The following is a 55,963-nucleotide window of genomic DNA, read 5'->3' as shown; positions in this document are numbered from 1 at the left end:
CCAGCTGGCACTGCTGTCGATGCTGCTGGCCGTCACGCTGGGACTGATCGGCGCGTCAGCCAAGCTGTCCAGGCAACCGGCCGTGCGCTACCTGGCAGCGGGCTACACCACGCTGATCCGTAGCGTGCCGGATCTGGTCATCATGCTGCTGCTGTTCTTCAGCCTGCAAATCTGGCTGAACAACCTCACCGAATGGCTGCAGGTCGAGCAAATCGATATCAACCCGTTCGCCGCCGGGGTACTGACCCTGGGCTTCATTTACGGGGCGTATTTCACCGAAACCTTTCGCGGCGCCTTTCAGTCCGTGCCGGCAGGCCAGCTTGAGGCAGCCGTGGCGTACGGCATGAATCGGCGCCAGGTCTTCATCCGCGTGCTGTTCCCGCAAATGATGCGCTTCGCGCTGCCGGGCATCGGCAATAACTGGCAGGTACTGATCAAGGCGACCGCGCTGGTGTCGATCATCGGTTTGATCGATATCGTCAAAGTCACCCAGGATGCCGGCAAGAACTCGATGGACCTGTTCTTTTTCAGCGTGATCGGCGGGCTGATTTATCTGGCCCTGACCACGGTGTCCAACGGTGTATTGATGTGGCTTGAGCGCCGCTATTCGGTCGGCGTCAGAGGTGCCCAGCTATGAACGAAATCATCCAGGAGTACTGGAAATCCTACCTGTGGTTCGATGGGTATCAACTCTCGGGCGTAGCCATGACCTTGTGGCTGCTGGTTGCCTCTATCGCCATCGGCGGCACCCTGGCCGTGCCACTGGCGGTAGCCCGGGTATCGCGCAATCCGCTGCTGCGCCTTCCGGTGTGGTTCTACACCTACGTGTTTCGCGGCACCCCCTTGTACATCCAGCTGCTGATTCTCTACACCGGGATTTACAGCCTGCAGGTGGTGCGCGACCAACCGACGCTGGATGCATTCTTTCGCGAGGGCATCAACTGCACGCTGCTGGCCTTTGCCCTCAACACGTGCGCCTACACCACGGAGATTTTCGCGGGCGCCATCCGCGCCACGCCCTACGGCGAAATTGAAGCCGGCCGCGCCTATGGCATGTCCGAGTTCACCCTGTACCGGCGCATCATCTTGCCTTCGGCGCTGCGCCGCTCGCTGCCGTTCTACAGCAACGAAGTGATCCTGATGCTGCACTCCACGACGCTGGCCTTCACCGCCACGGTGCCGGATCTGTTGAAGGTCGCCCGCGATGTGAACTCGGCCACTTACTCCTCGTTTGAAGCCTTTGGCCTGGCCGCCGTGTTGTACGCGGTGATGGTCTTTACCCTGGTCTGGCTGTTTCGCCGCTGCGAAAACCGCTGGCTAGCCTTCTTGCAACCGCAGGCCCATTGAACCGGCGTCACCTGGAGAACATCGAGCATGTACAAACTCAGTATCGAAGGGCTGCACAAGAAGTACGGCAATCACGAAGTCCTCAAGGGCGTGTCGCTCAAGGCCAAGGCCGGTGACGTGATCAGCATCATTGGCTCCAGCGGTTCAGGCAAGAGCACGTTTTTGCGCTGCATCAACTTTCTGGAACAGCCCTGCGCCGGCAGCATCACGGTGAACGACGAACCCATCCGCACCCGGCAGGATCTGAACGGGGCACTGTGCGTGGCTGACCCGCGTCAGCTGCAGAAAGTGCGGACCAAGCTGGCAATGGTGTTTCAGCATTTCAACTTGTGGCAACACATGACCGTGCTGGAAAACATCATCGAAGCCCCGGTCCATGTGCTCGGCATCAAGCGCAAGGAAGCCATCGAGCGGGCGCGCCAATACTTGCACAAGGTGGGTCTGGCACCCGAGGTCGAAAGCAAGTACCCGTCTCACCTGTCCGGCGGTCAACAGCAGCGTGTGGCCATTGCCCGGGCCCTGGCGATGGAGCCGGAGGTCATGCTGTTCGACGAGCCCACCTCGGCCCTGGACCCGGAGCTGGTCGGTGAAGTGCTCAAAGTGATGCAGGCCCTGGCCGAAGAGGGCCGCACGATGGTGGTGGTGACTCATGAAATGGGCTTTGCGCGCAATGTATCCAACCATGTGATGTTCCTTCATCAGGGGCTGGTTGAGGAGCAAGGCCCGCCGGGCGACGTGCTGGTCAACCCCAAGAGCGAGCGCTTGACCCAGTTTCTTTCCGGGCGCTTGAAGTGAGCAGGCAAGTCGTTCAACAGGAGCAAGGCATGACAACAGGTTTCCCTTCACACCGCAGTTTTACCCTCCAGCGTGAGCAGTTCCTGGCGGCGGCCAACGAGGCAGGCGCACAACTTTACGAGTACCCGCATCCGCTTCGCGGCCCGTTCGGCGAGGCGCTTGGCACCGACGTTGCCCTCATTGGCAACCCCCAGGCAAAACACTTGCTGGTGGCCCTGAGCGGCACCCACGGTGTAGAGGGTTACTACGGCTCCGACTGTCAGCGCCAATGGCTGCAGACCTTTGGCGAGCGCAGCCTGCCCGATGATGTCGCCGTGCTGATGATTCACCTGATCAACCCGTGGGGCACGGCCTGGATGCGCCGGGTCAACGAAGACAATATCGACCTCAATCGCAACCATCTGGACTTCAACCAGCCACCGCCCGACAACCAGGCTTACGAAGCGTTGCACGGGATCTACACCTGCGACCAACTGCGCGGACCGCAACGCGAACAGGCCGATGCCCTGCTCAATGCACGGGTTCAGCGCGACGGCTGGTCGGCGGTGATGTCGATTGTCGAAGCGGGCCAGTATCACCATCCCGACGGGCTGTTTTACGGCGGCAATGGCGCCAGCTGGTCGAATCGCACCTTGCACACGATCTTGCAGGAGCATGTGGCCCACGCCAGCAGCGTCATGTGCTTTGACCTGCACACCGGTGCCGGTGATTACGGCCATCCGATGCTGATGACCATCGCCCAGGCACCTTATCCGGCACTGGAGGATGCCCAGCGACTGTTTGGCCCGTGGCTGTTCACCCTGATGACCGGTGCTGGCAGCCACAGCGACACAGGCGTCGCCGCCACGGCTACGGGGTACACCTCGCAAGCGCTGATTGATGCCCTGCCGCACGTGCGGTTGATGCCGTTTGTAATCGAATGCGGCACCTATCCCGGCGAGCAGATTCACGGGGTGTTGCGCGACGACCAGTGGCTGCACCTGCACGGTGACCTGTTCAGCCCGCAAGCCCGGCAGATCAAACTCAAACTGCTGGAGCAATTCTTCCCGGCCGACCCTGACTGGCAAGAGCTTGTATGGGTGCGTACGCGGCAGATCTGGGAGCGGGCGCTAGCGTCACTTACCCGGTAGACCCTTGTCCTGTGGGAACGGGCTTGCTCGCGATGGCATTAGCGCAGCGTGCCGGATGTGCCGTGTTGCTTGCATCGCGAGCAAGCCCGCTCCCACAGTTTTTTTGCGCATCCGATGCCTATCAGTTAAGAAAAACTAAAGCACACAACAGTTTTAGACCTCTATTCTTACTCATGCGATGCCTCTTATTCTGGTCTCGTCCTCGCACAGGGCACCACCAGAATAATAAGGAGAGACCGCATGTTTATGCGCAACGCGTGGTATGTCGCAGCCAGTGAAACCGAGTTGGGTGAGGAGTTGCTTGCGGTCAAGCTGCTCAACGAATCTGTCGTGTTGTACCGCAAGGGTGATGGCACCCCGGTAGCCCTGGAGGATGCGTGTCCGCACCGCAAGCTGCCGCTGTCATTGGGCCGACGCAAAGGTGATGACATCGAGTGCGGCTATCACGGCCTGACCTTCGACTGCTCCGGCAGCTGCGTAAAAGCCCCTGGCAGCAGCCATGTGCCCAAAGGCGCCAAAGTGCGCAGCTACCCGCTGCAGGTGCGTTACGGCCTGATCTGGATCTGGATGGGCGACGCCGAACTGGCCGATGCCGACAAGATCTGTCACGTACCCGAGTGGGGCGATCCTGACTGGGGCCTGAACCGTGGCGACAGCATGATCATTCCTTGCAACTACCTGTACATGACCGACAACCTGCTTGATCCGTCCCATGTGGCCTGGGTCCACCAGTCCTCTTTCGGCAATGCCGCCTGTGCCCAGGAACCGCTGCAAACCACAGTGACCGATGTCGGCGTGATCGTTTCGCGCTGGATGCGTGACGTTGAAGTCGCGCCCTTCTATGCCAAGTTCGTCAAATTCAGCGGCCACTGTGATCGCAAGCAACACTACGAAGTCCACTACCCGGCACAGGCCATCATCAAGGCCATCTTCACCCCGGCGGGCACAGGCAGCGATGACGGCGCGCTGCATGAGCAGGTATTCCTGATGAACTCCTACAACTTCATGACCCCCATCGACGACTCGAACACGCGCTACTACTGGTTCCAAGTGCGTAATTTCGACCAGGACAACGAGGACATTTCCCGTCAGTTTGACGAAGACGTGCGCCACGCGTTTGCCGAGGACCGGGTTGTACTCAGCGCTGTGCATCAGGGCATGACCCACAAGCGCAGCCCGAATATTGACCTGGCTTCCGACGCGGGGCCGCTGCGGTTTCGACGCAATCTCGCGCGACTGATTGCCCTTGAGCAACCCCAGGAACTGATTCCGCTGGTGTCCGCCATGCCGAATGCCGTGGAGGCCTGAGATGAGCACTCAAACACCGGGTTTCAGCGCCTGGCGGGTGATCGACAAGCAACCTGAAAGTACACTCATCACCTCCTTCGTCCTGGCGCCCGCAGACGGTATCAGCCAGCTTGATTTTCGCCCCGGCCAATTCCTCACACTGCGCCTGACACTGACAGACCGCAGCACGGTGCTACGCAATTACAGCTTCAGTGCCTGCGCTGCCAATGGGCGCCAGGTGCGGATTTCGGTCAAGCGCGAACCTGCGCCCTTCGACCAGCCCCATTTGCCCTCCGGGCTGGGCTCCAGCCATCTGCACGACTGTGTGCAGGTGGGAGACCTGCTGGAAGTGGCGGGGCCGTCCGGGACGTTTGTGCTGGACGAGATCAGTACCCGGCCTGTGCTGCTGTTCAGCGGCGGGGTCGGTCTGACACCCATGGTCAGCATGCTCCACACCCTGAGCCAGCAATCCGGTCGGGCCGTGCACTTTGTGCATGCCTGCGAGAACGGGGCGGTACATGCCTTGCGCGAGGAGGTCCTGGCGCTGGCCGACAGGCGCTCGGGCATTGCCGTGCATTTTTGCTACCGCAACCCGGTTGCAGACGACAGAGGGCGTTATCACAGCGAAGGCCTGATCACGCGCCAAACCCTGCAACAGCTGCTGCCACTGGACGATTACGATGTCTACCTGTGCGGTCCCCGTCCGTTCATGCAGGCAAACTGGCGCCTGTTACGCAGCCTCGGGGTCGCCAGGGAGCGTATTCACTATGAATTTTTTGGACCGGCCGCCGTGCTGGAAGAAGATGAAGTCAGTGCGGTTGCAGAACCTGCCATCGTCACGACTGCTGCACGCGCGGATGACGACACCCTGAGTGTCTGCTTCATGCCGTCCGGCACCCGGGTGATGTGGAATGAAAGCTGTAACTCGCTGCTGGAACTGGCCGAACAGGCCGGGCTGGAACCCGCCTTCAACTGCCGTGCGGGGCTGTGCAACACCTGCCAGGTCCGGCTGCAGGAGGGCACCGTGGAGTATCTGGAAGAACCACTGGATACACCCCAACCCGGCAACATCCTGCTGTGCTGCACACGCCCCACCAGCGCCATCACCGTGCAGTTGTAGCCAGACACAAAAACGCCGGGGCAAGCCCGGCGTTTTTATGAATCTAGTTTCAGGTATTGGCCTGAGGGCGCTTGTGACGCTCCATGTAACGTTCGACATACGAACATGAAGGAATCACCTCGTACCCCATCTTGTCGGCGTAATCGAGCGCCTGCTCCGTCAATGCTGCCGCAATACCCCGACCACGCAGGGCGTTAGGCACGAACGTGCGATAGATATCCAGAGTCTGCTTGCCCAAATCCATGTAGGTCAGGTAAGCACGATGACCGTCGACAGTGGTCTCAAACTGGTGACCTGCCTGGTCATGGTGGATAGACAACGCCTCGCTCATCATTGCTCCTTCGCGGGTCTTGTACCGTGACCCCTACCTTACTGTTGTTTTTCCGCCGAGGGAACTACTACGCCATCAGGCACGCGCTGCCAGCACAGAATGTGTGAACCGGCCTGATTAAAGAGTAGCCACTCTCAATGCAAATGTTCAATTCATGGGGTCGGCAATTGTCCGCAAAACAAGCCTGCTAAAACGTTTCGTCAGCCCGACAACCTTAAAGTAGCCCTGAACATTTCCGGAAGGTTGAGGCTATGACGTAGAACCACACTTAAAGTCACGTTGTGCCCTCAACGAGCACGCCCCTGACCGCACTCCAAACTGACTGTTTTACAAGCACAATCAGTTAAAGCTAGCCCATCAACAATGCTGGCCAAATATTTTTTTTGGTTCTTGCGCTAGGTCATTTTACTTACTACAAGTAATGGGTACTATGTACGCCGGCTGTTTCCTCACTTTGAAGGAGCAGCTTTAATTAGAAAGTCCTTGAAGGGGAACACGATGAACAACGTTCTGAAATTCTCTGCTCTGGCATTGGCCGCAGTTCTGGCTACCGGTTGCAGCAGCGTATCTAAAGAAACTGAAGCCCGTCTGACTGCAACTGAAGATGCAGCAGCTCGCTCCCAGGCTCGTGCTGACGAAGCCTACCGTAAAGCTGACGAAGCTCTGGCTGCTGCTCAAAAAGCACAACAGACTGCTGATGAAGCAAACGAGCGCGCTCTGCGCATGCTTGAAAAAGCAAGCCGCAAGTAATAGTCCTTCGGGATTGTTATCAAGCCGACCTATTTATAGGTCGGCTTTTTTATTGCCTGCCGGCCACTAAGCAGGCAATAAAAAAGCCGCCGAAGGTATTAACCGCGGCGGCTTTTTATTGCGCGTTTTTAGTGCGTTTTACTGCACGTAATCCAGAGACTGGCCATCCGCCACTGGCGAATTGGATATGCCGATCTCTGCAGGTATACCGGTCTCGGCACCCACAACAGGGAACGCCTTGTCTTTGTCTATCTGGATGTTGTTTTCCAGGGCTTTGTGCTTGAGCAGAAAGTTCATGAACGCGGCGTACTTGTTTTGCAAGTCTTCAGGGGTCAAATGGGACTTGTCGCTGACGGCCAGCAGCGAGCCATCCTTGACGTTCAACGGCTCATGGACCTCAAGGAAGACCTTGCCGCCGCTGACACCAATCTTGTACGGCTCGTTGATGATTCGCACCGGTGTTCCGACAGGCACCATTCGCGACATTTCAAGCACGTTCTGGTTCAGCATGCGGAAGCAGCCATGGCTGGTTCCGGTACCAATGCCGAACTTGGCGTTCGAACCATGGATCAGGTAACCCGGCATGCCAAGCGTGAACTTGAAAGGGCCCAACGGGTTGTCAGGCCCTGCAGGCACGACGTTGGGCAGCGGATCGCCGTTTCTGGCGTGCTCGGCCTTGATCGAAGCCGGTGGCGTCCAGGTCGGATTGGGTGTCTTGGCGGTGATCTTGGTCTGGCCCAGAGGCGAGCCCCAACCTTCGCGGCCAATCCCCAGCGGGAAGGTGTAGACCTTGTTCTGGTCCTTGGGGAAGTAATACAAACGATATTCGGCCAGGTTGATCACGATCCCTTCACGCTTGCCCGGCGGCAGGATGAACTGGGTTGGCAACACGATATCGGTGTCGACGATCGTACCATCCAGGTTCTTCTTGACCGGCAACCAGGCATCCACTCCCGGGTTGGCTGCGATCATTTCCGAATAGCCCAGTTCGTACTTGTTTCCCAGATCAGCAAAGGAGTCTTCGTACTTGCCCTTGATGACCTGCACTTCGCCGACCACATCTTCGCCAGGCGGTGGCAGCGGGAATTCAAGCGCAACAGCGGGACCCGCAACACAAAGTGCGGCAACTGACAGGTAGCGGGTGACGGCAGGTAGGCGCGACAACATCCGGAACATCCTTCGCATAATCAACGGGGGACAAAAAAGGGAGTGTACACCGCGCCCACGGGGAGCGTGAGCCGGCTAGGGCATCAAACAGGTAACATCATAGTTCAAAGCGTAACTCTGGCCAGATAGGCTCGGTGCCACGCCGCTGGGACTCGATAATTGCCCTGCACAGCGGGCATAGCCGGTGGTCTTGAAAGACCTTGCGCGTGACATCCGACCAGCGCGGCTGGGCAGGCAGCAATGAGCCACACAACGTACGGTCAATGGTGCCTCCCAGCTCCAATTGACGCGTCACCAGATGCACCCGTACCTCCTGGCAGGCGAACAGATCGAGCTGTTCGTCAGGCTCGATCAGTTGATAGGCATATAAAGACCAGGCAGGACGCGACATCGGGGGCTCCAAATCGGGGGGGCGCCACCTTAGCCGAAACACTGCCACTAGAAAAGCATCAAAGCAGGGGTTTTAGCGCCGGCCACACATTATCCAGCAAAAGCCCCTGCGCCCCGACCGCCGGGTGGATGCGATCGGCCTGCATCAGCTCGGGTTTGCCCCCCACGCCCTCAAGGAAAAACGGCACCAGCGGGACGTTTTTTTCCTTGGCCAGTTCGCCATACACGGCGGCAAAAGCCTGGGTGTAGCGCGCACCGTAATTGGGCGGCAACTGCATCCCCAGCAACAGCACCTTGGCACCCGCCTGCTTGGAGGCGTCAATCATGCCTGCAAGATTTTGTTTCAATTGCGCTGGCAACTGGCCACGCAGCCCATCGTTGCCACCCAATTCGACAATCACCACATCGGGTTTATGCTCTGCAAGCAGCGCAGGCAGGCGCGCAAGCCCTCCAGCGCTGGTGTCACCGCTGATCGAAGCGTTGACCACCTGGTCGTCGTATCCTTGCTCCTTGAGCCGCTTTTCGAGCAAAGACACCCATCCCAGACGGGTATCCAGTCCGAAAGCCGCGCTGATACTATCGCCAACAATCAGTATTGTTCCCGCCGTTGCCGTCTGCGCCATGCACATCAGGGCCAGAGCAGCACTTAAAAACCACACACGCATTGGATTCTCCATGGGCGAAAGTATTCTCACCGCGCAGAACCTTAGCAAAGTGGTTCCCAGCGCGGAAGGCGAGTTAACCATCCTGCACCCGTTGAACCTTGAATTGAGCAAGGGCGACAGTCTGGCGATTGTCGGCGCATCCGGCTCGGGCAAGTCCACCTTGCTGGGTTTGCTGGCTGGCCTGGACCTGCCAAGCCAAGGTGAAGTGATTCTGGCCGGTCGGGCCCTGAGCACACTGGACGAAGACCAGCGAGCCCGGATTCGGGCCGAACACGTGGGTTTTGTGTTCCAATCGTTCCAGTTGCTCGACAGCCTCAACGCCCTGGAAAACGTCATGCTGCCCCTGGAGCTTGAGGGCCGAAAGGACGCCCGCGAACATGCCCGCCATTTGCTGGAACGTGTCGGCCTGGGCCAGCGCCTGAGCCATTCACCGCGCCAGCTTTCCGGCGGTGAACAACAGCGGGTCGCCATTGCACGGGCATTTGCGGCCAACCCGGATGTACTGTTTGCCGATGAACCCACCGGCAACCTGGACAGTCACACCGGCGAGCGCATCACCGATCTGCTCTTCGAACTGAACAAGGAACGCGGCACCACCCTGGTGCTGGTGACCCACGACGAACGCCTGGCCCATCGCTGCCGTCGCCTGATCCGCCTTGAAGCTGGCCATCTGGTCGGCCCTCTGGAGCCCTGATGGCACGCCTGCCGCTGTTGCGCCTGCTAAGCCTTGCCGTACGCCAATTGCTGCGCGATGCCCGCGCAGGCGAGTTGCGCGTGCTGTTCTTTGCCCTCCTGGTTGCGGTCGCAGCCAGCACCGCCATCGGTTACTTCGGTGCCCGCCTCAATGGCGCGATGCTGTTGCGCGCCACCGAGTTCCTGGGCGCCGACCTGGTGCTTGATGGCAGCTCCCCGGCCCGCGAAGAACAAATCAAGGCCGGTACCGATCTGGGACTCAAGCACGCTCGCGTGGTCGAGTTTGCCAGCGTGATCGCTACCGACAACGGCATTCAGCTGTCCAGCATCAAGGCGGCAGACGATGCCTACCCGTTGCGCGGCGAACTGAAAAGCGCCCCCCAACCCTATGCCGAAGAACAACCCGGCGGTGGCCCCAGGCCCGGAGAAGCCTGGGCCGAAGCCCGACTGCTGACCGCCCTGGATCTCAACATCGGCGATCAAATCGATGTCGGCTCAAAAACCGTACGCATTTCCCGCGTACTGACTTACGAGCCTGACCGCGCCGGCAATCTGTACAGCCTTACCCCGCGGGTGCTGATCAACCTGGAGGATCTGGCCGCCACCGGGATCGTCCAACCGGGCAGCAGGGTCACCTATCGCGAACTGTGGCGAGGTGAAGCGCCAGCCCTTGAATCCTATCGAGGGTTAATCAAACCCGGCCTGGACCCCAACCAGCGCCTGCTGGACGGCCGTGATGGCAATCAACAAATCGGCGGGGCGCTGGGCAAGGCCGAGCGCTACTTGAACATGGCCAGCCTGGTGGCGGTCCTGTTGGCGGGCGTGGCCGTGGCGTTGTCTGCAACGCGCTTTGCCAATCGCCGCTTCGATGCCAGTGCCCTCCTGCGCTGCCTGGGCCTGTCGCGGCGCGAAACCCTGTGGCTGTTCACCTTGCAACTGGCCGTGCTCGGGCTGCTGGCCAGCCTTGCAGGCGCCGTGCTTGGCTGGCTGGCCCAGCTCGGACTGTTCGCCCTGCTGCACGACCTGCTGCCCTCTGACGTGCCGCCCGGCGGCCTGATGCCGGCGATCGCCGGGATGGGCACCGGGCTGGTGGCGCTGGCAGGTTTCGCATTGCCGCCACTGGCTGCACTGGGTCGCGTACCGCCGCTGCGGGTCTTGCGACGCGACATGCTGCCGGTCCCGGCCAGCACCTGGACCGTCTACGGTGCGGCGCTGCTGGCACTGGGCCTGATCATGTGGCGCATGAGCCTCGATCTGGTGCTGACGTTCGCCCTGCTGGGGGGTGGCGTGATTGCCGCGCTGGTGCTGGGCGGCATACTGCTGCTGGGCCTGCAAAGCCTGCGCCGCCTGCTGGCACGCGCCTCGCTGCCCTGGCGCCTGGGGCTGGGCCAGTTGCTGCGCCACCCGCTGGCAGCCGCGGGCCAGGCCCTGGCCTTCGGCCTGATCCTGCTGTCGATGGGCCTGATCGCCCTGCTGCGCGGCGAACTGCTCGACACCTGGCAAAACCAGTTGCCCAAGGACGCGCCCAACTACTTTGCCCTCAACATCCTGCCCGCCGACAAGGACGCATTCGGCGCCCACCTGATGACCCTACAGGCTCAGGCTGCGCCGCTGTACCCGGTTATTCCGGGGCGCTTGATCAGTATCAATGGCGAGCCGGTGCAAGACATCGTCAGCAAGGACTCCAGCGGTGACCGGGCCATTCAGCGCGATTTGAGCCTGACCTGGGCGGCCAACCTGCCTGCGGACAACGAATTGACCGCAGGCACCTGGTGGACCCAACAGCCAGCCGCCGATGTACCCGGCGTCTCGGTCGAAGCCAAAGTCGCCGAAAGCCTGAAGCTGAAATTGGGCGATCGCCTGATCTTCACCGTGGCCGGGGTCAACCGTGAAGTACAGGTCACCAGTTTGCGCAGCATCAACTGGGACAACTTCCAGCCCAACTTCTTCATGATTTTCCAACCCGGCACCTTGCAGGACTTGCCGGCCACCTACCTCACCAGCTTTTACCTGGCTCCGGGGCACGACAAGGAAGTCATCGAGTTGTCGCGCCGCTTTCCGGCCGTGACCATTCTGCCCATCGATGCCCTGCTTGAGCAGTTGCGCAGCATCCTGGCGCAAGTGACTATCGCGGTGGAATACGTGCTGCTGTTCGTGTTGGCAGCGGGCATGGCGGTGCTGTTTTCCGGCTTGCAGTCCACCCTGGATGAACGCATTCGCCAGGGCGCCCTGCTCAGGGCATTGGGCGCCGAGCGGCAGTTGCTGATCAAGGCCAGGCGCATCGAGTTCGGCCTGCTGGGTGCCACCAGCGGCTTGCTCGCAGCGTTAGGCGCCGAGTTGGTCAGCCTGGTGCTTTACCGCTTTGCCTTTGACCTGCCGTGGTCTCCGCACCCGTGGCTGCTGCTGTTGCCGGTGCTGGGCGCCTTGATGGTGGGGGGTGCAGGCGTATTTGGGACGCGCAGAGCGCTCAATGCCAGCCCGCTGACAGTGTTGCGCGAGGGCTGATAGACTCGCGCCCTCCTCTGCACACGGATTGCCCATGAGCCGCTATCGCCCTCCCCGCCCTGCCGGCACCGCGCTGATCACCCCTGAAGGTGAAGCGCGGATGCGCGCCGAGCTGCACGAGTTGTGGCACGTGCGCAGGCCCCAGGTGACGCAGTCTGTCAGCGAAGCCGCAGCCCAGGGCGACCGCTCTGAAAACGCCGAATACACCTACGGCAAAAAAATGCTGCGCGAGATCGATAGCCGCGTGCGCTTCCTGACCAAGCGCCTTGAAAGCCTCAAGGTGGTCAGCGAAAAACCCAGCGATCCGAACAAGGTTTATTTCGGCGCCTGGGTCACCATTGAAGATGAAGACGGCAAACAGTCGCGCTACCGCATCGTCGGGCCCGATGAGCTTGACCTCAAGCAAGGCCTGATCAGCATCGACTCCCCACTTGCCCGGGCGCTGATCGGCAAGGCGCTGGATGCCGAAGTCCAGGTACAGACACCCACCGGGGAGCAGTGGGTGTACATCGTCGCGATTGACTACCCGTAGCGCTCAGGGTGCCGTGGCCTGTCGGTACTGACGCGGGGTGAAGCCGGTCAATGCCTTGAACTGTCGGGTGAACGCGCTGTGGTCGGTGTAGCCGCACTGCAGGGCAACTTCAGTGATGGGGATATCGGTCAGCAACAGCCGATGAGCATGCTCCAGACGAACCTTCTGAATCATCTGCCGCGGCGTAAGGTGGAACACCCGCTTGCAGTACCGCTCCAGTTGCGCCACTGAAATCCCGGCAATGCGCGTCAACTCGCCCAGGGTGACGCGACGGTTGAAATGCAGGCGGATATGCTCGTCTACCGCCGCCAGCCGCTGATAAGCCGGGTGAGTGTCACTGGCCGACTGCAGGTCAACCGAAATCCCGGCCAGGCCGATGATTGCACCGTCCCGGTTGTACAGGGGGCGCTTGTGCGTCAGGCACCAGCCCGGCTCCCGGCTCCCGTACAAATGCAGTTCCAGCTGATCTTCCAGCACCAGCCCCTGCTCCAGCACGCGTCGATCCTGTTCGGTATAGCCAGGCCCCAATTGCTCAGGAAATACATCGGCGCTGGTTTTGCCCAGCAGGGGTTGCAACTGCTTCAAGCCGCAACGCTGCACCAGCGTGCGGTTGGCCAATACGTAGCGCGCCTGAATGTCCTTGATAAAGATCGCGGCATTGGGAATCACATCCAGCATCGGCAGCAAAAGCGCCACGCCTGACAGCAACTGTTCAAGGGTCTCGGGACGACTCAGGTCGCTCCCCTGGCACAGGGCTGCAAAAGCATTCTGCGTCATGAATCTCACTCCAAAACTGCACAACCTGTGCGAAACCAGCCTTGGGCCATTGTGCCGATTTCGTCATCGGCATCAACCGAAAAGATCAATCGCAAACCTCTTCAGGCCTTCAATCTAAAGACATTGCATACCTCCCGGCCGCTGCTCTCTTCTAATGGATAGGTTTATGAAGCAGGTACATATCATTGACTCACACACCGGCGGCGAACCCACCCGCCTGGTGATCAAAGGTTTTCCACAACTGTCCGGTCATACCATGGTCGAGAAGCGCGATGCCTTGCGCGACCAGCATGACCAGTGGCGCCGGGCCTGCCTGCTGGAGCCTCGCGGCAATGATGTACTGGTCGGCGCGCTGTATTGCGAACCGGTTTCGCCAGATGCCACCTGCGGCGTCATCTTCTTCAACAATGCCGGCTACCTGGGCATGTGCGGGCACGGCACCATCGGCCTGGTTGCCTCGCTGCACCACCTGGGCCTGATCGAGACCGGCGTGCACAAAATCGACACCCCGGTCGGCCCGGTCAGCGCCACCCTGCACGAGGATGGCAGCGTGACCGTGGGTAATGTGCCCGCTTACCGCTACCGCAAGCAGGTGGCCGTTGAAGTACCGGGGCACGGTCAGGTGTTCGGCGATATCGCCTGGGGCGGCAACTGGTTTTTCCTGGTTTCCGATCATGGCCATGCCCTGCAACTGGACAACGTCGAAGCCCTGACCGAGTACACCTGGGCGATGCTCAAAGCCCTGGAGGCCCAAGGTATCCACGGCGAAGACGGCGCCCTGATCGACCACATCGAACTGTTTGCCGACGACGACCAGGCAGACAGCCGCAACTTCGTCATGTGCCCGGGCAAAGCCTACGACCGCTCCCCATGCGGCACGGGCACCAGCGCCAAGCTGGCATGCCTGGCGGCCGATGGAAAACTGGCTCCAGGCCAGCCCTGGGTGCAAGCCAGCATTACCGCCAGCCAGTTCGTCGGCAGCTACCAGTGGGAAGGCGAACGTATCCGCCCGTTCATTACCGGCCAGGCCTTCATGACCGCCGACAGCACGCTGCTGATTGACGAAAAAGATCCTTTCGCGTGGGGCATTTAAGCCCCCGGTTCCACACCCGTCCGAATAAACGACTCCAGGAGTTACAACAATGAGCGACAACATTTTCACCGGCTGCATGCCTGCCCTGATGACCCCTTGCACCGCCCAGCGCAAGCCGGATTTCGACGCCCTGGTCGCCAAAGGCCGCGAACTGATCGACATCGGCATGAGCGCAGTCGTTTACTGCGGCTCAATGGGTGACTGGCCACTGCTGACCGAAGCCGAACGTCAGGAAGGTGTGGCACGACTGGTGGCTGCGGGCATCCCGACCATCGTCGGCACCGGCGCCGTAAACAGTCGCGAAGCCGTGTCCCACGCAGCGCACGCAGCCAAGGTCGGCGCCAAGGGCCTGATGGTGATTCCGCGACTGCTGTCCCGCGCAGCCTCGCCTGCTGCACAAAAAGCCCATTTCGCCGCCATCCTGCAGGCGGCTCCAGAGCTGCCGGCGGTGATCTACAACAGCCCTTATTATGGCTTCGCCACCCGCGCCGACCTGTTCTTTGAACTGCGCCGCGAATACCCGAACCTGATCGGTTTCAAAGAGTTCGGCGGTGCTGCCGACATGCGTTACGCCGCCGAAAACATCACCTCCAAGGACGATGACGTGACCCTGATGGTCGGTGTCGATACCCAAGTGGTCCACGGTTTCGTCAACTGCAACGCCACCGGCGCCATCACCGGTATCGGCAACGCCCTGCCACGGGAAGTGCTGCAACTGGTAGCCCTGAGCAAGCAGGCCGCCACCGGCGATCCCAAGGCCCGCCGTCTGGCCCGCGAGCTGGAAGCCGCCCTTGGCGTGCTCTCGTCATTCGATGAAGGCACCGACCTGGTGCTCTACTACAAGCACCTGATGGTGCTCAATGGCGACACCGAATACACCCTGCACTTCAACGAAACCGACGCGCTCAGCGATGCCCAGCGCCATTACGCCGAGAACCAGTACACCCTGTTCCGCCAGTGGTACAAAAACTGGTCCGCAGAACAGAGCATCGCCTAAGGCTTCGCGGCGCACATCAGGTGCGCCGCCTTGCTCGCGCCCCAACCCATTTTCCCAGGAACACGTCATGACTCTGACAGGCAACATGCTGATCGGTCAGCAAGCCATCACCGGTAGCCGCGAAGCCATCCGCGCGATCAACCCCGCCACCGGCACTGCGCTCGATCCGGCCTACCCCGGCGGTACCGGCGAACATGTCGAGCTGGCGTGCGCCTTGGCCTGGGAAGCTTTTGACAGCTTTCGTGAAACACCCCTGGCGACTCGCGCCACGTTCCTCGAAACCATTGCCGATGAAATCGAAGCCCTGGGCGATGAGTTGATCGACCGTGCCGTGAGCGAGTCAGGCTTGCCGCGCCCGCGCATCGTCGGTGAGCGTGGCCGGACCTGCCAGCAGCTGCGCACATTTGCCCGCACCGTACGCGCCGGTGAATGGCTCGATGTCCGGGTAGACAGTGCCTTGCCAGAGCGTCAGCCCCTGCCCCGTTCAGACCTGCGTCAACGCCAGGTGCCCCTCGGGCCGGTGGCGGTGTTCGGTGCCAGCAACTTCCCGCTGGCATTCTCCGTCGCGGGTGGCGACACCGCATCGGCCCTGGCCGCTGGCTGCCCGGTGGTGGTCAAGGCCCATAGCGCTCACCCCGGCACCAGCGAACTGGTTGGCCATGCGGTTGCACGGGCGGTGAAAAAATCGGGCCTGCATGCCGGTGTGTTTTCGCTGCTGTTCGGCTCCGGTCGCGAGGTGGGCATTGCCCTGGTCAGCGATCCCCGCATCAAAGCCGTCGGCTTTACCGGCTCTCGCAGCGGTGGCCTGGCCTTGTGCAAGGCGGCACAGGCGCGCCCCGAACCCATCCCGGTGTACGCGGAAATGAGTTCGATCAATCCCGTCGTGCTCTTCCCTGGCGCGCTACAGGCTCGCGGCGAAGCCCTGGCACAAGGCTTTGTGGCCTCCCTGACCCAAGGGGCTGGCCAGTTTTGCACCAACCCGGGGCTGGTCATTGCCCACCAGGGCCCCGCTCTGGATCTATTCATCAGCGCCGCAGCCGAGCGGGTAAAGAGCAGCCCTGCGCAGACCATGCTCACCCCCGGGATTTTCCAGGCGTATGAAGCTGGCGTCGGCTCGCTGCACGAACTGAGCAGCGCGCAAGAAGCCGCAGCAGGCTTGAAAGGCGATACACCCAACCAATGCCAGGCCCACCTGTTTGTCACCCGGGCCCGGGACTTTATCGCCGATCCGGCGTTGCAGGCCGAGGTATTCGGGGCCGCGTCGCTGGTCGTGCAATGCGCCGATGATGAAGAAATCCGCCAGGTCTTCGAGCATCTGGAAGGTCAGTTGACCATCACCCTGCAACTGGATGACGCAGACCTGGAAGGTGCCAGGGCCTTGCTGCCCATTCTGGAACGCAAAGCCGGACGCCTGCTGGTCAACGGCTGGCCTACCGGGGTTGAGGTGTGCGACGCGATGGTCCACGGCGGTCCTTTCCCGGCCACCTCGGACACCCGTACCACGTCGGTCGGCACTGCGGCTATCCTGCGTTTCCTGCGCCCGGTCTGCTATCAGGACTTCCCGGACAGCTTGTTGCCCAGCGCACTCAAGCATGACAATCCTCTGCAACTGCGTCGCCTGCTCGATGGCCACAGAGAAGCCCAACCCAATGCCTGATCATTTCAGCTCGAACAGCGCGCACCCGACCCCTGACATTGCAGTGGTCGGGGCTGGCATTATCGGCGTCGCCTGCGCCCTGCAGCTGGCGCGCCAGGGCCTGCGGGTGGTGGTCATCGACCAACAGGAACCGGGCCAGGGTGCTTCGTTCGGCAATGCCGGGCACCTGGCAACCGAACAGGTATTCCCGATTGCCGACCTGTCCATTCTCAAGCGCTTGCCCGCCATGCTCATGGACCCGATGGGCCCCCTGCGCCTGGACTGGAAATACATGCCCCGCGCCCTGCCCTGGTTTACCCGCCTGCTGCTGAACCTGCGCCCGGCGCCATTCCAGCGCACCGTCGCCGGTATCCGCGCCCTCAACGAGAGCAGCCTGCAGGCCTGGCACCGGCTGCTCGACGGCATTGACTGCCCCGGCCTGATGAGGGAGGACGGCTCGTTGCTGGTCTACGAGCGACCTGAATCGCGCCCGGCGCTAGAAGCACTTCAGGCGCGCATGCGTCAGCAACAGGTACCGGTCGAGTTCTGGCAGGCCAGGGCGGTCCACGAGACCGCACCGCAACTCAGCGAGCAGATTCAGGGCGGGTTGTTTTTTCCGGCTACCGGGCATTTTATCGACCCCTATCGCGTGGTCTGCGAACTGGTGAACGCCGCCAAAACCTGCGGTGTGCAGTTCCTCAAGCAACCGGTCACGGGCGGGCAACTGAGCGAGGCCGGCGTGAACCTGGTTACCCCTCAGGGCCGTGTGACGGCCCGGCGGGTAGTGATCGCCTGCGGCGCCCACTCGGCGAAACTCACTGCCGAGCTGACCGGCAAAAAGGTCCCTCTGGATACCGAGCGCGGCTATCACCTGATGCTGCCCCACGAACATGGCCGGCTGCCTTTTGCCGTCACCTCGCTGGAGCGCAAGTTCATCATGACCCCGATGACTGATGGTCTGAGGCTGGCGGGTACGGTTGAGTTCGCAGGGTTGCAGGCCCCACCGAGCATGGAGCGCGCCTGGCAGCTGCATCGACTGAGCAAAGGGTTGTTCCGTCGGGACTTGAGCGCAGAAGCCGCCACGCCCTGGATGGGCTTTCGGCCGTCGCTGCCAGACTCGTTGCCGATCATCGACACCGTGTGCGACGGCAAGGTGCTGCTTGCTTTCGGTCATCAGCATCTGGGCCTGACCCAGGCAGCGGTGACTGCAGAAATGATTACGCAGTTAGCATTGCCCGGTAGCTCCCGTGATTTACCGGCACTGGAGCCCTACCGCCTGGATAGATTCTGAACCACGAAGCCTGTCGCTACTTTGTTGCTTGAAAACACTGTAACTCTGAAACCCCGTGGCCCTGTAGTCGCTGACGAGTAGAACGAGGCTGCGTCCGAGCGCGCAGCGGTCGTAAGCCCTGAATACGCGCTATACCTGACACATCGAGCCGCAAGGTTTACGACGGCTGCGCCGCCGAACGCAGCCTCGCGGAGCTCGTCAGCGACTACAGGGCTACAGGTGGATTCAACGCAGGGTTATCAACCCCTGACGGCACACGCGGGTCAGGTGGTGAATCACTCGCTCGGCATCATCGGCGCCGGGGGACTGGATCACTGCCAGGTCGAAACTGTCAGCGGCAAATCGCGCCAGCTGATCACCCTCTTCCACAAACTGGATCAAAAACGCAGTAGCCCGCCCCTTGCGACGCGGCCAGCCATCCAGGCAACGCAGCAGTGTGGGCTGGTGTTTACCGCCCAGGAGGATTTTTGGGTTGCGCAAGGCAGGACTGGCCGAGATCGGCGCAAGACGTACTAGGGGACGTGGGTGACTCATGTATCGGTTCTCCGCCTCAAGATTCTGCGTGGCAGGTGAGAGGCATCACCGAACCAGCGCTTTAGCGGTATTTCGAGGCGTGCTTCAAGCCTCTTAGACGGTCCCTGGCCCCTCTGGCGCCCCGCAAGTAGCTGTTTAAATCGGCGCAAGAAAACATCCTAGATAAACCGGCTTACAACTGTCAACAATCCAGTAAAACGAAAAAGGCCCGCGCTGGGCGGGCCTTTTGGCGAACATTCGGTTTTCAGTCGGTTATCGCACGGTCAAGGGACACCTTGCCTGCACCTTCGAACAAGACCGCAATAGTGCCGCCCAGCAAGGCCAGGGCAAATTCATAACCGTTGTTGGCCATGAACAGACCGTTGTGGATATGCACCGAGAAGATCGCCACCAGCAGGGTGAACGTCAGGCCCAATGCCGCAGGTCGCGCCAGCAGCCCCACGATCAGCGCCAGACCACCCAGAAACTCGGTACCGCCCGCCAGCGCTGCCATCAGCGTGCCCGGTGCCAGGCCGATGCTTTCCATCCATTGCGCGGTTCCTGCCAACCCGCCGCCGCCAAACCAGCCAAACAGTTTTTGCGAACCGTGAGCAGCAAAGATGATGCCTACGAAAATACGCAAAACAGTCAAACCATAACCTGCGCGGCTGCCCAGTACGGTATGGATCAATTTGCTCATGGTGGAATCCTTTAGGTAATCAGTTGGGGAATGCTCGCCATACTAATCAGTTTTTAGAATGTTAAAAGTCGAATAAACCCAAGATAACTATCAGTTTATTCGATTACTTGCGTGAAGCCAGTTCAGCTTTTGCGGGTTCCAGGGAGTCGCGCTCCCGATCAAAGGCCAAATAGTATTTATTCACGCTATTAACATAGCTGACAGCGCCCATTCCCACCTGCTCCATGGCAATGCGTTCAACCTGAAAGAACCATTGATTAGGGTTCAATCCGCGCCGCCGGGCCTCGGCCCGCATGCCTTGTACCCGCTCGGGGCCCATGTTGTAGGCCGCCAGGACAAAGGCCATGCGCTCGCGCTCGTTGAGTTTGGGGCTGGCAAAGAACTTGCGACGGATTAACGCCAGGTACCGGGCACCGGCCTGTACATTGTTATCGACGTTTTGAATATTGTTGACCCCCACCCGTTGCGCCGCAGAGGGGGTGATTTGCAACAGCCCCGTCGCCCCGCCAACGCCCTTGGCATTCGGGTCAAGGGTAGATTCCTTGAACGCCAGTGCCGCCAGGTTCAACCAGTCCATCCCCTGCTGCCGGGCATGCTTTTGCAACACCGGACGCAGTTTTTCAAGCTTCTGCCGGTCGGCTCGGGCCAAGGGGTAATGCACCCGGTACAAGCGGCGATAAACCCGCTCAAACGCCACATCCTGATCGGCCGGTGCCTTATAGCCGTCCAGAAAGCGGTCGATACTGGCACGCAACATCGAGGCATCACGGCGCACGTACCAGCGCATCGCTTCGGGTTCGCTGACCAGCACCTTGCGGTCAAAACGCAGCTTGGGCATCAACGTGGCCCAGCGCTCGGCAATCGGGCGCTCAACGATAGTCAGGTGAAAAATGCCTGCCTGCACCATTTCCAGCACATCTTCCACGGCCAGAGTCGGGTCTACCCATTCGATCCTGACCGGCGGCAATTTGCGCAGCGCCAGCTTTTGATTGATCAAATTGACCGCGGCACCCGCTGCACTGCCCGTGGTCAACGCCACCGTGCGTCCCGACAGTTGTTCCAGGTGGGTAAAGCGGCGCTCGCCCTTGACCCCCACCAGCAGCAACGGCACATCGTCGACGATCGGGTCACTGGCGCTGATGGCGCGGGTGGGCTTGAAATCGATCAGTTCCCCCGGCGCAACCACATCGCCTTCTCCACGGGACAAGGCCCCGAGAAGCTGGTCCTTGGCTTTGGGAATGATCTTGAGGGTGACTTCCTGGCCGTCGCGGGCATGGCTGTTCAGAAAGCGTTCATACGCCCGCAGGCGGTGGTATTCAACGCCAATGGCCTGGCCTTGCACTTCACCCGAACTGTTGCGGCTTTGATTGACCAGCACCCGCAGCACCTGACTGCTGCGGATTTGCGCCAGATCGCGGACCTGACTCGGCTGCCCGACCTGCAAGGGTCCGGCCAGTCGTGCCAGTGCCGGGAGTGGCATCAGCATCAGGCACAGCGCAATCAATAGCGTTGGTCTTGTCATCCGTTCTCCGGAAAGAATACAGCCCAGCACCCTGTCGGATTAACCGACAACCGGTTGCCCTTTTTGGGGCTTTTAAGCGCTGGAAACAGCGCGCAAAACAGTCAATGCGCCCTGAAGAAAACCGGGCATTGCGTTGTTGCGGCATTCAAAGACAACCATAACTGTCTGTAGTTCTTGGTTTTTCTTATAAATCTACAGCTCTGATATGCTTCGCGGCTTGTGGCCTGAGGTAGCACCATGCAACTCATCGATATCGGCGTCAACCTGACCAATCCAAGCTTCGACGGCAAACACCAGGCGGTCCTGGACCGTGCTTACGCGGCTGGCGTGTGCCAATTGGTGCTGACCGGCACCAGCGTTGAAGGCAGCGAACAGGCCTTGCAACTGTGCCGCGAGCTGGATGAAAGCGGTCAGCGACTGTTCTCCACCGCCGGCATTCACCCGCACTCGGCCAGTGACTGGAACGGCGACAGCGCCCGACACTTGCTAGCCTTGCTCAAGGAGCCCGGTGTGTGCGCCGTCGGTGAATGCGGCCTGGATTTCAACCGTGACTTCTCGCCCCGTGCCCAGCAGGAAAAAGTGCTGGAAGAACACCTGGCAATGGCTGTTGATCTGCAGTTACCGGTTTTTCTGCATGAGCGCGATGCCAGCCAGCGGTTACTGGAAATCCTGCGCGACTTCCACGATCGCCTGCCCGCCGCCGTAGTGCACTGTTTCACCGGCGAGAAAAAGGCGTTGTTCAGTTATCTGGATCTGGACCTGCACATCGGCATTACCGGCTGGATCTGCGACGAGCGCCGCGGCACCCACTTGCACCCGCTGGTACGGGACATCCCCCGGGGTCGCCTGATGCTGGAAAGTGACGCGCCCTACTTGCTGCCCCGTACCTTGCGTCCCAAACCGAAAAATGGCCGTAACGAACCGGCTTACCTGACCGACGTGCTTCGTGAAGTGGCCGTGCATCGTGGCGAGAGCGAACAGGACCTGGCTGAGCACACCACCGCGTGTGCGCGGGCGTTTTACGGGTTGCCGGTGGTCGCCTGATCTGAGTAGTCGCTGACGAGGAAGTTTGTCTCACCCGCAGGGTTGACCCACATCAACAAGATCGTCACTGAATAGCGGCACAATGATGGCACCTTGCCAATATTGTTTGCGCCAAATCAGAGAAGACCTCCCATGGGTACCTGGCTTAGCAACATCTCGCTCAAATACAAATTCTGGGCCGTCAACGGGGTGGCGTTTGTCACCACCCTGCTGCTGGTGCTTTACGCCGTGCAGCTTGAGCAACAATCGCGCAGCGCCGCCGCCCAGGCCAACGCCCGGGACCAGGCGCACTTGCTCAAGGCATGGCCCGCCGGGCAACCCTTGCCTGAAACCCTGCACTTGCTGCGCCTTGAACCCAACCAGATCGCCAGCGTCGACGATCAACCCCTGCCACAGCTAAACAGCGCCAAGGGCTGGATTTCGATCAATCCCATGCCGCTGTTCGGCCACGATCTGTTGTTGGGCGCCGATGTGCTGACCCGCGATGACGGACAAAAAATCGCGGTACTGGCCTATACGCCAAGCCTGGCCCAGGTATTTGTCGAGCGACTGCCCAACTATGCAGGCGCAGTGCTGATCCTGATGCTGGCCATGCTCTGCGCCTCGCAATTGCTGATCCGTTTTCTGCTTAGCCAGCTCAATACCCTGAAAGACGTGATGTTGCATGTCGAGCAAACCGGCGATCTGTCCGCCCGGGTTCCCTTGGCCTGTACCGATGAAGTCGGGCAGATGGCCAGCGCCTTCAACGCCATGCAGGCCGGCTATCAGCGCGTGGTCAATACCGTGGCCGAAACCGCCGCGCAACTGGATGCCGGTGCCGCCCGCCTGGCCAGCAGCATGGACGAGGTACGCCACGGCATGCTCGGCCAGCAAAGCGAGACGGACCAGGCCGCCACCGCGATCAATCAAATGACGGCCACCGTCTATCACATTGCGCAACACGCGGGCGCCACCCGCGACCTGTCACAGACAGCAGACAACCTGGCCGGCAGCGGCCAGCAGGTGGTCAGCCGCGTGCAGCAATCCATCGCCAGCCTGTCCACCGGGGTGCAAACCACTGCCGAGATGATCCAGCAACTGGCCCAGGACAGTCAGAAGATCAACAGCGTCGTCAGTGTGATTCACAGCATTGCCGAACAGACCAACCTGCTGGCCTTGAACGCAGCGATTGAAGCCGCTCGCGCAGGCGAAATGGGCCGGGGCTTCGCCGTGGTCGCCGATGAAGTGCGGCATTTGGCCAAACGCGTGCAAACCTCCACCGATGAAATCACCACAATGGTCTCGGCCCTGCAGGCGGGCACCCGTGACGCGGTGACTTCATGCAGGAAAGCTCGTTCAAGGCCGACGACTGCGTACAGCAGGCCCAGGAAGCGGGCGTGGCCTTGGCCGAAATCACTCATGCCGTGGCGCAGATGCGTGAAAGCAACACGCAGATTGCCGTGGCTGCCGAGCAGCAAAGCCAGGTGGCAGAAGAGATGAACCGCGCCGTGGTGAGCATCCGTGATGTCACCGAAAACACCGTGCAACAAACCGTCGAGTCGGCTACCACCAGCAATGAGCTGGCAACCCTGGCCGCTCAACTGAACATAGCCATTGGTCAGTTAAAACTATAAGGCCAATAGCCATTGTTGATTCGCCGTGGGGCGGCCATAAATCTATGATTTGTTTATCCGGTTCAGCGACAACTGAACCCTCGAACAAGGAGAGCAATCATGGGCAAACGTCATCCAAACTTACCGGCCTGGCAATGGCGCTCGAACCCACAAAGCCATCAGGGCAGCACGCATCAGGCCATCAACCTGATCGCGATCCCCATTATGGTGGTGGCCTTTCTACTGCTGGTGTCGGGCGTGTTCAGTGAAAACGCCACGAGCGCGGTGATCGGCCTGGTGGCCTTGTTTGCGGCGCTGATCCTGCAACACCAGGGCCGCACGCAAGAGAACAGCCAGACCTTTTGATCAGCCGAAAACGGCTACGGTCTGGCGACTGATTGCAATCAGCTCGCCACCCGGCGCCCACAGGTTGGCCGCCACATGGCCGTAGCCGTCACGGGCATGCTCGATGACCGCCAGGTACTTGCACCACTCCAGCGTGCTGGCCTTGGGCAATGGCTGCACAAATTCGATGGTCCAGGTCAGCGTGCTGCCCGCTGTCGGCTTGTTCAGCAGTGGCAGCAGCGCAGGTGGCCAGGCATCGACCAGTGCCAGCAAGTGGGTTTCAGTCAGGGGTTCATCCTGAACCTCCCCGGCAAGACGCACCCAACCCCCCATTTCTCGCGTCCCGCGGCCCGTAAACGGCAATGCACCAACGGCCCAGGCCATGGACAGGTGCCCCATGAACTCCGGGGTGATGCCCTTGATGTAGGGCAAGAGCGGGCACTGCGCCACCGCTTTCATTTCCGGGGCCGGCACGCTGTCGACGCTCACCGCTGATTCCCTCGACGCGCCAAAACTGGCTTGCACCAGCGTCATCACTTGACCGTTCTGCACGGCGCGGCCCACTACCTGGCTGACGGCCCGGCCTTCGCGCAACACCTCGACCTCAAAGCTGATCGGCACATCGGCGGCAACCGGGCCCACAAAGCTCACTGCCAGCGAGCGCAAGGCCCGCTCGACAGACACATGGGCGCGCATGGCTTCGTACTGCAAGGCCACCACCAATCCGCCGAAGCTGGCACGTCCCTGCCCCCAGTCTGCCGGGATTGTGACGTTCAGGGGCGTATTGCGCACCGCCGCAACCAATTCGCAAAACTGCATGAGCACCTCAAAACAGAAAAATATGACGGGATACTACCCATCGATCTGACTCTGCACAGTGCTGAATCGGACAAATATCAGGAGTGAAAGCACGCCGCACTCAATTTGATCAGCGCCTTGTCAGCCCGTTTTTCACCCCGCTCAAGGGTTGCCTGCCATTGAGCAACACAGGGCTGCAAATCGGCCTGCTGCTCGGCTTGCAACAACCACTGCCAGGCATCGTGCCACTCACCCAGGGCCTGTTGCGCGCCCTTGAGTCGCGTCACCACCAGAGGCGGTAACTGATTCAACTCAGGGTAAGCCTCTGCGGCGTAGCGCACGCGCTTGATCAACAACCTGACACGATGGCGGTCATGGCCCGGATCATTGAGGGCGGCCTCCAGGGTTTGCCACTGTTTTTCCAGCACCTTTTCGATCCGCTTACGCAAACCGCGCAGCATGTTTTCACGCTCGGCGGCCCGCAGAAAGCGCGGAAACACATCAAGGATCATCAACAGCTGAGCCAGCTGCTCGCTGTCAGCCACCCGGGCGTAACTGCCGGACAACTGTTGCAGGCGCCGTTGTGCCTGAGTCGGGAAGCCCTGCTGCTGCAAGTGCGCCGCCAGCACTTCAAGGTCGCGCAAGGGGGTCGTCAATGTGCCCACCTGGGCCGCCGACATTTCCAGTTGCACCACGCCCGGCAACCCGCGCAATGGCCGCAGCAGGCTGCGCAAACGGCGAACCGTAGTGCGCAGATCATGCAGGGCCTCAGGGTCCGTGTCGGCTTCAAGACGCGCCTGGCAGGCCAGCAGCCTGACCTCCAGGCGCACAACGTTTGCAACAATCCGGTCAACCAGCTCAGACATCCTCACCCTCCACCTTCACTGCGCCGGCTCAACGTCCGGCGCGGGATTCACGAATATAGAAACGTGCCTTCTCGGCTTTTTTGGTGCAACCCTCAAAGGCTTCGAATTGCTGCTGGGTTTTGGCTGCGGTCAGCAAGGACAAGGCCTTGGAGTAGCTGACAGTACCGGCAAAACCTTCCGCCTTGGCCAGGTCCAGCTCATGCCAGGCCGCATCAAGGTTGGTCGCACACGTATCACGGTACGCCTTGGTGCCCGCACAACCTGCCAATGCCAGTGCAATCAACGGCACACAAATCCATGCTTTCATGTTGTTTTCCTCAGGAATAAAGGTTCAGTGCACTCTCAGACGAACAACCCGCCTAAAAGTGCCACAACGCCACAATCAAAAAACAGACAGCGCCTACCCATCATGGCTACAAGGCACTAGCCTAGCTTGTAGATACGCGTTCATGCCAAAAGCTGTCACTCAGGGCCACAAAAAGGCATTGTGGGTCATTGTCAGGCAAAGGTTGGGCTCATGAAAAAACGTATTGCATTGGTATTGGGCTCAGGTGGCGCACGGGGCTATGCCCATATTGGCGTGATTGAAGAGCTTGAGAGCCGGGGCTATGACATTGCCTGCATCGCCGGTTGCTCCATGGGCGCGGTGGTGGGCGGGATCTACGCCGCAGGCAAACTTGATGTGTATCGCGACTGGATTCAAAGCCTGGATTACCTCGACGTGTTGCGTCTGGTGGATGTCAGCTTTCGACTGGGAGCGATTCGTGGCGAAAAAGTCTTCGGCCAGATCCGCAACATGGTCGGCGAAATCAATATCGAAGACCTGCGCATCCCCTACACCGCCGTCGCCACCGACCTCACCCATCAGCAGGAGATCTGGTTTCAGGAAGGCTGCCTGCACCAGGCCATGCGCGCCTCGGCGGCGATTCCCAGCCTGTTCACCCCGGTGATGCAAGGCAACCGCATGCTGGTCGATGGCAGCCTGCTCAACCCGCTCCCTATCGTGCCGGTGGTCTCCAGCCATTGCGACCTGATCATCGCCGTCAACCTGAATTCATCCCATCCCAGCAACTACCAACTGCCTGTCATCCAGCGCCCTGCCGCGTTCAAAGGGCGCTTTGACAACCTGATGACGTCCCTGGGTTCGCGCATGCCGTTTCGCAACAGGCACGCCGAGCAATTGCTCAATCTGGAACAGGAGATGCTCAACCCGCTGGTCGAGCCCCTGACCAATCCCTGGCTCGACTCGGCGCAACCTGCCCGCCCTGCCGCCGCCCAAGGCTCGCCCAAGTCGGCCACCGGATCGGTGATCGTCGACAACGTCGGCCCGGCTTCGCTGCTGGACTTGATCAACCAGAGTTTCGAGGTGATGCAAACCTCACTGGCGCAATACAAGATTGCCGGTTACCCGCCCGATATCCTGATCAACGTGCCCAAGCGGGTGTGCCGGTTTTTCGAGTTCTACAAGGCTCAGGAGCTGATCGCATTGGGGCGCATGATTGCCAGGGACACCCTGGACCGTTACGAAAGGGACGAGGCGTCCAACAACCGATAACCGACCCCGGCCTCGGTCACGATAAACCGGGGCCGGGTCGGGTCATCCGCCAGTTTCTGGCGCAAATGGCCGACAACGATCCGCAGGTAATGGCTGTTCTCGACATGGGTAGGGCCCCAGATATCCTTGAGCAATTGCTGCTGGGTAATGACCCGTCCGGGATGGCGCGCCAGTTGGGCCAGCACCGCGTACTCCTTGCGCGTCAGCGCCACTTCGACACCGTCGAGCAACACCCGGCGAAAGGCCAGGTCAACGGTCAACGGGCCGAGTTCAAGCGCCGCCTCCTGAGCCTCACCCGCGGGTGCCTGACGCAGCAACGCACGAATCCGCGCCAGAAACTCCTGGATACCGAAGGGCTTGGTCACGTAATCGTTGGCCCCGCCGTCCAGCGCCTGGACTTTCTGCGCTTCACTGGCGCGCACCGACAGAACCAGTACCGGAATGCCGGACCACTCGCGCAGCTCACGCAGTACCTGCTGGCCGTCCATGTCCGGCAAGCCAAGATCAAGCACCATCACGTCGGGTCGCTTGAGGGCCGCCTGGCTCAGGCCCTCGGCGCCGGTCGCAGCCTCAAGCACGGTGTAGCCCTGGGATACCAGACTGATCCGCAGGAACTTGCGAATCTGCGGCTCATCATCGATGACCAAAATAGTCGCGCTCTGGCTCATGGCTTCGGATCGTGGCAAAGGAATGGCCCCAGAGTATCAGTCTTCACGTTCCGGTCCTTCATGCTCAAGGCCCGGCTGAGTGCTGACCGGCAGATACAAGGTGATGCACGTGCCCTGCCCGGCAATGCCGTCGCCGACCGTGATACGCCCGCCGTGGGCGCCTACCATGCCCTGGCAGATGGCCAGGCCGAGCCCGGTGCCCTGTCCGCCGCGATCGCCACGGGCAGCGGTGTAAAACATGTCGAATATCTTCGCCCGATCTTCCTCCGGGATGCCTGGCCCCTGGTCACTGACGGCAAACCACAGCTCACCCTCGTCTGCGCCAGCCGTCAGTTGCAGCTGGCCGTGGGGCGGTGAAAAGCGCGCGGCGTTTTCCAGCACATTGACCAGTGCCTGTTCAATCAATGCACCGTGGACGTGGAGCAGCGGCAATTGCGGCGGCACATCCACCTGCACCTGCAAGGGCGCCAGCACCGCACGCAAGCGGTTCAGGGCACTGCCCGCAATGTCGGCGGGCGATACCCAGTCACGGGCCAGCTTCAATGCACCGTGGCCCAGCCGGGTCATGTCCAGCAGGTTCTGAATATAGCGGTCCAGGCGCTCCGCCTCATCGCGGGTGCCTTCAAGCAATTCGCGCCGATCGGCCAGGGGGATGGCCTCGCCCAGTGCCAACAGGGTGTCGATACTGCCGCGCATGCTGGTCAGCGGCGTGCGCAGGTCATGGGACACCGACGCCAGCAGCGCGCTGCGCAACTGCTCGGTTTCGCCGTGCAGGCGTGCCGCTTCCAGGTCCTGGGCCAACCGTGCGCGCGCCAGCGCCTGGGCCAGGGGTTGGCTCAAAGCCATCAGCAAGCGACGGCGCTGGCCGCTAAGCGACTGCCCCTGCCTGGGGCACACGCCGAGCAAGGCCAGCGGCCCTTCCTCGGCGCTTATCGGCCACCACCACCAACGCCCCATCGGCAACGTCCCCGTGCCCTTGCCCGCGGGCTGGTCATGGCTCCAGGCCCAGTCCGCAGCGGCGCGCTCGGCTTCGGAAAACTGCAGCGGCCCGCCCGTTTCAATCTCCCAGCCACCCTCGCCATTGCGGTTGAGCAGGCACACATCCAGTTCTTTCCAGCCGCTCAAATGCTGACTGGCAGCGTTGACCACGGCCTTGCGGTCGGTGGCGGCGGTGAGCTTGCGCGACAGATCGAGCAGCTCGGTGGTTTCTTGCTGGGTATCGCGCAAGGCCTGCAATTGACGACGCTGACGGGCCGCAAGATTGCCGGTCAATGCCGCCATCAGCAGAAAGAACACCAGGGTGAGCACGTCTTCTTCGCGCTGAATGCTGAAAGAAAAGTTGGGCGGGATGAACAGAAAGTCATAGGCCAGAAATGACATCGCCGCACAGGCCAGCGACGGCCCCAGGCTGCTGCGCACGGCAACCAGCAACACAGCGGCCAGAAACACCAGGGAGATATTGGGCAGGGCCAACACACTGGCCACCCCCCAGGCCAGGGCGCTGGCCAGTACCGTGGCAATCAGCGCCAGCCCATAGTCAAACCACACCAGCGAATGTTCACGACGGCTGACGGTCGGTGCGGGCGATTGCTCATTGTCGAGCACGTTGATTTCAAGGCCATGGGAGTCGCGCAACAAGCGCGCCGCCAACCCGCCACCGAACAGGCGTCGGCGCCACGTCAGCCGCGACTGGCCGACCAGCAGCAAGCTGGCACGGCGTTCAGCGGCGTGCTGGATCAGGGTCCTGGCCACTTCACCGGCACGCAGCAAGACCACTTCGCCCCCCAGGCGCTCGGCCAGTTGCTGGGCGCTTTGCAGGCGCAGGCGTGATTGCTCGTCGCGCACCGTGCCGTTGTCCACATGCACCAGGCTCCAGGGCAGATGCCGACGTTCCGCGACCCGGCTGGCGTGACGCACCAGGCGCTCGGCATGCTCATCGCCATCGATCCCGACCAGCAAGCGCCCGCGCAACGCCGGGGCCGACTGCCCCTGCTGGCGATAGCCCTTGTCCAGTTCATCATCGACGTACACCGCCGCCGTTTGCATCGCCAGTTCGCGCAGGGCGTTGAGATTGGTCTGACTGAAAAACGCATCAATCGCCGCCCGCGCCTGTTCCGGCACATACACCTTGCCCTCGCGCAGGCGCTCCAGCAGTTCACGGGGCGGCAGGTCGATCAGCAACAGCTCATAGGCTTCCTGCACGATCCAGTCGGGCAGTGTTTCGCGCACCTGCACCCCGGTGATCCCGCGCACCTGATCGTTCAGGCTTTCCAGATGCTGGACGTTGACCGTGGTGTACACGTCGATCCCGGCCGCCAGCAGTTCCTGCACGTCCTGCCAGCGTTTGGCATGGCGGCTGCCGGGGGCGTTGCTGTGGGCCAGCTCATCGACCAGCACCAGCTTGGGCCGGGCGGCGAGCAGACCGTCGAGGTCCATTTCTTCGAGCTGCACGCCACGATATTCCGAGCGCAGCATGGGCTGCTGGGGCACGCCGTTGAGCAACGCCTCGGTCTCGGCGCGGCCGTGGGTTTCGACGACCCCGGCCAGCACCTGGACCCCTTGGCGCAGTTGAGTGTGGGCGGCTTGCAACATGGCGTAGGTTTTACCCACACCGGGTGCCGCGCCAAGGAACACCTTGAGCCGGCCACGGCCTGCGCGGGGCAAATCAGCTAACAGCGCATCGGCGCGACCGGAATGACTCATGGGTTTACCTGTAAATCGGGTGTGTGTATGTGACCTGTGGGAGCGGGCTTGCTCGCGATGCAAACGATGCGGTCGTCAGATAAACCGCAGTGCTGCCATCGCGAGCAAGCCCGCTCCCACACATGAAGGTGTCAGTTCTTGAGCTGCGCCAACGCCTGATTCAACAGCAATACGTTGACCACCGGCGGCCCCACCAGTGGCCGTTCGGTATGTTCAGCCACCAACTGCTCGACGGCCTGCACCGGCACATTGCGCGCGCCAGCTACACGGGCCAGTTGATAGCGTATTGCCTCTGGTGGCAAGTGCGGGTCCAGCCCGCTGCCCGAGGTGGTCAGCAACGCCAGGGGCACCGGGCCCTGCCCCGGCACGGCGAGCTGGGCGGCGCTGTCCTTGACCCGTGTGGCCAGTGTCGGGTTGCTCGGCGCCAGATTGCTGGCCGAACTGGCCACGGTGGCATAAGCCCCCGCCGATGGTCGCGGGTGAAACCAGGTGTCACCGCTGAAGTCCTGAGCGATCAGCGCCGACCCCAGCACCTTGCCGGCGCTGTCGCGCACCAGGCTGCCGTTGGCCTGCTCGGGGAACGCCAGTTGCGCAATGCCGGTGACGGTCAGCGGGTAGATCACGCCGGTTATGGCGGTCATCAACAGCATCAGGCTCAGGGCCGGACGTAGAAAAGTAGTCATGGTGTAACCCTCCAATGCTTAAACCAGATGCAGCGCCGTGAGCAGCATGTCGATCAGCTTGATGCCCACAAACGGCACCACCAGCCCGCCCACGCCATAGATCAGCAAGTTGCGACGCAGCAAGTGCGCGGCACTGGCCGCCTGAACGCGCACCCCACGCAATGCCAGCGGGATCAGCACCACGATGATCAGCGCGTTGAACACGATGGCCGACACAATTGCGCTTTGCGGGCTGCTCAGGCCCATCACGTTCAACACGCCCAGCTGCGGGTAGATCGAAGCAAACAGCGCAGGCAGGATCGCAAAGTACTTGGCCACGTCGTTGGCGATCGAGAACGTGGTCAGCGCGCCACGGGTCACCAGCAACTCTTTGCCGATTTGCACCACATCCAGCAGCTTGGTCGGATCGCTGTCCAGATCGACCATGTTCGCGGCTTCCCGTGCAGCCTGGGTACCGTCGTTCATGGCCATGCCCACGTCTGCCTGGGCCAGGGCCGGGGCGTCGTTGGCACCGTCACCGCACATGGCCACCAGTCGCCCGTCATTCTGTTCATGACGAATGCGTGCCAGTTTTTTCTCCGGCGTGGCCTCAGCCAGCACATCATCCACCCCCGCTTCAGCGGCAATCGCAGCCGCGGTCAGCGGGTTGTCGCCCGTCACCATCACGGTGCGGATCCCCAGCTTGCGCAACTCGGCGAAGCGCTCGCGAATCCCCGGTTTCACCACGTCCTTGAGATGGATCGCACCCAGCAACTTGCCCTGGGCACAGACCAGCAACGGGGTGCCGCCGCTCTGGGCGATCTTGTCGATTTCCCGCGACAGGGCCGGCAACAGTTCGCCCCGTGTGAGGCCGACAAACGCCAGCACCGAATCCACAGCCCCTTTGCGGTACACCTGGCCGTTGTAATCGATCCCCGACAGACGGGTTTCGGCCGTGAACGGCACCGCCGTGAAATCGGACACCGGCAGCTCGTCCAGGCTGTGCTGGCCCCGAATAAACTCGACGATGGACTTGCCCTCGGCCGTCTCGTCCGCCAACGAAGCGCGCAACGCGCCCTCTGCCAGCTCCCTGGCCGTCACGCCAGGGGTGGCATACAAGGCCGTGCAACGACGGTTGCCGAAGGTGATGGTGCCGGTCTTGTCGAGCATCAGCACATGCACATCACCGGCCGCTTCCACGGCGCGACCGGACTTGGCGATCACGTTGAGGCGTACCAGGCGGTCCATGCCGGCAATCCCGATCGCCGACAGCAGCCCCCCGATGGTGGTCGGGATCAGCGTGACCAGCAGCGCCACCAGAAACACCAGCGGCAAGCTGCCACCGGCAAAGTAGGCAAACGGCTGCAAGGTCACGACCACGATCAGAAAGATCAGGGTCAAGCCGATCAGCAGGATATCCAGGGCCACTTCGTTGGGGGTTTTCTGGCGTTTGGCGCCTTCGACCAGCGCAATCATGCGGTCCAGGGTCGACTCGCCGGGGTTGGCGCTGATTTGCACCAGCAGCCAGTCACTGACCAGACGCGTGTTGCCGGTCACTGCCGAGCGATCTCCTCCCGACTCGCGGATCACCGGCGCCGATTCGCCGGTGATTGCCGCTTCGTTGACCGCGGCAATCCCCGCAATCACCTCGCCGTCGCCAGGGATCATCTCCCCCGCTTCGACGCGCACCACATCGCCCTTGCGCAAACGGGTGGCCGGTACGACCTCGAAACTTCCCGCAGGGGTCCGACGACGAGCACTCAGGCCCACGCTGCCAGCCTTGAGGCTATCGGCACGGGCTTTGCCCCGCCCCTCGGCCAGTGCTTCGGCAAAGTTGGCGAACAGCACGGTAAACCACAGCCACAGGGCGATTTGCACAGCCACCCCGGTGGGCACCGCAGGCTCGGGTACAAAGCACAGCACCGTGGTGAAAATCGCAGTCAGTTCAACCACCAGCATCACCGGCGAGCGCTTGAGCTGGCGCGGGTCGAGCTTGACGAACGCTTGCAGCAGCGCCGGGCGCCAGATATCGGCAAACGAAGTTTTCGGCGACTCGGGGGCCTTGGCCTCCGGGGTTGGCGTCAACGTTGAAACAGGAGCAGGCATAGTCATCATCGTCTCCTTAGAAGCCCAGGGTCAGTTGTTCAGCGATTGGGCCAAGGGCCAATGTCGGCAGAAAGGTCAAGCCGCCCACCAGCAAAATGGTCACGGTCAACAGGGCTACAAACAGCGGGCCGTGGGTTGGAAAACTGTTCTGGCCAATGGGTGCGGACTTCTTCAGCGCCAGGCTACCGGCCAACGCCAGCACCGGCAGGATGTAACCGAAGCGCCCGATCAACATGCCCAGCCCCAGCATCAGGTTGTAGAACGGCGTGTTGGCATTGAGTCCGGCAAAGGCTGAACCGTTGTTGGCACTGGCCGAGGTAAAGGCGTACAGCACCTGACTGAAACCGTGGGGCCCGGGGTTGCTGACCGAGGCCACGGCACTGGGCAGCACGGCCGCAATCGAACCCAGTACCAGCACGCCCACCGGCATCACCAGCAAGGTCACCACCAGCAGCTGGACTTCCCTGGCTTGCAGCTTTTTGCCCAGGTATTCAGGGGTGCGGCCAATCATCAGGCCGGCGAGGAACACGGCGATCAACACGTTGAGCAACATGCCGTAGAGCCCGGCACCGACGCCGCCGAAGATCACTTCGCCGACCATCATGTTGACCAGCGCCACCATCCCGGTCAGCGGGTTGAGGCTGTCGTGCATGCCGTTGACCGAGCCATTGGAGGCCGAGGTCGTGGTTTCGGTCCAGAGCACCGTGCCGGTTGTGCCGAAGCGCACTTCCTTGCCTTCCAGCGGTGCCGTCTGCTCAACCAGCGGGCTGTTGAGCGCCGGGTTCGGCTGATACTCGGCATACAGCGCAGTGCCGCCGCCGATCAGGAACAAGGCCAGCATGCAGGCCACAATCGCCCGGCTCTGGCGCAGATCCTTGACGTAGTGGCCGAAGGTGAACACCAGCGCCACCGGGATCAGAATGATCGAGGCCAGCTCGAACAGGTTGCTCCAGGCCGTCGGGTTCTCGAACGGATGTGCCGAGTTGACGCCGAAGAAACCACCGCCGTTGGTGCCCAGTTGCTTGATCGCGATCTGGCTGGCGGCCGGGCCCAGGGGGATGACTTGATCCACACCCTGCTGGGTGACGGCATTGACGTAATGGGCAAATGTTTGCGGCACGCCCTGCCAGACCAGAAACAGCGCCAGCACGACACACAGCGGCAGCAAGCCGTAGAGGGTGGCACGGGTCATGTCGACCCAGAAGTTGCCCAGGGTATGGGCCGAGCGACGGCTGATGCCACGGCACAGTGCAACCAGTACCGCCAGGCCGGTGGCGGCGCTGACAAAGTTCTGCACGGTCAAACCGGCCATCTGGCTGAAGTAGCTGAGGCTGGCTTCACCGCTGTAGCTTTGCCAGTTGGTGTTGGTGACAAAGCTCACTGAAGTGTTGAAGGCTTGCGTCCATTCCTGCCCCGGCAACTGCTGCGGGTTAAGGGGCAAATACTGCTGAAACAGCACAATTGCAAACAGCAGCACAAAGCCCATCAGGTTGAAGACCAGCAGGGCCAGGGTGTATTTCTGCCAGCTTTGCTCGATGCCGGGGTCTACCCCGGCGATGCGGTAGCACACCTTTTCGACGGGCCCGAACACCGGGGTCAGCCAGGTACGCTGGCCTTCCATTACCTTGTAGTAAAAGCGTCCCAGCCACGGCGCCGGTAACAGTACCAGGGCAAAGAAGGCGAGGATCAGCCCATAGTCATAACTGTGCATACCCGCTCCTAGTTCCGGTCTGCGCGCAACAGCGCAACCAGCAGATAAACGAACAGCGACACTGCCAACAGCAGCGACACCCCATCCAGAACGCCCATGACAACTCTCCCAAAGCGGCACTTGCCGCGTATGGAGAGAGTGTGGGGAATGAGGGCGTAAAGGATCGAGATCGAGAGGGATGCGGGGGCGTAAAGAAGGCGTAAAGAAGCAGGGATGCCTGCCGTAGCAGCTGCTACGGATGTGGGTGGAGGGCTCTTAGCGCAACAGTGGGGTGTCCAGCACCTCGGAGTGACCGCCGAGCACGCTTTCGCTCAACTGGATAAAGCTCGCGGTATTGACCTTGTCCATGCGCATCAGCGCCTGGCTGACGTCATCCAGGGAGCGTTTATTGTGGGTCTGCAAGCGAATTTCGCGGTCCAGCGACTGCAACAGCGTCACGGCCCGCGCAACCATTGCCGGGCCTGCCTGCTGGCCGCGCAGTCGGGTGACGTTTTTGCCGGCGGCATTGAACTTGTGTTGCAGGGTCTGATAACGCTCGTCACTCATGCCGCCTGCACGACGCATCAGTTCAATGGCGTAGTACTCGCTCAAGCCTTCGCCGATCCAGTCATGGCCCGGCTCGTCATTGATGCCGCTGAACACCTGCACCACTTCACGCAACAGGGTGCTGGTGCCGTTCTCACTGACCAGCGGCAGGCCGCTGTAGAGATAAATCGAGTTGCGCGCCGCTGCACCGCCCTTCCACATTGGGCTGCCCGCGCCGACTATCAGCAGCTTGGGCGGGTTGCGCGGGAATACCGCCTGGACTTGCGGCCACACAAACGTCAGCAAGGTCAGCACATCCATGCGGCGCATGCCCTGACCTTTAGGCGCACTCACCGTGACTTCGGTTTCGCCCACAGTGGTTCGACGGCTGCCCAGGTTACCCGCCAGCATCCAGCCGTTGGGCCGGTCAAACAGACGCGAGACATCATCGATGCGAAAGCGGTTCTTGCCGATGCGCGGCCAGGCAGTTTCGACGCTTTTCCAGCCGTTGGGCAACTCGAACTCAAGTCGCGACACCAGTTCAACGCCATCCTGCTGGTCGAGATTGGCAGGAGGGATCAACTGTTCGCCGCGAAACAAGGCCCACTCGGGTGTGATACGCGTATCAAAACTGCCGTTCTTGCGCGGCTGGTTCAACCGCACGCGGTAGCTCAGGCTGGCACTGCCCGGTGCGGGCCGCCACAACCCCCGGCTCTTGGCAGAAAGTTGCCACTGCCCGTCGGCCTTGAAGTCGGTGTAACTGCCCTGCTCGCCGAGGTCGAAATCCAGGCTGCGCACCGCAGAACCTTCAGCAAGGGTCAACCGCACCTCGGCCTGGTCGCTTTGCGGCAACAGGCGCACGTGGTAGTTGAGATCGACTTTTTGCCCGGCCCACAGCGGGCCGCAGATCAGCAACAGCAGCAGACTCAGGCCCAGTAGCCATTTGTAATGCAGCGCCATACACACTCCTTTGCTGCGCTGCGGCACTTAACCGGCGCGGAAAATCAGATGATCTTCCCAGTCGTCTTCAGGCACGCTGCCTTCAGCAAGCATGCGCCCCGACTGCGAAATGCGTTCATGGTGTACAGCGTCCGGGTCACCGCAGACCAGGTGGTGCCAGAGCGGCAAGTCCTTGCGCTCGCTGACCAGACGATAGCCGCAGGTCGGCGGCAGCCATTTGAATTCCTCGGCCTTGCCCGGCGACAGCTGAATGCAGTCCGGCACCGAATCACGACGGTTAGGGTAGTCGGTGCACTGGCAGGTTTTCATATCAAGCAATTTGCAGGCAATGCGCGTGTAGTAGACGCTGTTGTCGTCTTCATCTTCGAGCTTTTGCAAGCAGCACAACCCGCAGCCGTCGCACAGCGACTCCCATTCCTCTTGATCAAGTTGATCGAGGGTTTTGCGGATCCAGAACGGTTCAACGATTGCGGCCATGGCTCAAACATCAACATCAGGGAGTGGAAAAGGCCGCCAGTCTAGTGCCCAAGGCCCTTGGGGCCAAGGGCTTGTCGTCAGACTTGTCACCTTGACGACATCACAGTAGTTTTAGGCCCTGAATTAATACGTAACATTTACCTCAGGAAACCGCCATGCCTGCTAACAGCCGTAAAGCCGATCACACGATTGACGAGCAATTTACCCTGCGCTGGTCGCCCCGCGCCTTTGCCGACGCGACCATCGACAAAGCGACCCTGATGAGCTTTTTCGAAGCGGCACGCTGGGCGCCATCGGCCTACAACGCGCAACCCTGGCGTTTTTTGTTTGCCCTGCGCGGCACCCCGGACTTTGACCGCTACCTGAGCCTGCTGGTGGAGTTCAACCAAGGCTGGGCCAAGCATGCGGCCGCTCTGGTGGTGATTGTGTCCAAGACCACCTTTGGAGCACCGGGTACCACCGAAGAAAAGCCTGCGCCAACCCACGCCTTCGACACCGGCGCGGCCTGGGGCCATCTGGCGCTGCAAGCGCACTTGAGCGGCTGGCACACCCACGGCATGAGCGGCCTGGATTTCGAGCGGGCGCGCACAGAGCTGAAAATCCCTGAGGGTTACGCAGTGCAGGCGATGGTTGCCATCGGCAAGATCGGCGACAAGTCGACGCTGGTGGATTACCTGCAGGCCAAGGAAGTGCCAAGCCAGCGCGAGCCAATGAGCAAGCTGGTGGCTGAAGGCGATTTCAGCCTGTAATGCACCTCTTGGTGCAAACCTGGTAGTCGCTGCCGCAGGCTGCGAGCTTTTCAATATCAAAAGCTCGCAGCCTGCGGCAGCGACTACCGGTTTAGTAACCGCGTTCGAAATCCACTTCGCCACGCAGTGCTTCACCCGCCTGAAACGCCCGCAAGTTATCCACAAACAGCTGCACCATCATCGGTGGCGAGGTGGGTGCCGAGCTGTGGCCTGTCAGCAGCAAGCCCCAGGCAGTCCAGAACGGATGCTTGGCCGGCAATGGCTCCTGACGGCAAACATCAATCACCGCGCCCGCCAGATGCCCCACTCGCAAGGCCTCGACCAAATCGGCATCCACCACCGCTACGCCGCGTCCGGCATTGATGAACACGGCATTGGGATTGAACTGCGCAAACAGCGACGCATCGTAGACGTCATGGGTGTCTGCGGTATTGGGCAGCAGATTGATCACGTAATCCATCTGCCCGACCATGCGCGGCAAGTCGCTCAACACACCCACTTCCTTGAACGGCGCCAGTTCACGGGCGGTGCTGGCAATGGCATACAACTCAACACCAAAGGGCAACAGAAACTGAGCCACGGTCTGGCCAATGTCGCCGGCCCCGACGATCAAGACCTTGCGCCCGACCAGGCTCTGGCCCATGCGGTTGTCCCACTTGCGCTCGACCTGGCTGACCAGGCGGGCCATGACTTCGCGCTCGTGACCGAGCATGTAAGTCAACACGTATTCAGCCATCACCTGACCAAAAATACCCACTGCGCGAGTCAGACGGTATGAACGGGGCAAACCTTCCGCCAGTAACGGCGTGATCCCCGCCCAGGTCGACTGCAGCCAGTCCGGCGTGTGGCCCTGGCGCAACAGGGTCGCCAACAGGTCCGGCTGCCCCAGCCACACCTGGCACTCGCCAGCCATGCGCGACAGTTGCTCGGAGTCGCCGCTGGACTGAACCTCCAGATCCGGCGCGATGCGTTGCAGAAGTTGGGTGTAGAGCGGGTAGTCTTTCTCGGCGATCAGGATGCGCATGTTTCTAACCTTTCTAAACCACTGCCAGCACCCGTCGCCGAGGTTTGCCTCGGAGCGTTCGGCCACCGCCAATCTTAATGAGTTCGTTTAAGACAGGTGCCCGGAACCGGACACCTGGCGCTGCACTTACATCGGATCGTTGCGACGCAGCAGCTCTTCGGGCAAGTGCTCGATATATTCGTCTTCGGCCGGAGGCATTTGCAAGTGGTAGCCCTGGGTCTCCAGGTTTTCCAGCACCTTGTGAATGTCCTCGCGCGACAAGGTACGCTCAGGGCTCAGTACCAGGTCAAAGGCATGGAATGGCTTGCCGAAGGCAGCCAGCAAGGGTTCCGGCACGCGCTCCAGGGCATCGGCCTTGAGTACATAAAGATACATTTCGTTGCGTTTGGTGCTGCGATAAATAGAGCAAATACGTTTCAAGACTGTTCTCCAGCGGTGGCCAGGCAATCGAGCAAGGCCTGGCCCATCAGCTCACGGCGCCAGCCGCGCAGTGATTCCGGCAATTGGTAAGGGCCATTGGGAAAGCCGCTTTTCAGCAGGGCTTCCAGGGTTTTCTTGCGCAGCATCAGTTCCGGCGCAATGTTCAAACGCTCGGCCTGGGCCTGGCCGATGGCACGCAGACGCTTGATCTGCAGCGCCGCCTCGACCGGTAACGGCTCGGGTACGGCGGGCGGCCATTGCTCTGGCGGTAGACTGCCAGCACGCTTGATCAGATCAAGCAAAAACTCGCCATCCTGACGCACGGTACGCGGGTGCATGTCTTCGATCCGCGCCAGCGCGACCAGATTGTCGGGCTGCGTCTTGGCCAGAGGCCATAACGCGTGCTCACGTATCACACGGTTGCGCGGCAGATCCCGGGCACGGGCTTCGTGCTCGCGCCAGGCGCAAATTTCACGCAACACAGCCAACTGATCCCGTGAGAGTTTCCAGGCCAGCTTGGCTTCGCGGTACACCTCGTAAGGGTCTACTTCGCGGCGCAGGTTGGCGACAAGCTCGGCACCATCTTCCAGCACCCAGCTGTATTTTTCGTCAGACAGGCGTGGAAACAGCAACTTGTAGACTTCAGCCAGATGCACGGCATCTTCTGCGGCATAGCTGATCTGGGTTTCAGACAGCGGACGCTGCAGCCAGTCGGAGCGGGTTTCACCCTTGGGCAGGTCGATATCCAGCACTTCCTTGACCAGGCGTGAATAACCCATGGAGAAGCCAAGGTTCAGGTAGGCTGCTGCCAATTGGGTGTCGAACAAAGGCACCGGCAAGCTGGAGGTCAGACGCAGCAACACCTCAAGATCTTCGCTGCACGCGTGCAGGACTTTGACGACCGACGTGTTTTCCAGCAAGTCAGCCAATGGCTGCCAGTTGTCGATGGTCAACGGGTCAATCAGGTAAGCCCGCGTGCCGTCGCCAATCTGGATCAGGCCGGCAATCGGGTAAAAGGTATCGACCCGCATAAATTCGGTGTCGAGGGCTACGAACGGCAATTGTTGCCATTCGGCGCAATGTTGGCCGAGGCTATCGTTGTCGCGAATCCAGTGAATATCGATGGCCACACGGCTCTCCCTTGAAGAATGGCGCGCAGTATATATCGCCCTCAAGTATTTCCGGACATCGACTCGTCATGTTGTGTGCGAAAAAACCTACAAAAGTTAAGTCAAAAACCTGCATCTACTTACCGTTATTACCGGTAGGTTGCCTGACTTCACGCCCATACGATTTGTTACAACACATTATGTGACAAGCCGACAGGACCGGATCGTGACGACACGAGTAGATTTGCGCCCTATAAAAACCGAGGAAACTCCAATGAAAATATCCTGCAAACTGTCAGCAATGACTCTCTCGATGGTAGGTCTTTGTGCCTTTGCCAATGCTGCACTGGCTCAAAACCCTGAACCCGCGCTGGATGCCGCTGTGCAAGACGGTGCCCAAAAGGTGATGCAAGAGTACGCAGTACCCGGTCTGGTTATCGCCGTGAGCGTTAACGGCAAACAACACTTTTACAACTTCGGTGTAGCGTCAAAAGCCACCAAAGAGCCCATGACTCCGGACACTCTCTTTGAAGTCGGCTCCATCAGCAAAGTGTTTACCGCCACCCTGGCCACCTATGCCCAAGCCGAAGGCCAGCTATCACTTAACGACACCGTTGCCAAATACGAGCCTGAACTCGAAGGCACGCCCTTTGGCAAAATTACGCTGACCCATCTGGCCACTCACACTGCTGGCGGATTCCCGTTGCAGCTGCCTGACAGCGTGCAGAACCAAAGCCAGTTGATGAGCTATTTCAAAGACTGGAAGCCGGTTTACCCGACCGGCACGCAGCGCAGCTATGCCAACCCCAGCATTGGCATGCTCGGCCAGATTGCGGCCAAAAGCATGAATATGCCGTTTACCCAGGCAATGGAGCAGCAACTGTTCCCGGCACTGGGCCTGAAAAGCACCTACCTGACGGTGCCCGCGGACAAAATGGGGGTGTATGCCCAGGGCTACAACAAACAGGATGAACCCGTCAGGCTCAACCCTGGCGTACTGGGCAACGAAGCCTACGGCGTGAAAACCACGGCCCGCGACCTGATTCACTTTACCGAGCTGAGCCTGGGCCAGGGCGATGCCAGCCCCATCATTCGCCAGGCATTGGCTGACACCCGAGTTGGTTACTATCGCGTTGGCCCCTTGATTCAGGATTTGATCTGGGAGCAGTACCCTTACCCTGTCGAACTCAAATCACTGCTGGTGGGCAACTCGGACAAAATGGCCTATGAGAACAACGACGCCATCGCCCTCAACCCGCCCCTGGCGCCACAGCAGGCGGTGTGGATCAACAAGACCGGGTCAACCAACGGTTTTGGCGGGTACGCGGTGGTGGTGCCGTCAGAGCAAAAATCGATTGTCATCCTGGCCAACAAGAACTACCCGAACAGCGCACGTGTCGAGTTCGCGTACGAGATCTTGAAAGCGTTGAACTAAGTATCTTTGCGCAAGATATAGATGCTGCCCATGCCAAAACCGGGCAGCACTTCATACTGCTTGAGGATGCTGAAACCCGCCTGCTTGAACTGAGTTTCAATTTCGCCCCTGCTGACCACGATACGTTGCGGGTCATTGACCGGCTCTGCCCCACGGCCAAGTGGCACTGACAGGATCAGACTGTCGCGACTGACCCGGTGCAGCTCACGCAAAATGGCCAGTCGATGGTCACTGTCGCGCACGTGGTGGAACAGCTGCATGCAAAAAATGCAGTCCACCGCGTTCTCGGAAATATCGATGGAGAACACCGAGCTCTGAAACAGCTTGATGCGCGCCAGCAAGCTAGCTGGATGGTGGGTCTGGGCGTGATTGAGCATGTCTTGCGACGAATCCGAGGCCAGGATCACCCGATTGCCGTGCTCGGCCAATACAGGCCAGAAACGCCCGGCACCGCAGGCCAGGTCCATGACCAGCCCGGGTTCCCCCGCCACTTTCAGCGCACGGCGAACCAGACGCTTCTCGCGCCACAACGCCAACCTGCGAACAAACCCCTGGGGCTGAGCCTGCAGGCAAACCTTCGCATGCTCGCGGTCATAACGCTCGGCGAACTCATGCTCAATATGGGTAGAAGGTGGCTGCGATGACATGGCCCGCGAACTCTTGTGTTTGATGATGTTCGACACGGAGGTTAGCGGGACACCAGTGAAAAAATTGTCACAGAAGCATGAAAACCACAGGGATGAAGCAGTTTCGTTGTAGCCGCTGTCGACCCTGTGTTCACGCCTGCTGCAAATACCAACGCCAGTCCTGCTCACCCACCTCACCCATGAACTGTCGGTACTCCGATTTCTTCACGGCCAGGTACACCTTCAAGAAGGCTGGCCCGAACGCCTCTTTCGCCCACTGCGAGCCATCCAGCGCCCGCAAGGTGGTCAGCCAGTCGTTCGGCAGCATTTCGGTGGCCTGGGCATACCCGTTGCCTTCAATCGGCGCGCCCGGATCGAGCTGCTCACGAATGCCACGATGAATACCGGCCAGAATGGCAGCTGCGGCCAGGTAGGGATTGGCGTCGGCGCCACAAATACGGTGTTCTATATGCCGCGAGTACGCCGGACCACCCGGGATCCGCAAGCTCACCGTGCGATTGTCCACGCCCCAGGTCGCGGCCAGCGGCGCATAGCTGTTGCTCTGAAAACGGCGATACGAGTTGGCATTGGGGCAAAACATCAACAACGAATCGAGCAAGGTACTGAGCATTCCCCCAACCGCCTGCCTGAGTAACGGCGTACCGTCCGGCGCCTCACTGGCAAACAGGTTGTTGCCCTCCTTGTCGGCCAGGCTCACATGCATGTGCATGCCGGTTCCGGCCAGGTCATCGAATGGCTTGGCCATGAAGCAGGCAACCATCCCGTGCTTGTGCGCCACGCCCTTGACCAGGCGCTTGTAGCGCACGGCCTCGTCCATCGCTTGCAGCGCGTCGCTGCGGTGCTCCAGGGTGATTTCCACTTGCCCCGGTGCGTACTCGGAAATCGCCGTGCGGGCCGGGATCCCTTGCAGCTTGCAGGCGCTGTAAAGGTCGGCTAGAAACGGCTCGATTTGCTCCAGCTCACGCAGCCCGTACACCTGGGTAGCGCGCGGACGCTGACCATCGGCATCGCGCGCCGGTTGCGGGCGACCATTGCTGTCACGCTGCTGATCGAGCAGATAAAACTCCAGCTCTGCCGCCATCACCGGGTAGTAACCGTCCGCCTTGAGGCCGTCGATCACCTTGGCCAGCAAGTGCCTGGGGTCGGCCACGGTGGCGGGCATTCCCTGCTGCGGGTGCATGCTGACTTGCACTGCCGCCGTTGGAATCAAGCGCCACGGCATGCGCTGCAAACTGCCGCTGACCGGGTAAGCGCGGCAATCGATATCACCCACATCCCATACCAGCCCGGTGTTTTCCACATCATCGCCATTGATGCTCAACCCCAGAATTGTGCTGGGCAGCGGCCGTCCGCTCTCGTACACCGCCCGCAATTCGTCGCGGTGCAGCAACTTGCCCCGGGGCACGCCGTTGTTATCGATGATGAACAGCTCGAACATCTCGATGTCCGGGTGCTGTTCCAGAAAATCCAGGGCTTCTTGTAGCGGGGCAAACGCGGTTGAGGCACTCATGGCAATACTCGTAGATTCGTATCAGGCAGGCGCCCCCCTTGAGGGTACGCGACAGTCAGGATTTAACGGCTAACGAGCATCCGGCGGGCGGGCATGGCGGCAGTGAAACAGGGCCCAGAAAGCCAGTTCTGAGGGCAGGCATGGCACACGCCGCACGGCAGGAGCGCGCGACTGCCGTTGGCACTGAATACTGCTCAGACCACGCCTCATACCTGCAACCGTTGCCAAAAAGGGACCCCAGCCTCACACGGCTGGCCCGTTTGTTTAAATGCAGGGTTTTATACCTTTGGTTACACCTGCGCTAAACATTCCCATCCCGCAGGCCGGTGAACGTTTCAAAGACCGGCAAGGTCGCATGCAGTGTCTATCCTGCTTGATCCACCTTACTGCTTCGAGGAGCCAGCCCCATGACCAGAACGGTTGCCGATTTCATCACCGAAACCCTGCAGCAAGCCGGCGTAAAACGCGTGTTCGGCGTGGTGGGCGATTCCCTCAACGGTTTTACCGATGCCCTGCGCCGCCAGGAGCAGATCGAGTGGATCCATATGCGCAATGAGGAGTCCGCTGCTTTTGCCGCTGGGGCCGAGGCCCATTTGACTGGCGAGCTGGCGGTATGCGCCGGCAGTTGCGGGCCGGGCAACCTGCACTTGATCAATGGCCTGTTCGACGCCCATCGCAGTGGCGTACCGGTACTGGCGCTGGCCGCCCATATTCCCGGCAGTGAGATCGGTATCGATTACTTCCAGGCCACCCACCCCGAAAGCCTGTTCAAGGAATGCAGCCACTACGTCGAACTGGTGTCCCATCCCGAGCAGTTGCCGCAGATTCTGCAGCGGGCCATGCGCGTGGCCATCGCCAAACGCGGGGTCGCGGTCGTCGTGATTCCCGGCGATGTAGCGCTGCAGGCCACCGAGGCCAAAGTCCCGCAATGGATAAAGCCTGCCCAACCGATGATTTGCCCTGCCCCGGCCGATATCGACCGGCTGGCGTCGTTTCTCAATGATGGCAAGAAGGTCACGCTGCTGTGCGGCGCAGGCTGCGCCGGCGCCCATAGCGAAATCCTGGCGCTGGCCGAGCGCTTGAACGCGCCCATCGTGCATGCCCTGCGCGGCAAGGAACATGTCGAATACGACAACCCCTATGACGTCGGCATGACCGGACTGATCGGCTTCGCCTCGGGTTACAAGGCGATGATGAACTGCGACACCTTGTTGATGCTCGGCACCAATTTTCCGTATCGCCAGTTTTACCCGCAGCACAGCTACATCGCGCAAATCGACTTGCGCCCCGAAGCCCTGGGCAACCGTTGCCCGCTGCAATTGGGCCTGCTGGGTGATGTGAAGCTCACGCTACAGGCGGTGCTGCCCAAAGTGATGCAAAACCCCGATCACGAACACCTCGATGCCGCCCGCGCCGACTACAAAAAAGCCCGCGAAGACCTCGATGCGCTGGCTGAAAGCAGCCCCAACAGTTCGATCATCCACCCGCAGTACCTCAATCGCCTGGTCAGTGAACTGGCGGCAGAGGATGCGATTTTCACCTGCGATGTCGGCACGCCTACCGCATGGGCTGCCCGTTATTTGAAGATGAATGGCAAACGGCGCCTGATCGGCTCGTTCAATCACGGCTCGATGGCCAATGCCATGCTGCAGGCCATCGGGGCGCAAGCGACATTTCCTGATCGCCAGGTCATTTCAATGTCTGGGGATGGCGGATTCACCATGATGATGGGCGACTTTCTGACCCTCAATCAGGTGGGTTTGCCGGTCAAGGTCATCGTACTCAACAACGGCACCCTGGGCTTTGTGGAAATGGAAATGAAAGCCGCGGGCTTCCCGGATGTGGGCTGCGACCTGAAAAACCCGAACTTTGCGGCAATGGCCCAGGCCATGGGCGTGAAAGGGATACGGGTTGAGCACCCGGCACAGCTGGAAGCCGCACTGCGCGAAGCTTTCAGCCATGATGGCCCGGTGCTGGTGGACGTAGTCAGCGCCCGCCAGGAGCTGGTCATGCCGCCGACCAAAACCTTCGAGCAGGCCAAGGGGTTCAGCCTGTTTATGCTCAAGACAGTGATGGACGGCCGCGCACGGGAGCTGATCGATCTGGCCAAAGTCAATTTGTGGCGTTGAGCAACTCTGTGGGTACTCTGTTGCCGGTCAAACGCGTTCCTCTAGTGGCTGCGCGTAAAACAGGTATTTCGAGTACATCTCCAGCGTTTGTGTCCAACTGAACTATGGGTTTCGCCCCCAGGGCGAGGTGGGTGGTACTCGCGATCCGTAGCAACTGACGACGAAACCTGTAGTCGCTGAGGAGCGAAGCGAGGCTGCGAGGGGTTGCGCAGCGACCCTGCTTGAAGGGCCTTCGGCCCTTATCGCAGCCTGCGGCAGCGACTACACGTGGTGTTCAGGCCTTGGAAATCAGTCATTTCGTACGACGTTTCGCTTTCATTCTCGTGAGTGCTGGCAGCTCCTTGAGTACAATCGGAGTTACGCCATGAAAAAAATCACCCCCGATCCCCCTGCTTTACCCCTCGATGCTGCTGACAGTCACGACCCGTTGCTGGACCGTGCCGCCGTCGAACGTGCGCTCAGTTACTACCTGCAAAACCATAAGCCTTATCGCCCCATGGGCACGGCCATGCTGGCCATCCCGCACAGTGTCAATTCAGAAGCGGCTTTGGCCCAGGCGTCAGACTTGTTGCGCTGTGCGGGTGCTTGCGCGAATGAGGCGGGGAATGGCTTGAGCGGGCCTGCGCGCGATTTGGTGTTGTCGGTCATGCACTTGGTGGAGCTGGCCAAGGGGTATGTCGACACGTCGCTGGACACACTGGCAACGCACTGAAGCAGCACGCGCCTGATTGGCGACAGGCGCGTCATTTTTCAATGACAGAGGGGTTTCTGTAGCAGCTGACGAGTAGAACGAGGCTGCGTCCGGCGTGATGCGGTACCCCGACGTAGCCGTCGTAAAATCAGCTTTCACGGTTCATCAGGCATACCGCGTGTACTGGCTTTACGACCGCTTCGCGATCGAACGTAGCCTCGTTCAACTCGTCAACTGCTACGACGCGTAGTGGACGACGAGACCTGTAGCGACGGGTTGCGCTAGTAAATGCTTCGGTAAATGGCCTCCACGTCTTGCTCGGTCATGTCACAGGGATTGCTGTCGATCAGCCGACGAATGCCCACCACTACCTCACTGGCCATCACCGGCAGTGACGCTTGATCCACGTTCAAATTCGACAGGCGCTGCTCCAGCCCACTGGCTCTGACCAGCCCCTCGACGGCCTGGACAAACGCTTCGGCGGCGCTGGCCTCATTGTCAAAATGCTGGTCTGGCAGCAGGTGCGCGGCCAGTTCGGCGTAGTGGCGCTGAGCGCTGGCCAGGTTGAAACGGATCACCGGCGCCATGACCAGGGCATTGGCGTGGCCATGAGGGATATGAAAACGTGCCCCCAGCGGGTAAGCCAGCGCATGGATGGCCGCCACCGACGCATTGACGAACGCCATGCCTGCCATCAATGAACCTTGCAACATGGCGGTACGCGCTTCCAGGTCCTGGCCGTTGGCCAGAACCTTGGGCAAGTTGGCACCCAGCAGTGCCAGGGCCGCGGTCGCCAGACCATCGGAGATCGGGTTTTTACGGGTGCGACTGGTGTAGGCCTCGATGGCATGCACCATCGCATCCAGCCCCGTAGCCGCTGTCACTTTCGCTGGCAGGCCGAGGGTCAGTTGCGGGTCGAGAATCGCCACATCCGGCAGCAATTGAGGCGAATAAACCGCCTGTTTACGCTGTTGCGTGTCGGTAATCACCGAGACCCACGTCACCTCGGAACCGGTGCCCGAGGTGGTAGGCATCAAGACCAGCGGCGTGCGCTGGCCCAGGGCCTTGTCGGTGCCGTACAAGTCTTCCAGGGGTTGCTCGCTGTTGATCAGCAACGCCACCAGTTTGGCCGCGTCCAGGGAACTGCCACCGCCCAGTCCCAGTACCCCATCGGCCTTGAACCCTTGCGCCTGTTTCACTGCCCGTTCAACCAGCGCCGATGACGGATCGGGCGCAACCTGATCAAACACCGCCACTTCGCAACCTGCCGCCTCAAGCACTTTGCGGGCCTGCCCGGCAAAGCCCAGGCTGACAATGCCCGGGTCACACACCAGCATCACACGCTGTGCGCCCAGGCCTCTGAATACGTAACCGACTTCCTGTAATGCCCCGACTTCACAGACGATACGCGGCACACTTCTGAATTCATGGTTCATGACTAACTCCTGTAATAAGCGTGCCTACAGCACCGAGGCGTAAATGCCGTAGATGTCGTCGCGGTCAAGCGGGCGCGGGTTGTTGATCAGCAGGCGCTCGACTTTCAGCGCGTCATCGGTCAACCGGTCAAGGTCCTCAGCCGTGACACCCACTTCATGCAGGCGTTGGGCAAATGGCATGCGCGCCACCAGACCGGTCATGAAATCGATAAAGCCATCGCAAGCCTCGGCCGCACTGGCAAACCGCTGGCCCGGCAACACCGCCGCGGCCAGTTGCGCATAGAGCGGCTCGGCCGCTGAGCGATTGAAGTTCAGCACGGGCACCAGCACCAGGGCATTGCTCAACCCGTGGGGCACATGGAAATGCCCGCCCAATGGATAGGCCAGCGCGTGCACCGCCGCCACCGGTGCATTGGCGAATGCCATGCCGGCGAGCATCGAGCCCAGCAGCATGTCCGATCGCGCCTGCAAGTCACCGGGCTCGGCCAGCACCCGGTCCATGTTGGCCGCCAGCAAGGTCAGGGCCTGAACGGCCAGTCCGTCGGACAACACGTTCTTTTTGTGCACGCTGGTGTAAGCCTCGATGGCATGCACCATCGCATCGACCCCGGTCATGGCGCTGACCGCTGCGGGTAGGCCAACCGTCAGCCGTGCATCGAGCAAGGCGATGTCGGGGTACAACAAGGGGCTGACCACGCCCTTTTTCTCATGGCTGGGGGTGGTGACAATCGCCACCGCCGTCACCTCCGAACCTGTCCCTGCCGTGGTCGGAACCTGAATCAGCGGCAGCCGTGGCCCCTTGGCAAGGCCAATGCCGTAGATGTCCTCCAGGCACTGTGTGTGACCGCAGAGCAAAGCCACCAGTTTGGCCGTGTCCAGGGAGCTGCCGCCGCCCAGACCGATAACCGCCTGAGCACGACATTGACGCGCAACATCAACCGCGTCCTGCGCCGATGCCGCAGGCGGATCGGCCTGCACGTCACTGTACAACGTGACCTGCAATCCGCTGTCGCGCATGGCCTGCAGCGGTGCATCCAGCAGCCCCGCACGCAGCAGGCCCGGGTCGCTGATCAGCAGCACGCGCTCGGCTTTCAGTTCGCGGCACAGGGCGCCAAGGCGCAGCGCACCATCGATTTCGCAGATCACCCGCGGTGTGGTTTCAAAGATGAATTTTGACATTGTGGTCCCTACCCTACGGTCACGCTGCCGCGCTCAATGCGAAACAACGCATCGACCAGATCGGCAGAGTGAGTGTCATCAGATTCAGAAATCAGTACGCACAATCCTTCCTGACCCAGCTTGGCAATCACCTCGCTCAAACGCCGGGACAGCACCGGCGCCACACCTTCGAAGGGCTCATCGAGCAGCAGCAACTTGTTGCCCGGCATCAATGCCCGCGCCAGTGCCACCAGCTTTTGTTGCCCGCCGGACAATTGCATGGCCTTGCGGTCACGAAACTGGGCGATTTCCGGGATCAGGCTGTAGACCCACTCCAGGCGGCGCTGGCTGTCGGCCAACTTATTGGCCCAGACCGGCAGCAGGATATTTTCTTCCACGGTCAACGACGGGATCAGGCGACGGTCTTCGGGCAGGTAGCTGATACCGGCACCGGCGCGGGTAAACCCGGGCAGGCCGCGCAGGTCCTGACCGGCAAAGGTGATCGAACCGGAATCGGCGTCGAGCAGGCCCATGATGGCGCGGATCAGGGTGGTTTTGCCGGCACCGTTGTGACCAATCAGGCCAACCATCTGGCCGCTTCCCACCTGCAGGGACACGTCATGGAGGATGGGCACGCCTTCGATCGAAACGTGCAGATTGCGAATATCCAGACTCATTGCGCTGCCCTCTTGTGAGCGTTCGGGCCACCGGTCACAAACTCTTGCACCCGCGCGTTGGCCAGCACGGCCTCGGGTGCGCCATCGGCCAGGACTTCACCGCTGTAGAAGGCCAGAATCCGCGACACATAGCGGCGCACCACGTCCATGTCATGTTCAACGAACAGCACCGTGACCTGATGCTGGGCGACAACCCGCATCACCGTGTCCATCAATGCGGTTTTTTCCTCGGCGCTCACCCCGCTGGTGGGTTCGTCGAGCAGCAGCATTTGCGGATCACCGATCAGCGCCATCGCAATGTCGATCAGTTTGCGCACGCCTTGGGGCACGGCGGTGACCGGCGTGTCGCGCCAGCGGCTGATGTCGAATTCAGCGAGGATCGCATCTGCCTGGGCGATGCGGGATGCATTGCGCATGGGCGCCAGCAACGACGGAAACGGGCTTTGTGCGGCCGATACGGCGATGAGCAGGTTGTCCAGCACGCTCAATTGCGGGAATAACTGCGCCACCTGGAACGAACGGGCCATGCCCGCCCGAGTGATTGCCCGAGGGGTGTGGCCGATGATGGACTGGCCGTTGAACAGAATCTCGCCACTGCTGGGTTTCAGGTAGCCGGTGACCATGTTGATAAACGTGGTCTTGCCCGCGCCGTTGGAACCGATCACGCCGACCACTTCGCCTTTGTGGATGCGAACATTCACATCCTTGGCCGCCGTGACGGCGCCGAACGATTTGCACAGGCCCTTGGTTTCGAGGATGCAACTCATGCTTTTGCTCTCCGTGCTTGCCCGGTGAACAGGCTCCACAAGCCTTTAGGCAGAAATACGATGATTGCCAGCAGGGTGAACCCCAAAATCATCTGCCAGCTGTGTGGCACCAGTTCGATGGCGTAGGTGCGCACCACGGCAAACAGAATGGCTGCAATGAACGGTGCTGCAACATGGGCGGTACCGCCCAGCAGCGCGATAAAGACGAATTCGCCCGAAGTGATCCAGTAGGCCATTTCAGGGTCGATGTGCCCGGCAGACAAGGCCATGAAACCACCGCCCAATGCCGACACCGCGGCAGCCGCAACGTAGTTCATGTACAGCACCCAGCGTGGGGACTGGCCCAGGTATTCAACCCGCACTTCGTTTTCACGAATGGCTTCGCACATCATCCCGGCGCTGCTGCGGCTGTAGCGATGCAGTAACACCGCCAGCACTGCCGAGCAGGCAACGATGATGACAAACAACGCCAGCGGCGCCTGCCCTGAAGCCGGGGTCCAGCCGAACAGGGTCCAGGCCTTGACGTTGAAGCCGTCGGTGCTGCCCAGGGCCGAGCTTTTTACCAGCACGCCGTAGAGGATCATCGAGAACGCCAACGACAGCATGGCGAAGAAAATCTCGCGGTAGCGGGTCATCAACAGCCCCAGCAGCATGGCCAGCAGCACGGCGGCGCCCACTCCGATCAGCAACAGCACGGCCAGATCGGTGATGTCCAGAAAGTGCCCGCTCATGCCCACGGCATAGCCGCCCACACAAAAGAACAGGCCCTGGCCAAACGTCACCAGCCCGGCGCGCATCTGCATCACCACGCCTTGCACCACCATGGCCTTGGCCAGGGCCATCGTCAGCAGGAACACCAGCCATTGCGGCGCGATAAACCCGCCCGCCGCCAGCAGCACGGCAACGCCGAGCAGAATCAATTCGGTTTTACTCAGGCGCATATCAAATTTTCCTCGCCAGTACACGGCCGAACAGCCCTTGGGGACGCACGGCAAGTACCAGCGCCATTACCCCGTAAATCACAAAGAGTTCGAACTCCGGGGCGTAATGCACCGCCGCGGCCCGGCTCAAGCCCACCAGCAATGCGCCCACTGCGGCGCCTTCGATGCTGCCCATGCCGCCGATCACCACCACGGCAAACGCCAGCACGATGATTTCCACCCCCATGCCCGGCACCACCGAAATGGCCGGAGCGGTCAACGCACCTGCCAGCGTGCCGAGCATGGTGCCCAGCACAAAAACCAGGGTGAACATGCGCCGCACGTTGACGCCCATGGCCATCGCCACTTCGCGGTCGTGAATCACGGCGCGCAGCACCTTGCCCTGGTGTGTGCGCTCCAGCCACAACCACAGGCACAGCCCCAGCACGGCGGAAACGCCGACCAGCATCAGGTCGTAATTGGAGACTTTCAGTCCGGCCAGGGCGCTGCGGCCCATCTCGGCGTAAGGCTGATAAGCGAAATAAGGGTTCACGCCCCAGATCATCTTCATGGTGTCTTCAAGCACCAGCAGCAGGGCGTAAGTGATGATCACCATCAGCACTTCGTCGCGCCCGTACATAAAGCGCAACAGGCCTCGCTCGATGATCAGGCCGACGATCAGGCCCGCCACCAGCGCGCAGCCCAGCATCAGCAGATACCCGGCCCAGACCGGGCCGATGCCGTTGTTGAAATACCAGCCCACGAGCGAGGCAGCGGTGTAGGCACCAATGGCATAGAAACTGCCATGAGCCATGTTCAGGATGCGCATCACCCCGTAAATCACCGTGAGCCCGGCGGCCACCAGAAACAGCCACGAGGCATAGATGGTGCCGTCAATCAGCACCGCGAAAAGACTCATCATAGAGGTCCTACCTTGTCTTTGATTCTGCAGGAGGACGTGAGGCGCCCCGATAACTCGTAGCAGCTGCCGCAGGCTGCGTCCGGCGACGCAGTCGTCGTAAACCCGCGCACGCGATCATTCAGTCAAAACCCGGAGCGGGGTTTTACGATCGCTTCGCAATCGGACGCAGCCTTCGGCAGCTGCTACAAAATCGGTTCGGGACGCACATCCCCGAGAGTGATCAGTTGCACTGAGCGCCAGGGAAGCCCGCCTTGATCCACTCCAGCGCAGTGGTGCCATCAGGCGGGGTCACGCACTCACCGGAAAAGGCGATGACGTTTTGCACGCTGCCCTTTTTATTCGCCGGGTCGTACTGGTACTCGCCGTAGGCAATGCCCTGCATGGCCTGATGACCATCGGCGCGAGCCATTTGCACGGTGCCGGACACTGACTCGAAGGTTGAGCCCTTGAACGCCGTGGCGATTTGCAGCGGGGTCGGGATTTTCCCGGACTCGACCTTGGCGTTTTCAGCCGCGTGCTTGAGGCCAAGGATCGCCTGGGCCATTTTGCTTGCCGGGTAAGTCGGGGCGGTCTTGTAGGCTGCCACGTACTTGTCCTTGAACCAGCGGTTGAGTTCGTTATCCGGGGCAAAGGCGCCGAACGGACCACGACCGCCGATGATCATGCCGTTGGGTGCCTGATCCTTGTAGCGGTCGATGGCCGACTCGCCGCAGGTCAGGACAGCCGTTGCATCTTCGAGCAGGCCACGGGCGTTGGCTTGCAGCACCAGGGCCTCCATGTCGCCACCCCAGAAGCTGGAGTGAATGATGTCCGGACGCTTGACCGAGATCGCCGAGATCTCAGCGCCGTACTGCCCCTGGAATACCTTGGGCATCTGCGATTCGACCACCTTGGCCTTGGGCATCAACTGCTCCATGGAGTGGGTGAAGTCATTCCAGCTGTCCTGGCCCCAGGCGTAGTTTTGCTGAATGCCGGCGACTTTCTGCGCGTCGGGACGAACCTTGGCCAGGTATCGCGCCGCGCCGATGTTGTCCACGGCCGCATCAAGGCTGGTGCGGAACACGTACTGCGGGGTTTTGTCTTCCTTGAACAACTGCGACGTACCGCAGTCGTAGAACACCGTCATCGCGCCCAGCTCTTCCGCCACCGGCGCGATGGCCAGGCAGTCGCCGGACGAGATGTAGCCCACCACCGCATCGACTTTCTGGCGCTGCACCAGATTGCGGAACTCCTCGACCTGCTTGGCGGCCCCGCCCGCCTCGTCGATGATCACCACCTCGATTTCAGCGCCATTGATCCCCAGCTTGTCGTAGGGCGCAGGAAGCTGGCCCTTGTTCAGGCCTTCGACCAGCACCTTGGCCGCATTGGCCGACGGTTCGCCAAACGGCCCGGCAGCCGGGCCAGACAGGAAGGTCACGATACCAATGCGGAACTTGCCGTTTTCAGCCGCCTGCACACCCGTACTCAAGGACAGGGCCAGACCGGCAGCAGTGATGGCGTATGCCAAAGGGTGTTTCAACATGCTTTTCTTGGAATTATTCATGCTTGGTTCTCAATGGATGAGTGAGCGGCTAAGGCTCGTCAACGGGTTTTCGTGCGGCCAGTCGCCGCTTCAGCGTGGCGCTGTCGAGCTGTAGCTCTTGCGCCGAGTACACCGACCAGTTACCCAGCATCAGTTGGGCAGGCGGGTAAGCGGTCGTGGGCACCGGCGAGCCAATGGCCTGGCTCTGCTGGATCTGATGGGTGACGGGATCGATGCGCGAGTACGTACCGGGCGGGTCTTCCGGCAAGGCGATTTCCAGGCCTTCCAGTGCACGGATCAGCGCCTGGCTGTCGGTCACGCCCCCGGTCTTTTCAAAGGCTTTGGCCAACACCATGACGCCGGTGTAGGCGCCCTGTGCGGCATAGGTTGGATAGCGTCCGCTCAACTGATGAAAGCGCTCGACAAACGAGCGGTTGCGTTCGGTTTGCGGCCAGTTGTTGTGGTGCCGGGCAGACAGGATCAGCCCCGCCGGGGCCTTGTCACCCAGGGCAACCAGAAAGTCGAAATTGGCCCCGGTGTCGAAGTTGGCCAGGCGCGAGGTCTCCAGCAAGCGGGAACCGGCCGCCTGCTTGACGAATGCGTGGAAGTCGCCGCCCCAAATGGCCGAGACGATAATGTCGGGTCTGGATTGCTCCAGCGCGGTGATATAGGGCGAGTAATCCGGCTCATATAGACGCGGCCATAGCTCGATCACGTCGTCGAACTTCACGCCCAACTGGTTCAGGGCGGCGTGCAGGTCATCCCGCGACACGTGACCGTATTCGTAATCGGGGCCGATAAAGGCCAGGCGCTTCCAGCCGGTCTTTTTCTGCAGTGCCTGCAGATAACGGGCACCGGCCGCCATTGAGGTCCAGGTGTCGTTGGTCACACGGAAGTAGTAAGGGTGGCCGTTTTCCAGGGTCATGCGCGAAGACGCGTGATCGGTGCCGATCATCAGCACTTTTTCCTGGCGGGCCAGTTGGCTGACCGCCAGCGCCACCCCCGACGAGACCATGCCGCACAGCACCTGCACGCCGTCCTTGTGGATAAAGCTTCTGGCCAGGCTGACGCCGTATGAGGCCTTGGACTGATCATCATCAATGATCACCCGCAAACGCGGCACGGGCTCACCGGCCTGCTGGCGGGCCTGCAATTCATCGAGGGCGACCTGAATCCCGACAATGCTGTCTTGCCCGTAGATGGCCGCACGTTCGGTCATCGGATACAGGCAACCCATGGTCAGATCGGCCTGGGCCGCAGGCACGCCGAGCTCCAGCCGACCGACCTCGGCACAGGCAGACGAACCAATCAGCAGACCAGCCAAAGCCGGGGCGCAAAAACGCCATGAACGCATCGGGTGCATAAATTCCTTGGGGCGTTGAAAACGCCTCTTGTTGAGCAGCCAGAGGGATAGAGCAAAGGGTGTGCCAAGCGCCACCCTGTAACCGCAGCAGCCGCAATCAGCCTTCGGCAGCGGCTACGGATGGGGTGTTTGATGCCTGTTGAGCGCTATCCGCTCAACATGCGCGCAACCCTGAGCGGTTAGCGCTCGGGCGAGCGCTCAATGCCCAGGCGTTGCAGGCGGCGCTTGAGG

General features: G+C 60.9%; 54 protein-coding genes and 1 pseudogene (2 of these 55 cut by a window edge). 22 read left to right on the top strand and 33 right to left on the bottom strand.

Features of this window, described 5'->3' with window-relative positions:
- The 6 genes from AC19YQ_RS03980 to AC19YQ_RS03955 form a co-directional block, all read left to right on the top strand.
- Nucleotides 1-637, top strand: the 3' portion of a protein-coding gene (locus AC19YQ_RS03980; RefSeq protein ID WP_219261614.1) for an ABC transporter permease. The gene continues 53 nt to the left of window position 1, outside the view; the window shows 637 of its 690 coding nt (coding positions 54-690); its start codon lies off the left edge, out of view; its stop codon occupies nt 635-637.
- Nucleotides 634-1,347, top strand: a complete 714-nt coding sequence (locus AC19YQ_RS03975; RefSeq protein ID WP_019827609.1) for an ABC transporter permease — start codon at nt 634-636, stop codon at nt 1,345-1,347. Before AC19YQ_RS03980 ends, AC19YQ_RS03975 begins: the two co-directional genes overlap by 4 nt.
- A gap of 27 nt (nt 1,348-1,374) precedes the next feature.
- Nucleotides 1,375-2,142 (top strand): ABC transporter ATP-binding protein, encoded by a 768-nt coding sequence (locus AC19YQ_RS03970; RefSeq protein ID WP_219261589.1) that lies wholly within the window; start codon nt 1,375-1,377, stop codon nt 2,140-2,142.
- A gap of 29 nt (nt 2,143-2,171) precedes the next feature.
- Nucleotides 2,172-3,272, top strand: coding sequence for a DUF2817 domain-containing protein (locus tag AC19YQ_RS03965; RefSeq protein ID WP_500594628.1), 1,101 nt, complete (start codon nt 2,172-2,174; stop codon nt 3,270-3,272).
- 240 nt (nt 3,273-3,512) lie between these two features.
- Nucleotides 3,513-4,580, top strand: coding sequence for a Rieske 2Fe-2S domain-containing protein (locus AC19YQ_RS03960; protein ID WP_133079367.1), 1,068 nt, complete (start codon nt 3,513-3,515; stop codon nt 4,578-4,580).
- A gap of 1 nt (nt 4,581) precedes the next feature.
- The gene (locus AC19YQ_RS03955) at nt 4,582-5,679 is read left to right on the top strand and encodes a 2Fe-2S iron-sulfur cluster-binding protein (protein ID WP_500594627.1); all 1,098 of its coding nucleotides are present in this window, start codon (nt 4,582-4,584) and stop codon (nt 5,677-5,679) included.
- 49 nt (nt 5,680-5,728) lie between these two features.
- Here AC19YQ_RS03955 and AC19YQ_RS03950 read toward each other — a convergent pair whose 3' ends face one another.
- A complete protein-coding gene (locus tag AC19YQ_RS03950; protein WP_019827604.1) occupies nt 5,729-6,010 on the bottom strand; it encodes a GNAT family N-acetyltransferase in 282 nt (93 codons plus the stop codon).
- 498 nt (nt 6,011-6,508) lie between these two features.
- Here AC19YQ_RS03950 and oprI point away from each other — a divergent pair, with 498 nt between their 5' ends.
- Entirely contained in the window at nt 6,509-6,760 is a 252-nt protein-coding gene (gene oprI / locus AC19YQ_RS03945) for an outer membrane lipoprotei OprI (RefSeq protein ID WP_003172710.1), read from the top strand.
- Nucleotides 6,761-6,898: 138 nt separating this feature from the next.
- On the opposite strand, the gene AC19YQ_RS03940 is transcribed toward oprI, so the two are convergent.
- From AC19YQ_RS03940 to AC19YQ_RS03930, 3 genes are all read right to left on the bottom strand, one after another.
- Nucleotides 6,899-7,927 carry a L,D-transpeptidase family protein gene (locus AC19YQ_RS03940; RefSeq protein ID WP_133079365.1) on the bottom strand — a complete coding sequence of 343 codons (1,029 nt, stop codon included), beginning with the start codon at nt 7,925-7,927 and terminating at the stop codon, nt 6,899-6,901.
- A 97-nt stretch (nt 7,928-8,024) separates the two neighbouring features.
- Nucleotides 8,025-8,318, bottom strand: coding sequence for a hypothetical protein (locus tag AC19YQ_RS03935; RefSeq protein ID WP_003446817.1), 294 nt, complete (start codon nt 8,316-8,318; stop codon nt 8,025-8,027).
- Nucleotides 8,319-8,376: 58 nt separating this feature from the next.
- Nucleotides 8,377-8,982 (bottom strand): arylesterase, encoded by a 606-nt coding sequence (locus AC19YQ_RS03930; protein ID WP_500594626.1) that lies wholly within the window; start codon nt 8,980-8,982, stop codon nt 8,377-8,379.
- Nucleotides 8,983-8,992: 10 nt separating this feature from the next.
- Here AC19YQ_RS03930 and AC19YQ_RS03925 point away from each other — a divergent pair, with 10 nt between their 5' ends.
- The 3 genes from AC19YQ_RS03925 to greB are packed head-to-tail and all read left to right on the top strand — an operon-like array spanning nt 8,993 to nt 12,712.
- Nucleotides 8,993-9,676, top strand: coding sequence for an ABC transporter ATP-binding protein (locus tag AC19YQ_RS03925; protein WP_500594625.1), 684 nt, complete (start codon nt 8,993-8,995; stop codon nt 9,674-9,676).
- The gene (locus AC19YQ_RS03920; protein WP_500594624.1) at nt 9,676-12,180 is read left to right on the top strand and encodes an ABC transporter permease; all 2,505 of its coding nucleotides are present in this window, start codon (nt 9,676-9,678) and stop codon (nt 12,178-12,180) included. The genes AC19YQ_RS03925 and AC19YQ_RS03920 overlap by 1 nt, the downstream gene beginning before the upstream one ends.
- Before the next feature lie 34 nt (nt 12,181-12,214).
- Nucleotides 12,215-12,712: a transcription elongation factor GreB gene (gene greB, locus AC19YQ_RS03915; RefSeq protein ID WP_133079361.1), complete on the top strand. Its 498-nt coding sequence runs from the start codon at nt 12,215-12,217 to the stop codon at nt 12,710-12,712.
- A 3-nt stretch (nt 12,713-12,715) separates the two neighbouring features.
- Here the strand turns inward: greB and AC19YQ_RS03910 are convergent, their stop codons facing one another.
- On the bottom strand, nt 12,716-13,489 hold the full coding sequence (locus AC19YQ_RS03910) for a helix-turn-helix domain-containing protein (RefSeq protein WP_500594623.1): 774 nt from the start codon (nt 13,487-13,489) through the stop codon (nt 12,716-12,718).
- A gap of 166 nt (nt 13,490-13,655) precedes the next feature.
- On the opposite strand from AC19YQ_RS03910, the gene AC19YQ_RS03905 reads away from it, so the two are divergent.
- The 4 genes from AC19YQ_RS03905 (at nt 13,656) to AC19YQ_RS03890 (ending at nt 18,506) form a co-directional block, all read left to right on the top strand.
- Entirely contained in the window at nt 13,656-14,582 is a 927-nt protein-coding gene (locus AC19YQ_RS03905; RefSeq protein WP_339474233.1) for a 4-hydroxyproline epimerase, read from the top strand.
- A gap of 49 nt (nt 14,583-14,631) precedes the next feature.
- Nucleotides 14,632-15,579, top strand: coding sequence for a dihydrodipicolinate synthase family protein (locus AC19YQ_RS03900; RefSeq protein WP_500594622.1), 948 nt, complete (start codon nt 14,632-14,634; stop codon nt 15,577-15,579).
- Nucleotides 15,580-15,646: 67 nt separating this feature from the next.
- Nucleotides 15,647-17,236: an aldehyde dehydrogenase (NADP(+)) gene (locus tag AC19YQ_RS03895; protein WP_500594621.1), complete on the top strand. Its 1,590-nt coding sequence runs from the start codon at nt 15,647-15,649 to the stop codon at nt 17,234-17,236.
- Nucleotides 17,229-18,506, top strand: a complete 1,278-nt coding sequence (locus AC19YQ_RS03890) for an NAD(P)/FAD-dependent oxidoreductase (protein WP_500594620.1) — start codon at nt 17,229-17,231, stop codon at nt 18,504-18,506. Before AC19YQ_RS03895 ends, AC19YQ_RS03890 begins: the two co-directional genes overlap by 8 nt.
- 225 nt (nt 18,507-18,731) lie before the next feature.
- Here AC19YQ_RS03890 and AC19YQ_RS03885 read toward each other — a convergent pair whose 3' ends face one another.
- The 3 genes from AC19YQ_RS03885 to AC19YQ_RS03875 all read right to left on the bottom strand — a co-directional run bounded on the left by AC19YQ_RS03885 (nt 18,732) and on the right by AC19YQ_RS03875 (nt 21,241).
- Nucleotides 18,732-19,040 (bottom strand): class I SAM-dependent methyltransferase, encoded by a 309-nt coding sequence (locus AC19YQ_RS03885; RefSeq protein WP_133079355.1) that lies wholly within the window; start codon nt 19,038-19,040, stop codon nt 18,732-18,734.
- Nucleotides 19,041-19,284: 244 nt separating this feature from the next.
- Nucleotides 19,285-19,719, bottom strand: coding sequence for a DoxX family protein (locus AC19YQ_RS03880; protein ID WP_133079354.1), 435 nt, complete (start codon nt 19,717-19,719; stop codon nt 19,285-19,287).
- 103 nt (nt 19,720-19,822) lie between these two features.
- Nucleotides 19,823-21,241: an MltF family protein gene (locus AC19YQ_RS03875; protein ID WP_133079353.1), complete on the bottom strand. Its 1,419-nt coding sequence runs from the start codon at nt 21,239-21,241 to the stop codon at nt 19,823-19,825.
- A 237-nt stretch (nt 21,242-21,478) separates the two neighbouring features.
- On the opposite strand from AC19YQ_RS03875, the gene AC19YQ_RS03870 reads away from it, so the two are divergent.
- From AC19YQ_RS03870 to AC19YQ_RS03860, 3 genes and pseudogenes are all read left to right on the top strand, one after another.
- A complete protein-coding gene (locus AC19YQ_RS03870; protein WP_500594619.1) occupies nt 21,479-22,285 on the top strand; it encodes a TatD family hydrolase in 807 nt (268 codons plus the stop codon).
- A 132-nt stretch (nt 22,286-22,417) separates the two neighbouring features.
- A pseudogene (locus tag AC19YQ_RS03865) lies at nt 22,418-23,898 on the top strand (methyl-accepting chemotaxis protein).
- A gap of 99 nt (nt 23,899-23,997) precedes the next feature.
- Nucleotides 23,998-24,243 (top strand): terminase, encoded by a 246-nt coding sequence (locus AC19YQ_RS03860; protein ID WP_219261600.1) that lies wholly within the window; start codon nt 23,998-24,000, stop codon nt 24,241-24,243.
- Here AC19YQ_RS03860 and AC19YQ_RS03855 read toward each other — a convergent pair whose 3' ends face one another.
- The 3 genes from AC19YQ_RS03855 to AC19YQ_RS03845 form a co-directional block, all read right to left on the bottom strand.
- A complete protein-coding gene (locus AC19YQ_RS03855; RefSeq protein WP_339474249.1) occupies nt 24,244-25,041 on the bottom strand; it encodes an acyl-CoA thioesterase in 798 nt (265 codons plus the stop codon).
- Nucleotides 25,042-25,118: 77 nt separating this feature from the next.
- Nucleotides 25,119-25,886, bottom strand: a complete 768-nt coding sequence (locus AC19YQ_RS03850) for a CHAD domain-containing protein (RefSeq protein ID WP_133079348.1) — start codon at nt 25,884-25,886, stop codon at nt 25,119-25,121.
- 28 nt (nt 25,887-25,914) lie between these two features.
- Nucleotides 25,915-26,193, bottom strand: coding sequence for a hypothetical protein (locus AC19YQ_RS03845; RefSeq protein ID WP_016780105.1), 279 nt, complete (start codon nt 26,191-26,193; stop codon nt 25,915-25,917).
- 210 nt (nt 26,194-26,403) lie between these two features.
- On the opposite strand from AC19YQ_RS03845, the gene AC19YQ_RS03840 reads away from it, so the two are divergent.
- A complete protein-coding gene (locus tag AC19YQ_RS03840) occupies nt 26,404-27,441 on the top strand; it encodes a patatin-like phospholipase family protein (RefSeq protein WP_219261602.1) in 1,038 nt (345 codons plus the stop codon).
- Here AC19YQ_RS03840 and AC19YQ_RS03835 read toward each other — a convergent pair.
- The 8 genes from AC19YQ_RS03835 to AC19YQ_RS03800 all read right to left on the bottom strand — a co-directional run bounded on the left by AC19YQ_RS03835 (nt 27,408) and on the right by AC19YQ_RS03800 (nt 37,253).
- Nucleotides 27,408-28,109, bottom strand: a complete 702-nt coding sequence (locus AC19YQ_RS03835) for a response regulator (protein WP_133079346.1) — start codon at nt 28,107-28,109, stop codon at nt 27,408-27,410. The two genes, AC19YQ_RS03840 and AC19YQ_RS03835, sit on opposite strands and share 34 nt — an antisense overlap.
- 36 nt (nt 28,110-28,145) lie before the next feature.
- Entirely contained in the window at nt 28,146-30,812 is a 2,667-nt protein-coding gene (locus AC19YQ_RS03830; protein WP_500594618.1) for a DUF4118 domain-containing protein, read from the bottom strand.
- 131 nt (nt 30,813-30,943) lie between these two features.
- On the bottom strand, nt 30,944-31,495 hold the full coding sequence (gene kdpC / locus AC19YQ_RS03825; protein ID WP_500594617.1) for a potassium-transporting ATPase subunit KdpC: 552 nt from the start codon (nt 31,493-31,495) through the stop codon (nt 30,944-30,946).
- Nucleotides 31,496-31,513: 18 nt separating this feature from the next.
- Nucleotides 31,514-33,586 (bottom strand): potassium-transporting ATPase subunit KdpB, encoded by a 2,073-nt coding sequence (kdpB, locus tag AC19YQ_RS03820; RefSeq protein ID WP_133079343.1) that lies wholly within the window; start codon nt 33,584-33,586, stop codon nt 31,514-31,516.
- 10 nt (nt 33,587-33,596) lie between these two features.
- Nucleotides 33,597-35,291 carry a potassium-transporting ATPase subunit KdpA gene (gene kdpA, locus AC19YQ_RS03815; protein ID WP_500594616.1) on the bottom strand — a complete coding sequence of 565 codons (1,695 nt, stop codon included), beginning with the start codon at nt 35,289-35,291 and terminating at the stop codon, nt 33,597-33,599.
- Nucleotides 35,292-35,299: 8 nt separating this feature from the next.
- Complete coding sequence (kdpF, locus tag AC19YQ_RS03810) at nt 35,300-35,389, bottom strand: K(+)-transporting ATPase subunit F (protein ID WP_037032648.1); 90 nt, start codon at nt 35,387-35,389, stop codon at nt 35,300-35,302.
- Nucleotides 35,390-35,546: 157 nt separating this feature from the next.
- The gene (locus AC19YQ_RS03805; RefSeq protein ID WP_500594615.1) at nt 35,547-36,776 is read right to left on the bottom strand and encodes a hypothetical protein; all 1,230 of its coding nucleotides are present in this window, start codon (nt 36,774-36,776) and stop codon (nt 35,547-35,549) included.
- Nucleotides 36,777-36,803: 27 nt separating this feature from the next.
- Nucleotides 36,804-37,253, bottom strand: coding sequence for a YcgN family cysteine cluster protein (locus AC19YQ_RS03800; RefSeq protein WP_133079340.1), 450 nt, complete (start codon nt 37,251-37,253; stop codon nt 36,804-36,806).
- 155 nt (nt 37,254-37,408) lie between these two features.
- On the opposite strand from AC19YQ_RS03800, the gene AC19YQ_RS03795 reads away from it, so the two are divergent.
- Complete coding sequence (locus tag AC19YQ_RS03795; protein ID WP_500594614.1) at nt 37,409-38,002, top strand: nitroreductase family protein; 594 nt, start codon at nt 37,409-37,411, stop codon at nt 38,000-38,002.
- A gap of 91 nt (nt 38,003-38,093) precedes the next feature.
- Here AC19YQ_RS03795 and AC19YQ_RS03790 read toward each other — a convergent pair whose 3' ends face one another.
- The 3 genes from AC19YQ_RS03790 to rnd all read right to left on the bottom strand — a co-directional run bounded on the left by AC19YQ_RS03790 (nt 38,094) and on the right by rnd (nt 40,576).
- Nucleotides 38,094-39,026 (bottom strand): D-2-hydroxyacid dehydrogenase, encoded by a 933-nt coding sequence (locus tag AC19YQ_RS03790; protein WP_339474256.1) that lies wholly within the window; start codon nt 39,024-39,026, stop codon nt 38,094-38,096.
- A 126-nt stretch (nt 39,027-39,152) separates the two neighbouring features.
- Nucleotides 39,153-39,446 carry a YcgL domain-containing protein gene (locus AC19YQ_RS03785; protein WP_133079337.1) on the bottom strand — a complete coding sequence of 98 codons (294 nt, stop codon included), beginning with the start codon at nt 39,444-39,446 and terminating at the stop codon, nt 39,153-39,155.
- Nucleotides 39,443-40,576, bottom strand: coding sequence for a ribonuclease D (gene rnd / locus AC19YQ_RS03780; protein WP_219262456.1), 1,134 nt, complete (start codon nt 40,574-40,576; stop codon nt 39,443-39,445). The genes AC19YQ_RS03785 and rnd overlap by 4 nt, the downstream gene beginning before the upstream one ends.
- Nucleotides 40,577-40,829: 253 nt before the next feature.
- Here rnd and ampC point away from each other — a divergent pair, with 253 nt between their 5' ends.
- Nucleotides 40,830-41,990: a class C beta-lactamase gene (gene ampC, locus AC19YQ_RS03775; protein WP_500594613.1), complete on the top strand. Its 1,161-nt coding sequence runs from the start codon at nt 40,830-40,832 to the stop codon at nt 41,988-41,990.
- Here ampC and AC19YQ_RS03770 read toward each other — a convergent pair.
- Together AC19YQ_RS03770 and AC19YQ_RS03765 are read right to left on the bottom strand one after the other, a co-directional pair.
- Nucleotides 41,987-42,637, bottom strand: a complete 651-nt coding sequence (locus AC19YQ_RS03770) for a class I SAM-dependent methyltransferase (RefSeq protein WP_500594612.1) — start codon at nt 42,635-42,637, stop codon at nt 41,987-41,989. The two genes, ampC and AC19YQ_RS03770, sit on opposite strands and share 4 nt — an antisense overlap.
- A 130-nt stretch (nt 42,638-42,767) precedes the next feature.
- Nucleotides 42,768-44,147, bottom strand: a complete 1,380-nt coding sequence (locus tag AC19YQ_RS03765; RefSeq protein WP_500594611.1) for a glutamine synthetase family protein — start codon at nt 44,145-44,147, stop codon at nt 42,768-42,770.
- 407 nt (nt 44,148-44,554) lie between these two features.
- On the opposite strand from AC19YQ_RS03765, the gene poxB reads away from it, so the two are divergent.
- Both poxB and AC19YQ_RS03755 read left to right on the top strand, forming a co-directional pair.
- Nucleotides 44,555-46,276 (top strand): ubiquinone-dependent pyruvate dehydrogenase, encoded by a 1,722-nt coding sequence (gene poxB, locus AC19YQ_RS03760; protein WP_339474261.1) that lies wholly within the window; start codon nt 44,555-44,557, stop codon nt 46,274-46,276.
- Between the two features lie 364 nt (nt 46,277-46,640).
- On the top strand, nt 46,641-46,988 hold the full coding sequence (locus AC19YQ_RS03755; RefSeq protein ID WP_500594610.1) for a DUF6124 family protein: 348 nt from the start codon (nt 46,641-46,643) through the stop codon (nt 46,986-46,988).
- A gap of 260 nt (nt 46,989-47,248) precedes the next feature.
- Here AC19YQ_RS03755 and AC19YQ_RS03750 read toward each other — a convergent pair whose 3' ends face one another.
- From AC19YQ_RS03750 to AC19YQ_RS03710, 9 genes are all read right to left on the bottom strand, one after another.
- On the bottom strand, nt 47,249-48,403 hold the full coding sequence (locus tag AC19YQ_RS03750; RefSeq protein ID WP_500594609.1) for an iron-containing alcohol dehydrogenase: 1,155 nt from the start codon (nt 48,401-48,403) through the stop codon (nt 47,249-47,251).
- A 24-nt stretch (nt 48,404-48,427) separates the two neighbouring features.
- Nucleotides 48,428-49,582, bottom strand: a complete 1,155-nt coding sequence (locus AC19YQ_RS03745) for an iron-containing alcohol dehydrogenase (protein ID WP_500594608.1) — start codon at nt 49,580-49,582, stop codon at nt 48,428-48,430.
- Nucleotides 49,583-49,590: 8 nt separating this feature from the next.
- Nucleotides 49,591-50,238, bottom strand: coding sequence for an ATP-binding cassette domain-containing protein (locus AC19YQ_RS03740; protein WP_133077785.1), 648 nt, complete (start codon nt 50,236-50,238; stop codon nt 49,591-49,593).
- Nucleotides 50,235-51,005: an ABC transporter ATP-binding protein gene (locus AC19YQ_RS03735; RefSeq protein ID WP_133077786.1), complete on the bottom strand. Its 771-nt coding sequence runs from the start codon at nt 51,003-51,005 to the stop codon at nt 50,235-50,237. The genes AC19YQ_RS03740 and AC19YQ_RS03735 overlap by 4 nt, the downstream gene beginning before the upstream one ends.
- The gene (locus tag AC19YQ_RS03730; protein WP_326398276.1) at nt 51,002-51,946 is read right to left on the bottom strand and encodes a branched-chain amino acid ABC transporter permease; all 945 of its coding nucleotides are present in this window, start codon (nt 51,944-51,946) and stop codon (nt 51,002-51,004) included. The genes AC19YQ_RS03735 and AC19YQ_RS03730 overlap by 4 nt, the downstream gene beginning before the upstream one ends.
- A 1-nt stretch (nt 51,947) precedes the next feature.
- Nucleotides 51,948-52,847, bottom strand: a complete 900-nt coding sequence (locus tag AC19YQ_RS03725) for a branched-chain amino acid ABC transporter permease (RefSeq protein ID WP_133077788.1) — start codon at nt 52,845-52,847, stop codon at nt 51,948-51,950.
- A 220-nt stretch (nt 52,848-53,067) separates the two neighbouring features.
- On the bottom strand, nt 53,068-54,390 hold the full coding sequence (locus tag AC19YQ_RS03720; RefSeq protein WP_133077789.1) for an ABC transporter substrate-binding protein: 1,323 nt from the start codon (nt 54,388-54,390) through the stop codon (nt 53,068-53,070).
- Nucleotides 54,391-54,418: 28 nt separating this feature from the next.
- A complete protein-coding gene (locus AC19YQ_RS03715; RefSeq protein WP_500594607.1) occupies nt 54,419-55,723 on the bottom strand; it encodes an ABC transporter substrate-binding protein in 1,305 nt (434 codons plus the stop codon).
- Between the two features lie 188 nt (nt 55,724-55,911).
- Nucleotides 55,912-55,963 carry the end of a sigma-54-dependent transcriptional regulator gene (locus AC19YQ_RS03710; protein WP_500594606.1) on the bottom strand. It continues 1,289 nt past the right edge of the window, so only the last 52 of its 1,341 coding nucleotides appear in the window; the start codon falls outside the window, past its right edge; the stop codon is at nt 55,912-55,914.

Source organism: Pseudomonas sp. MF06569, from assembly GCF_059862735.1.
The sequence above is the reverse complement of the archived record's forward strand: the minus strand, read 5'-3'. Positions and strand labels throughout refer to the sequence as shown.

Coding starts and splice junctions, on each gene's coding strand:
- AC19YQ_RS03855 (WP_339474249.1), bottom strand. CDS start 25,041: ATGCAGTTTTGCGAATTGGTTGCGGCGGTGCGCAATACGCCCCTGAAC.
- AC19YQ_RS03730 (WP_326398276.1), bottom strand. CDS start 51,946: ATGCGCCTGAGTAAAACCGAATTGATTCTGCTCGGCGTTGCCGTGCTG.
- AC19YQ_RS03930 (WP_500594626.1), bottom strand. CDS start 8,982: ATGCGTGTGTGGTTTTTAAGTGCTGCTCTGGCCCTGATGTGCATGGCG.
- AC19YQ_RS03735 (WP_133077786.1), bottom strand. CDS start 51,005: ATGAGTTGCATCCTCGAAACCAAGGGCCTGTGCAAATCGTTCGGCGCC.
- kdpA (WP_500594616.1), bottom strand. CDS start 35,291: ATGCACAGTTATGACTATGGGCTGATCCTCGCCTTCTTTGCCCTGGTA.
- AC19YQ_RS03955 (WP_500594627.1), top strand. CDS start 4,582: ATGAGCACTCAAACACCGGGTTTCAGCGCCTGGCGGGTGATCGACAAG.
- AC19YQ_RS03875 (WP_133079353.1), bottom strand. CDS start 21,241: ATGACAAGACCAACGCTATTGATTGCGCTGTGCCTGATGCTGATGCCA.
- AC19YQ_RS03725 (WP_133077788.1), bottom strand. CDS start 52,847: ATGATGAGTCTTTTCGCGGTGCTGATTGACGGCACCATCTATGCCTCG.
- greB (WP_133079361.1), top strand. CDS start 12,215: ATGAGCCGCTATCGCCCTCCCCGCCCTGCCGGCACCGCGCTGATCACC.
- AC19YQ_RS03910 (WP_500594623.1), bottom strand. CDS start 13,489: ATGACGCAGAATGCTTTTGCAGCCCTGTGCCAGGGGAGCGACCTGAGT.
- AC19YQ_RS03740 (WP_133077785.1), bottom strand. CDS start 50,238: ATGAGTCTGGATATTCGCAATCTGCACGTTTCGATCGAAGGCGTGCCC.
- AC19YQ_RS03800 (WP_133079340.1), bottom strand. CDS start 37,253: ATGGCCGCAATCGTTGAACCGTTCTGGATCCGCAAAACCCTCGATCAA.
- AC19YQ_RS03765 (WP_500594611.1), bottom strand. CDS start 44,147: ATGAGTGCCTCAACCGCGTTTGCCCCGCTACAAGAAGCCCTGGATTTT.
- AC19YQ_RS03975 (WP_019827609.1), top strand. CDS start 634: ATGAACGAAATCATCCAGGAGTACTGGAAATCCTACCTGTGGTTCGAT.
- AC19YQ_RS03965 (WP_500594628.1), top strand. CDS start 2,172: ATGACAACAGGTTTCCCTTCACACCGCAGTTTTACCCTCCAGCGTGAG.
- AC19YQ_RS03770 (WP_500594612.1), bottom strand. CDS start 42,637: ATGTCATCGCAGCCACCTTCTACCCATATTGAGCATGAGTTCGCCGAG.
- AC19YQ_RS03900 (WP_500594622.1), top strand. CDS start 14,632: ATGAGCGACAACATTTTCACCGGCTGCATGCCTGCCCTGATGACCCCT.
- AC19YQ_RS03845 (WP_016780105.1), bottom strand. CDS start 26,193: ATGAAAGCATGGATTTGTGTGCCGTTGATTGCACTGGCATTGGCAGGT.
- AC19YQ_RS03960 (WP_133079367.1), top strand. CDS start 3,513: ATGTTTATGCGCAACGCGTGGTATGTCGCAGCCAGTGAAACCGAGTTG.
- AC19YQ_RS03885 (WP_133079355.1), bottom strand. CDS start 19,040: ATGAGTCACCCACGTCCCCTAGTACGTCTTGCGCCGATCTCGGCCAGT.
- AC19YQ_RS03835 (WP_133079346.1), bottom strand. CDS start 28,109: ATGAGCCAGAGCGCGACTATTTTGGTCATCGATGATGAGCCGCAGATT.
- ampC (WP_500594613.1), top strand. CDS start 40,830: ATGAAAATATCCTGCAAACTGTCAGCAATGACTCTCTCGATGGTAGGT.
- AC19YQ_RS03890 (WP_500594620.1), top strand. CDS start 17,229: ATGCCTGATCATTTCAGCTCGAACAGCGCGCACCCGACCCCTGACATT.
- AC19YQ_RS03880 (WP_133079354.1), bottom strand. CDS start 19,719: ATGAGCAAATTGATCCATACCGTACTGGGCAGCCGCGCAGGTTATGGT.
- AC19YQ_RS03790 (WP_339474256.1), bottom strand. CDS start 39,026: ATGCGCATCCTGATCGCCGAGAAAGACTACCCGCTCTACACCCAACTT.
- AC19YQ_RS03940 (WP_133079365.1), bottom strand. CDS start 7,927: ATGTTGTCGCGCCTACCTGCCGTCACCCGCTACCTGTCAGTTGCCGCA.
- AC19YQ_RS03805 (WP_500594615.1), bottom strand. CDS start 36,776: ATGGCGCTGCATTACAAATGGCTACTGGGCCTGAGTCTGCTGCTGTTG.
- oprI (WP_003172710.1), top strand. CDS start 6,509: ATGAACAACGTTCTGAAATTCTCTGCTCTGGCATTGGCCGCAGTTCTG.
- AC19YQ_RS03840 (WP_219261602.1), top strand. CDS start 26,404: ATGAAAAAACGTATTGCATTGGTATTGGGCTCAGGTGGCGCACGGGGC.
- AC19YQ_RS03720 (WP_133077789.1), bottom strand. CDS start 54,390: ATGAATAATTCCAAGAAAAGCATGTTGAAACACCCTTTGGCATACGCC.
- AC19YQ_RS03795 (WP_500594614.1), top strand. CDS start 37,409: ATGCCTGCTAACAGCCGTAAAGCCGATCACACGATTGACGAGCAATTT.
- AC19YQ_RS03715 (WP_500594607.1), bottom strand. CDS start 55,723: ATGCGTTCATGGCGTTTTTGCGCCCCGGCTTTGGCTGGTCTGCTGATT.
- AC19YQ_RS03860 (WP_219261600.1), top strand. CDS start 23,998: ATGGGCAAACGTCATCCAAACTTACCGGCCTGGCAATGGCGCTCGAAC.
- kdpB (WP_133079343.1), bottom strand. CDS start 33,586: ATGACTATGCCTGCTCCTGTTTCAACGTTGACGCCAACCCCGGAGGCC.
- poxB (WP_339474261.1), top strand. CDS start 44,555: ATGACCAGAACGGTTGCCGATTTCATCACCGAAACCCTGCAGCAAGCC.
- AC19YQ_RS03870 (WP_500594619.1), top strand. CDS start 21,479: ATGCAACTCATCGATATCGGCGTCAACCTGACCAATCCAAGCTTCGAC.
- AC19YQ_RS03830 (WP_500594618.1), bottom strand. CDS start 30,812: ATGAGTCATTCCGGTCGCGCCGATGCGCTGTTAGCTGATTTGCCCCGC.
- AC19YQ_RS03750 (WP_500594609.1), bottom strand. CDS start 48,403: ATGAACCATGAATTCAGAAGTGTGCCGCGTATCGTCTGTGAAGTCGGG.
- AC19YQ_RS03745 (WP_500594608.1), bottom strand. CDS start 49,582: ATGTCAAAATTCATCTTTGAAACCACACCGCGGGTGATCTGCGAAATC.
- AC19YQ_RS03935 (WP_003446817.1), bottom strand. CDS start 8,318: ATGTCGCGTCCTGCCTGGTCTTTATATGCCTATCAACTGATCGAGCCT.
- AC19YQ_RS03970 (WP_219261589.1), top strand. CDS start 1,375: ATGTACAAACTCAGTATCGAAGGGCTGCACAAGAAGTACGGCAATCAC.
- AC19YQ_RS03755 (WP_500594610.1), top strand. CDS start 46,641: ATGAAAAAAATCACCCCCGATCCCCCTGCTTTACCCCTCGATGCTGCT.
- AC19YQ_RS03950 (WP_019827604.1), bottom strand. CDS start 6,010: ATGAGCGAGGCGTTGTCTATCCACCATGACCAGGCAGGTCACCAGTTT.
- kdpC (WP_500594617.1), bottom strand. CDS start 31,495: ATGACTACTTTTCTACGTCCGGCCCTGAGCCTGATGCTGTTGATGACC.
- AC19YQ_RS03925 (WP_500594625.1), top strand. CDS start 8,993: ATGGGCGAAAGTATTCTCACCGCGCAGAACCTTAGCAAAGTGGTTCCC.
- AC19YQ_RS03920 (WP_500594624.1), top strand. CDS start 9,676: ATGGCACGCCTGCCGCTGTTGCGCCTGCTAAGCCTTGCCGTACGCCAA.
- AC19YQ_RS03850 (WP_133079348.1), bottom strand. CDS start 25,886: ATGTCTGAGCTGGTTGACCGGATTGTTGCAAACGTTGTGCGCCTGGAG.
- AC19YQ_RS03905 (WP_339474233.1), top strand. CDS start 13,656: ATGAAGCAGGTACATATCATTGACTCACACACCGGCGGCGAACCCACC.
- kdpF (WP_037032648.1), bottom strand. CDS start 35,389: ATGGGCGTTCTGGATGGGGTGTCGCTGCTGTTGGCAGTGTCGCTGTTC.
- AC19YQ_RS03895 (WP_500594621.1), top strand. CDS start 15,647: ATGACTCTGACAGGCAACATGCTGATCGGTCAGCAAGCCATCACCGGT.